The 56,573-nt window shown below is 48.6% G+C and carries 59 protein-coding genes, 1 pseudogene and 1 riboswitch (2 of these 61 only partly in view); of the genes and pseudogenes, 27 read left to right on the top strand and 33 right to left on the bottom strand.

Translation table 11 applies throughout. From position 1 onward, the window contains the following. Positions 1 to 546, bottom strand: partial view of a beta-ketoacyl-ACP synthase III gene (locus AC1DN5_RS13415; RefSeq protein WP_016938246.1) — the 5' portion only. Its footprint begins 393 nt before the window's first position; the window shows 546 of its 939 coding nt (coding positions 1–546); it begins with the start codon at positions 544 to 546; the stop codon falls past the left edge of the window. Between the two features lie 165 nt (positions 547 to 711). Between AC1DN5_RS13415 and AC1DN5_RS13410 the strand changes: the two genes are divergently transcribed. Next, complete coding sequence (locus AC1DN5_RS13410; RefSeq protein ID WP_016938247.1) at positions 712 to 939, top strand: hypothetical protein; 228 nt, start codon at positions 712 to 714, stop codon at positions 937 to 939. Positions 940 to 968: 29 nt separating this feature from the next. Here the strand turns inward: AC1DN5_RS13410 and AC1DN5_RS13405 are convergent, their stop codons facing one another. The 4 genes from AC1DN5_RS13405 to AC1DN5_RS13390 all read right to left on the bottom strand — a co-directional run bounded on the left by AC1DN5_RS13405 (position 969) and on the right by AC1DN5_RS13390 (position 3,598). Further along, positions 969 to 1,160, bottom strand: coding sequence for a ComZ family protein (locus AC1DN5_RS13405; protein ID WP_003155061.1), 192 nt, complete (start codon positions 1,158 to 1,160; stop codon positions 969 to 971). A 12-nt stretch (positions 1,161 to 1,172) separates the two neighbouring features. Next, complete coding sequence (locus AC1DN5_RS13400; RefSeq protein ID WP_327813891.1) at positions 1,173 to 2,126, bottom strand: BMP family ABC transporter substrate-binding protein; 954 nt, start codon at positions 2,124 to 2,126, stop codon at positions 1,173 to 1,175. A gap of 88 nt (positions 2,127 to 2,214) precedes the next feature. Continuing rightward, a complete protein-coding gene (locus AC1DN5_RS13395; protein ID WP_188153898.1) occupies positions 2,215 to 2,781 on the bottom strand; it encodes a hypothetical protein in 567 nt (188 codons plus the stop codon). Positions 2,782 to 2,863: 82 nt separating this feature from the next. Further along, entirely contained in the window at positions 2,864 to 3,598 is a 735-nt protein-coding gene (locus tag AC1DN5_RS13390; protein ID WP_366969558.1) for a lipase family protein, read from the bottom strand. A 261-nt stretch (positions 3,599 to 3,859) separates the two neighbouring features. Here AC1DN5_RS13390 and AC1DN5_RS13385 point away from each other — a divergent pair, with 261 nt between their 5' ends. Further along, on the top strand, positions 3,860 to 4,045 hold the full coding sequence (locus tag AC1DN5_RS13385; RefSeq protein ID WP_016938251.1) for a YjzD family protein: 186 nt from the start codon (positions 3,860 to 3,862) through the stop codon (positions 4,043 to 4,045). A 36-nt stretch (positions 4,046 to 4,081) separates the two neighbouring features. On the opposite strand, the gene AC1DN5_RS13380 is transcribed toward AC1DN5_RS13385, so the two are convergent. The 10 genes from AC1DN5_RS13380 to AC1DN5_RS13335 form a co-directional block, all read right to left on the bottom strand. Then, complete coding sequence (locus AC1DN5_RS13380) at positions 4,082 to 4,261, bottom strand: YjzC family protein (RefSeq protein WP_016938252.1); 180 nt, start codon at positions 4,259 to 4,261, stop codon at positions 4,082 to 4,084. Positions 4,262 to 4,337: 76 nt separating this feature from the next. Beyond that, positions 4,338 to 5,309, bottom strand: a complete 972-nt coding sequence (gene argF / locus AC1DN5_RS13375) for an ornithine carbamoyltransferase (protein WP_049628250.1) — start codon at positions 5,307 to 5,309, stop codon at positions 4,338 to 4,340. Then, the gene (locus tag AC1DN5_RS13370; protein WP_366969559.1) at positions 5,297 to 8,392 is read right to left on the bottom strand and encodes a carbamoyl phosphate synthase large subunit; all 3,096 of its coding nucleotides are present in this window, start codon (positions 8,390 to 8,392) and stop codon (positions 5,297 to 5,299) included. Before AC1DN5_RS13370 ends, argF begins: the two co-directional genes overlap by 13 nt. Then, positions 8,385 to 9,443 (bottom strand): carbamoyl phosphate synthase small subunit, encoded by a 1,059-nt coding sequence (locus AC1DN5_RS13365; RefSeq protein ID WP_045925319.1) that lies wholly within the window; start codon positions 9,441 to 9,443, stop codon positions 8,385 to 8,387. Before AC1DN5_RS13365 ends, AC1DN5_RS13370 begins: the two co-directional genes overlap by 8 nt. A gap of 69 nt (positions 9,444 to 9,512) precedes the next feature. After that, positions 9,513 to 10,670, bottom strand: a complete 1,158-nt coding sequence (locus AC1DN5_RS13360) for an acetylornithine transaminase (RefSeq protein ID WP_099745135.1) — start codon at positions 10,668 to 10,670, stop codon at positions 9,513 to 9,515. After that, entirely contained in the window at positions 10,667 to 11,443 is a 777-nt protein-coding gene (gene argB, locus AC1DN5_RS13355; RefSeq protein ID WP_366969560.1) for an acetylglutamate kinase, read from the bottom strand. The genes AC1DN5_RS13360 and argB overlap by 4 nt, the downstream gene beginning before the upstream one ends. Positions 11,444 to 11,457: 14 nt before the next feature. Next, complete coding sequence (argJ, locus tag AC1DN5_RS13350; RefSeq protein ID WP_366969562.1) at positions 11,458 to 12,675, bottom strand: bifunctional ornithine acetyltransferase/N-acetylglutamate synthase; 1,218 nt, start codon at positions 12,673 to 12,675, stop codon at positions 11,458 to 11,460. Between the two features lie 22 nt (positions 12,676 to 12,697). Beyond that, on the bottom strand, positions 12,698 to 13,735 hold the full coding sequence (gene argC / locus AC1DN5_RS13345) for an N-acetyl-gamma-glutamyl-phosphate reductase (protein ID WP_366969563.1): 1,038 nt from the start codon (positions 13,733 to 13,735) through the stop codon (positions 12,698 to 12,700). Positions 13,736 to 13,867: 132 nt separating this feature from the next. Further along, positions 13,868 to 14,410, bottom strand: coding sequence for an MFS transporter (locus AC1DN5_RS13340; protein ID WP_016938260.1), 543 nt, complete (start codon positions 14,408 to 14,410; stop codon positions 13,868 to 13,870). Further along, positions 14,407 to 15,843 carry an FAD-binding oxidoreductase gene (locus AC1DN5_RS13335; protein ID WP_366969564.1) on the bottom strand — a complete coding sequence of 479 codons (1,437 nt, stop codon included), beginning with the start codon at positions 15,841 to 15,843 and terminating at the stop codon, positions 14,407 to 14,409. The genes AC1DN5_RS13340 and AC1DN5_RS13335 overlap by 4 nt, the downstream gene beginning before the upstream one ends. Positions 15,844 to 16,063: 220 nt before the next feature. Between AC1DN5_RS13335 and fosM the strand changes: the two genes are divergently transcribed. After that, a complete protein-coding gene (gene fosM, locus AC1DN5_RS13330) occupies positions 16,064 to 16,486 on the top strand; it encodes a FosM family fosfomycin resistance protein (RefSeq protein ID WP_095240960.1) in 423 nt (140 codons plus the stop codon). A gap of 84 nt (positions 16,487 to 16,570) precedes the next feature. Here fosM and AC1DN5_RS13325 read toward each other — a convergent pair whose 3' ends face one another. Then, the gene (locus AC1DN5_RS13325; RefSeq protein WP_003155088.1) at positions 16,571 to 16,879 is read right to left on the bottom strand and encodes a metal-sulfur cluster assembly factor; all 309 of its coding nucleotides are present in this window, start codon (positions 16,877 to 16,879) and stop codon (positions 16,571 to 16,573) included. Positions 16,880 to 16,941: 62 nt separating this feature from the next. Continuing rightward, complete coding sequence (locus AC1DN5_RS13320; protein ID WP_095240961.1) at positions 16,942 to 17,709, bottom strand: prolyl oligopeptidase family serine peptidase; 768 nt, start codon at positions 17,707 to 17,709, stop codon at positions 16,942 to 16,944. Between the two features lie 120 nt (positions 17,710 to 17,829). Between AC1DN5_RS13320 and AC1DN5_RS13315 the strand changes: the two genes are divergently transcribed. The 3 genes from AC1DN5_RS13315 to AC1DN5_RS13305 all read left to right on the top strand — a co-directional run bounded on the left by AC1DN5_RS13315 (position 17,830) and on the right by AC1DN5_RS13305 (position 19,074). Then, the gene (locus AC1DN5_RS13315; RefSeq protein ID WP_045925313.1) at positions 17,830 to 18,642 is read left to right on the top strand and encodes a Cof-type HAD-IIB family hydrolase; all 813 of its coding nucleotides are present in this window, start codon (positions 17,830 to 17,832) and stop codon (positions 18,640 to 18,642) included. An 85-nt stretch (positions 18,643 to 18,727) separates the two neighbouring features. Further along, a complete protein-coding gene (locus AC1DN5_RS13310; RefSeq protein ID WP_016938265.1) occupies positions 18,728 to 18,877 on the top strand; it encodes a hypothetical protein in 150 nt (49 codons plus the stop codon). Then, positions 18,877 to 19,074 (top strand): DUF3813 domain-containing protein, encoded by a 198-nt coding sequence (locus AC1DN5_RS13305; protein ID WP_013351795.1) that lies wholly within the window; start codon positions 18,877 to 18,879, stop codon positions 19,072 to 19,074. The genes AC1DN5_RS13310 and AC1DN5_RS13305 overlap by 1 nt, the downstream gene beginning before the upstream one ends. 36 nt (positions 19,075 to 19,110) lie before the next feature. Here the strand turns inward: AC1DN5_RS13305 and AC1DN5_RS13300 are convergent, their stop codons facing one another. Together AC1DN5_RS13300 and AC1DN5_RS13295 are read right to left on the bottom strand one after the other, a co-directional pair. Beyond that, positions 19,111 to 19,572 carry a BsuPI-related putative proteinase inhibitor gene (locus tag AC1DN5_RS13300; protein WP_016938266.1) on the bottom strand — a complete coding sequence of 154 codons (462 nt, stop codon included), beginning with the start codon at positions 19,570 to 19,572 and terminating at the stop codon, positions 19,111 to 19,113. A 14-nt stretch (positions 19,573 to 19,586) separates the two neighbouring features. Next, positions 19,587 to 20,429, bottom strand: a complete 843-nt coding sequence (locus tag AC1DN5_RS13295) for a YitT family protein (protein ID WP_366969566.1) — start codon at positions 20,427 to 20,429, stop codon at positions 19,587 to 19,589. Between the two features lie 125 nt (positions 20,430 to 20,554). On the opposite strand from AC1DN5_RS13295, the gene AC1DN5_RS13290 reads away from it, so the two are divergent. Beyond that, complete coding sequence (locus AC1DN5_RS13290; protein ID WP_016938267.1) at positions 20,555 to 21,406, top strand: DegV family protein; 852 nt, start codon at positions 20,555 to 20,557, stop codon at positions 21,404 to 21,406. Between the two features lie 49 nt (positions 21,407 to 21,455). After that, positions 21,456 to 21,578, top strand: coding sequence for a hypothetical protein (locus AC1DN5_RS13285; protein ID WP_016938268.1), 123 nt, complete (start codon positions 21,456 to 21,458; stop codon positions 21,576 to 21,578). Positions 21,579 to 21,747: 169 nt separating this feature from the next. On the opposite strand, the gene AC1DN5_RS13280 is transcribed toward AC1DN5_RS13285, so the two are convergent. Further along, on the bottom strand, positions 21,748 to 22,644 hold the full coding sequence (locus tag AC1DN5_RS13280; RefSeq protein ID WP_176465387.1) for a CvfB family protein: 897 nt from the start codon (positions 22,642 to 22,644) through the stop codon (positions 21,748 to 21,750). A 99-nt stretch (positions 22,645 to 22,743) separates the two neighbouring features. Here AC1DN5_RS13280 and AC1DN5_RS13275 point away from each other — a divergent pair, with 99 nt between their 5' ends. From AC1DN5_RS13275 to AC1DN5_RS13255, 5 genes and pseudogenes are all read left to right on the top strand, one after another. Continuing rightward, on the top strand, positions 22,744 to 23,235 hold the full coding sequence (locus AC1DN5_RS13275; protein WP_095240964.1) for a YajQ family cyclic di-GMP-binding protein: 492 nt from the start codon (positions 22,744 to 22,746) through the stop codon (positions 23,233 to 23,235). 100 nt (positions 23,236 to 23,335) lie between these two features. Continuing rightward, positions 23,336 to 23,457: riboswitch (SAM riboswitch) on the top strand. Between the two features lie 89 nt (positions 23,458 to 23,546). Beyond that, positions 23,547 to 25,388, top strand: coding sequence for a bifunctional homocysteine S-methyltransferase/methylenetetrahydrofolate reductase (locus tag AC1DN5_RS13270; protein ID WP_366969567.1), 1,842 nt, complete (start codon positions 23,547 to 23,549; stop codon positions 25,386 to 25,388). A gap of 63 nt (positions 25,389 to 25,451) precedes the next feature. Continuing rightward, a pseudogene (locus AC1DN5_RS13265) lies at positions 25,452 to 25,676 on the top strand (GNAT family N-acetyltransferase); the annotation flags it as partial. Positions 25,677 to 25,859: 183 nt separating this feature from the next. Next, positions 25,860 to 26,486 (top strand): pentapeptide repeat-containing protein, encoded by a 627-nt coding sequence (locus AC1DN5_RS13260; protein WP_095240965.1) that lies wholly within the window; start codon positions 25,860 to 25,862, stop codon positions 26,484 to 26,486. A 152-nt stretch (positions 26,487 to 26,638) separates the two neighbouring features. Continuing rightward, positions 26,639 to 27,133 carry a DinB family protein gene (locus AC1DN5_RS13255; RefSeq protein ID WP_366969568.1) on the top strand — a complete coding sequence of 165 codons (495 nt, stop codon included), beginning with the start codon at positions 26,639 to 26,641 and terminating at the stop codon, positions 27,131 to 27,133. 190 nt (positions 27,134 to 27,323) lie between these two features. Here AC1DN5_RS13255 and AC1DN5_RS13250 read toward each other — a convergent pair whose 3' ends face one another. Beyond that, positions 27,324 to 28,187: an AraC family transcriptional regulator gene (locus AC1DN5_RS13250; protein WP_366969569.1), complete on the bottom strand. Its 864-nt coding sequence runs from the start codon at positions 28,185 to 28,187 to the stop codon at positions 27,324 to 27,326. 122 nt (positions 28,188 to 28,309) lie between these two features. Between AC1DN5_RS13250 and AC1DN5_RS13245 the strand changes: the two genes are divergently transcribed. Continuing rightward, complete coding sequence (locus tag AC1DN5_RS13245; RefSeq protein WP_029575328.1) at positions 28,310 to 29,677, top strand: MATE family efflux transporter; 1,368 nt, start codon at positions 28,310 to 28,312, stop codon at positions 29,675 to 29,677. 37 nt (positions 29,678 to 29,714) lie between these two features. Here the strand turns inward: AC1DN5_RS13245 and AC1DN5_RS13240 are convergent, their stop codons facing one another. Both AC1DN5_RS13240 and asnB read right to left on the bottom strand, forming a co-directional pair. Then, positions 29,715 to 30,458 (bottom strand): squalene/phytoene synthase family protein, encoded by a 744-nt coding sequence (locus tag AC1DN5_RS13240; RefSeq protein ID WP_099745126.1) that lies wholly within the window; start codon positions 30,456 to 30,458, stop codon positions 29,715 to 29,717. A gap of 84 nt (positions 30,459 to 30,542) precedes the next feature. After that, complete coding sequence (asnB, locus tag AC1DN5_RS13235; protein WP_099745125.1) at positions 30,543 to 32,384, bottom strand: asparagine synthase (glutamine-hydrolyzing); 1,842 nt, start codon at positions 32,382 to 32,384, stop codon at positions 30,543 to 30,545. Positions 32,385 to 32,559: 175 nt separating this feature from the next. Between asnB and AC1DN5_RS13230 the strand changes: the two genes are divergently transcribed. Beyond that, positions 32,560 to 33,102 (top strand): DUF2777 family protein, encoded by a 543-nt coding sequence (locus AC1DN5_RS13230; RefSeq protein ID WP_099745178.1) that lies wholly within the window; start codon positions 32,560 to 32,562, stop codon positions 33,100 to 33,102. A gap of 249 nt (positions 33,103 to 33,351) precedes the next feature. Here AC1DN5_RS13230 and AC1DN5_RS13225 read toward each other — a convergent pair whose 3' ends face one another. Beyond that, positions 33,352 to 33,708, bottom strand: a complete 357-nt coding sequence (locus tag AC1DN5_RS13225; protein WP_045925301.1) for a YisL family protein — start codon at positions 33,706 to 33,708, stop codon at positions 33,352 to 33,354. A 93-nt stretch (positions 33,709 to 33,801) separates the two neighbouring features. Continuing rightward, positions 33,802 to 34,707: a fumarylacetoacetate hydrolase family protein gene (locus AC1DN5_RS13220; protein ID WP_016938280.1), complete on the bottom strand. Its 906-nt coding sequence runs from the start codon at positions 34,705 to 34,707 to the stop codon at positions 33,802 to 33,804. A 215-nt stretch (positions 34,708 to 34,922) separates the two neighbouring features. Between AC1DN5_RS13220 and AC1DN5_RS13215 the strand changes: the two genes are divergently transcribed. From AC1DN5_RS13215 to AC1DN5_RS13185, 7 genes are all read left to right on the top strand, one after another. Then, complete coding sequence (locus AC1DN5_RS13215) at positions 34,923 to 35,141, top strand: aspartyl-phosphate phosphatase Spo0E family protein (protein ID WP_016938281.1); 219 nt, start codon at positions 34,923 to 34,925, stop codon at positions 35,139 to 35,141. Positions 35,142 to 35,334: 193 nt separating this feature from the next. Continuing rightward, positions 35,335 to 35,556 carry a spore germination protein gene (locus tag AC1DN5_RS13210; protein WP_016938282.1) on the top strand — a complete coding sequence of 74 codons (222 nt, stop codon included), beginning with the start codon at positions 35,335 to 35,337 and terminating at the stop codon, positions 35,554 to 35,556. Positions 35,557 to 35,568: 12 nt separating this feature from the next. Continuing rightward, entirely contained in the window at positions 35,569 to 35,808 is a 240-nt protein-coding gene (locus AC1DN5_RS13205) for a spore germination protein GerPB (RefSeq protein WP_016938283.1), read from the top strand. 34 nt (positions 35,809 to 35,842) lie between these two features. Next, positions 35,843 to 36,460 (top strand): spore germination protein GerPC, encoded by a 618-nt coding sequence (gerPC, locus tag AC1DN5_RS13200; RefSeq protein WP_016938284.1) that lies wholly within the window; start codon positions 35,843 to 35,845, stop codon positions 36,458 to 36,460. After that, the gene (locus tag AC1DN5_RS13195; protein WP_016938285.1) at positions 36,457 to 36,633 is read left to right on the top strand and encodes a hypothetical protein; all 177 of its coding nucleotides are present in this window, start codon (positions 36,457 to 36,459) and stop codon (positions 36,631 to 36,633) included. Before gerPC ends, AC1DN5_RS13195 begins: the two co-directional genes overlap by 4 nt. Continuing rightward, positions 36,633 to 37,028, top strand: coding sequence for a spore germination protein GerPE (locus AC1DN5_RS13190; protein ID WP_016938286.1), 396 nt, complete (start codon positions 36,633 to 36,635; stop codon positions 37,026 to 37,028). Before AC1DN5_RS13195 ends, AC1DN5_RS13190 begins: the two co-directional genes overlap by 1 nt. A gap of 39 nt (positions 37,029 to 37,067) precedes the next feature. After that, entirely contained in the window at positions 37,068 to 37,286 is a 219-nt protein-coding gene (locus AC1DN5_RS13185) for a spore germination protein (RefSeq protein ID WP_013351765.1), read from the top strand. 38 nt (positions 37,287 to 37,324) lie between these two features. On the opposite strand, the gene AC1DN5_RS13180 is transcribed toward AC1DN5_RS13185, so the two are convergent. The 5 genes from AC1DN5_RS13180 to addB form a co-directional block, all read right to left on the bottom strand. Next, positions 37,325 to 37,624 carry an HNH endonuclease gene (locus AC1DN5_RS13180; protein WP_188153886.1) on the bottom strand — a complete coding sequence of 100 codons (300 nt, stop codon included), beginning with the start codon at positions 37,622 to 37,624 and terminating at the stop codon, positions 37,325 to 37,327. 16 nt (positions 37,625 to 37,640) lie between these two features. Continuing rightward, positions 37,641 to 41,033, bottom strand: a complete 3,393-nt coding sequence (sbcC, locus tag AC1DN5_RS13175) for an exonuclease subunit SbcC (RefSeq protein ID WP_366969570.1) — start codon at positions 41,031 to 41,033, stop codon at positions 37,641 to 37,643. After that, positions 41,030 to 42,202, bottom strand: coding sequence for an exonuclease subunit SbcD (gene sbcD, locus AC1DN5_RS13170; protein ID WP_047476740.1), 1,173 nt, complete (start codon positions 42,200 to 42,202; stop codon positions 41,030 to 41,032). The genes sbcC and sbcD overlap by 4 nt, the downstream gene beginning before the upstream one ends. A gap of 65 nt (positions 42,203 to 42,267) precedes the next feature. Continuing rightward, a complete protein-coding gene (gene addA / locus AC1DN5_RS13165; RefSeq protein WP_366969682.1) occupies positions 42,268 to 45,972 on the bottom strand; it encodes a helicase-exonuclease AddAB subunit AddA in 3,705 nt (1,234 codons plus the stop codon). Beyond that, a complete protein-coding gene (gene addB, locus AC1DN5_RS13160) occupies positions 45,959 to 49,459 on the bottom strand; it encodes a helicase-exonuclease AddAB subunit AddB (protein ID WP_327813860.1) in 3,501 nt (1,166 codons plus the stop codon). The genes addA and addB overlap by 14 nt, the downstream gene beginning before the upstream one ends. Before the next feature lie 144 nt (positions 49,460 to 49,603). Here addB and AC1DN5_RS13155 point away from each other — a divergent pair, with 144 nt between their 5' ends. From AC1DN5_RS13155 to AC1DN5_RS13135, 5 genes are all read left to right on the top strand, one after another. Beyond that, positions 49,604 to 50,314, top strand: a complete 711-nt coding sequence (locus AC1DN5_RS13155) for a DUF421 domain-containing protein (RefSeq protein ID WP_064777801.1) — start codon at positions 49,604 to 49,606, stop codon at positions 50,312 to 50,314. Between the two features lie 68 nt (positions 50,315 to 50,382). Continuing rightward, on the top strand, positions 50,383 to 50,892 hold the full coding sequence (locus tag AC1DN5_RS13150) for a ferritin-like domain-containing protein (protein WP_016938293.1): 510 nt from the start codon (positions 50,383 to 50,385) through the stop codon (positions 50,890 to 50,892). A 208-nt stretch (positions 50,893 to 51,100) separates the two neighbouring features. After that, complete coding sequence (locus AC1DN5_RS13145; protein ID WP_366969572.1) at positions 51,101 to 51,724, top strand: TetR/AcrR family transcriptional regulator; 624 nt, start codon at positions 51,101 to 51,103, stop codon at positions 51,722 to 51,724. Positions 51,725 to 51,739: 15 nt separating this feature from the next. Beyond that, complete coding sequence (locus tag AC1DN5_RS13140) at positions 51,740 to 52,936, top strand: MFS transporter (RefSeq protein WP_366969574.1); 1,197 nt, start codon at positions 51,740 to 51,742, stop codon at positions 52,934 to 52,936. Positions 52,937 to 53,102: 166 nt separating this feature from the next. Further along, complete coding sequence (locus AC1DN5_RS13135) at positions 53,103 to 54,260, top strand: AbrB family transcriptional regulator (RefSeq protein WP_016938296.1); 1,158 nt, start codon at positions 53,103 to 53,105, stop codon at positions 54,258 to 54,260. Between the two features lie 37 nt (positions 54,261 to 54,297). Here the strand turns inward: AC1DN5_RS13135 and AC1DN5_RS13130 are convergent, their stop codons facing one another. From AC1DN5_RS13130 to lepB, 3 genes are all read right to left on the bottom strand, one after another. After that, complete coding sequence (locus tag AC1DN5_RS13130; RefSeq protein ID WP_016938297.1) at positions 54,298 to 54,819, bottom strand: MarR family transcriptional regulator; 522 nt, start codon at positions 54,817 to 54,819, stop codon at positions 54,298 to 54,300. A gap of 88 nt (positions 54,820 to 54,907) precedes the next feature. Continuing rightward, a complete protein-coding gene (locus AC1DN5_RS13125; protein ID WP_366969576.1) occupies positions 54,908 to 56,386 on the bottom strand; it encodes a monooxygenase in 1,479 nt (492 codons plus the stop codon). A gap of 145 nt (positions 56,387 to 56,531) precedes the next feature. Further along, on the bottom strand, positions 56,532 to 56,573 hold the final stretch of the coding sequence (gene lepB / locus AC1DN5_RS13120; RefSeq protein WP_016938300.1) for a signal peptidase I. Its footprint extends 474 nt past the window's final position; only the last 42 of its 516 coding nucleotides appear in the window; its start codon lies off the right edge, out of view; its stop codon occupies positions 56,532 to 56,534.

Raw genomic sequence — 56,573 nt, 5'->3', positions numbered from 1 at the left:
TGCTCCGAGCTCAAATGACAGTATGCCTCTGTCGTCGCTGACCGGTCCGATGACAGCCGCTCCGGCCCCGTCCCCGAACAGAACAGCCGTATTGCGGTCTTCCCAGTCAGTAATGCTTGAAAGCTTTTCGACTCCGACCACAAGGACATGTTTATATGTTTGCGATTCAATGAATTGTTTGGCGGTTACGATACCGTACATAAAACCGGCACATGCGGCGCTGATATCCATCGCGCACGCTTTTTTGGCCCCAAGCTTTTCTTGTATCATACAGGATACAGTAGGGAAAGACTGGTCGGGAGTGACCGTCGCCACGAGGATCATATCAAGCTCCTCAGCGGAAATGCCCGCCTGATCAAGCGCTTTTTGCGCAGCCTCAGCGGCCATGCCGGATGAATACATATCTTCAGCGGCAATTCTTCTTTCTTCTATACCTGTTCTCGTACGAATCCACTCGTCCGATGTATCTACCATTTGTTCAAGATCATGATTTGTCAGCACTTTTTCCGGGATGTAACGGCCGACACCAAGAATTCCAGCTTTCATAGGAAATACTCCTTTTTATAATGAATTTAAAACTAATTAGTTATGATCAATTATTAGTATCAGGTACTAATTCTACCCTATTTTTTTTCTGTTGGCAATATATTCGTCTAAACTATCGGCTCCTGATCTTCATAGTATAAAAGGAAGATGAAAGGAGGCTTCACTATGGATATTTTCACTAAAATGATGTTCGGCAATTCCGGGGACCGGGATAAAGAACCGGAAGAAAACCCGGAGCAGCCTCAGAAAGAAAACGAAGAGCAGGAGATCGATTACAATCACGTCATGAATCAGCTCGGTTCCATCATGAACTCCCTGGATCAATTAAAGCCAGTATTTAAAGACCTTGGGCTTGGATCGATGGTATCCGCTATAAAGAAAAAAATCATGTGAAAAGCCACTTCATGAAAAAGTGGCTCTCTTTATTTATTCAGCTCTCCGGCATCAGATCTGCCAAGCTCATACGCTTCCGCCATGACCGATGTAAATAGATCCATAAACGGCTGAATCATTTCCATAGACAGATCAATGCCGGATTTCTCAAGCTCCGCCTTTGCTTCCGGCAGGTATTTCATTGCGATCTGCATAAATTCAAGAGACTTTTCATGCTGCATGTGTATCCACCTCTATTCATTTGACGGCAGTTCATTTGTTCGGTTATACGTTTTTACAAGGTCTGAGATTTTGTCTTGAAATGCTTTGTCCACCAGAGGGCTGAACGTCCCCATTTCAACGACTCCTTCCCTGAAATCGAAGTTGTGATCTCCGCTCTTGAGCGTGCCGTTATTATATTGCTCGGCGATTATTGTATAGGCTTTGTCTACATTTTGCACGGTGCTTGTCAGCACCGTGTTTTTGCCCAGGTTCGATTGCTCGGCGACATAGCCGATGGCGTAAAGCCCGTCTTTTTTAATTTGCTGAATGACAGGAACATTATACCCGTCTCCGGCCGGATATACAACATCCGTGCCTTCTGCTTTTAACTTCTTATAAAGATGCAGTGCTTCATTGCCGTTATCCCAATGGTCCGTAAATTCAGTATTGACGGTGATATCGGGCTTTTCATATTTTGCTCCTTTAATAAAGCCGTCTACCTCAGGCTGCCATAAAAACGAGGCGATGACGCCGACCTCATTCGTTTTTGACATATGGGCGGCCGTCATTCCCCCAAAAAAGCCCATCGCTTCTCCCATAAGATGAACGCTTGTGACATTATCGTTTTTCGCCGTTCCGTTTGCGACGACGAATTCCATGTCGGGATAATCCTTACTGATCATATTGAAGATTTCCTCGTATTCATTTCCGTGCCCGTATAAAAGATTGACTCCTTTTTTATGCAAATCATCTATCGCTTTTAAAATATCTTCATCAGATCTGATATTTTCTTTATAATAAACGTCAACGTTAAATTCAGATTGTATCGCTAATAAACCTTTGTAACCTTTTGTGCCCCATACCAGGTCACTGATGGTATCGGGAAAAAGCATTCCGACCTTCTCAATTTTCCCTTTAAACGGAGCTTGTGCGCATCCGCTCAATAAAAGGAGGACAGAAAAGACCATGACAAGCCTGGTGATCAAGCCGTGTTCAACCCCTTTTTTACTCATAACATGTATAATTGATATACATTTATTGTAGCGGTAATGCACATAACATGGAAGGTATTTCTTAAAAATTGTCGAATGTTGATGAAAATTGTCTTTTCCACTCTTGAATTTTTTCTTCCGCTTCTGTTTTTTGCGTTTTTTCTATTATTTCCAGGGTAATAACCTGATTTTCGTCCTCTGTGACGTCCGCCTGAAGCTTATTCATCAGATCGCAGACTGCGTCTTCTAAAAAGACCCTGCTTTCGCCATCTTCTTTCGCTTCCGTCCACGGGCCGTAAAGCGGCGGAAGAATAATCGTTTTAACCGTGTCCCGCTGGCCGTTTTTTTCCCAGTCTCCGTGATCCTCGTTGTAAACAATCCAATATAAAGGCTCCGTTCTGTCTTCAGGCAGACATCCGCTCCCGTATTGAACGCAGATTCGATCGTATTCCTTATCACCGATTTCATCTATGATTTGAAAAAGCCCGTTTCTCCCGAGCCACATTAAACGTTCTTCTAAATACAGCTGCCTCGTTTTGTCCTCCGGCTCATCCAAAATGACATCAACATGCACACCTTCATCCATCATCCGTTCGCATAATGAAAGGCCGAGAAATTCATCTGCTCCAATGATCAGCGCTGTCTTCATCGCATATGCCGCCTTTCCGGTTTTTCATTCACGTACAAGCCAAACAGCCCTCTGAAAAGAGATGGCTGTTGTATACTATTCACTACAGGTCTTTTTCATGACTGCGGAAAAAGCGGCAGACGGCTCTGTACATCCTCGCCGGATTCTCAAGCATGTGATACGTGATATCAGTCTTGCATCCGGTCTTTTCCCGGGCTTCTTTATATGCGTTCGCATGCAGGGTATACGGATACGGCGCTCCGGTCGTTCTTTGCCATATATGTACCGGCACGCTGGTGCGGCAGCCGGTGATGGTCTGATAGGTCAGCGAGCTTGCCTCTTTTTCAGAAACACCGAAGCTTTGAGCCGTTTCTCTCAGAAACTGCTTATAAAAAAACTTATTTTCTTTCTCTGATTCAAAATGGGCTTGAAGGTCAAGACAAGGATCTAACATTGCTGCTGAACGGATATGCTCCGGCGAAGATTGCAGCAGTTGATCGGCGATGAGAGCGCCCATGCCTTCTGCAAGCAAGTGTATCTTCGGGTTGAGGGTTTCTTGTTTCAGCACATAATGAATCAGCTGCCTGGCGTAAGCGGCGGCTTTTTCCGATCCCCAGTGCCTGCCGTATAAATTGCTGTTGAAGATTGTATAACCTCTGTCACGCAGCGTATTTAACAGATGGTTTCTCCCTTCATGTTCTAGCCAAAAGCTTGAATCCCCGCTGACAAAGTGAGTTCTGTCCCCAAGAATAAAGATACAGAAGCCGTTCGGCCGATACGGCAGATGGATGACGTTCAGCTCAGATCCGAGTTGGAAAAATCTTTCCGTTATCCCCATGCCTTTCCGCCTCCTTTTACTCCTAGTCTCTCTATTGGCTATCATATGTAAGAAGAATGAAAACGGATCAGTTAAACCCCTAGTTCCTTCTATGTTTTGGCTATTATACCGGTGCGGGGACCGTATTTTCTGTCAGACGGCCGGACAGGCGGGAAAAAGTCAGTTTTAGGGCGGGGCTTTTTGATGCGAAATTGACCTTCCGCCCGCGCCTTATGTATGGTATGATACAACGTAGAATAAAATGAAGGACGAGGTGGAAACGTGCGGTTAGTTATCGGTTTTATTTGGACGTTCCTTTTAACACATATGGCCTGTTATTTGATCGCCTCCATGAACAGCGCGGCATACAACTTCAAGCAATCATCCGTTATCGCCGTGGTTATCGCGGTGCTTGTGTTTGTTCTTGCGGAAGTCATGCCTGTCAAACAGGATGCAAGCCAGCATTAATTAAAAAAACCTGCTATTCAGCAGGTTTTTTTGTGTTCACGGTTTTCGTTGATATGTCCATAATCTGTTGTGATTTGAAGTCTCAGGAAACATTTCTCCCGCTGTAAGCTTGATTTTTTGCGGATTTTTGACCATACTTCCCGTTTCGCCGATTTCAACGTACACACCGTTATTCGGCGCTTTTTGTCCTGGTCGGAATTGATGCTGCTGTCCCACGTCATTTCCTCCTTTTTCTTTTTCATGTAGTATGCGCTTGTATACGGGAAAATATTAAAAAACCGCTGAATGAGGCTCAGCGGTTTTTTTGTTCATCCTGTTTGTAAAGAAGAGCTTTCAAGAGCGCTTTTTGCGCGTGAAGCCGGTTTTCCGCCTGCTGGAATACCGCAGAGTTCGGGCCGTCAATTATCTCGGACGTGACCTCTTCCTCCCGATGCGCGGGCAGACAGTGCAAAAAGGTATAGTCAGGTTTGGCGAGACTGACGAGTGAGGCGTTGACTTGGTACGGGGCAAACACGTTCAGCCGCTGCTGCATCTCTTCTTCCTGTCCCATGCTCGTAAAGACATCGGAGTAAATCACGTCTGCATCCCGCACCGCTTCCCGCGGATTTTCGGTAAGGATGATCTCCGCTCCGGAAACAGCCGCAGCTTCTTTTGCGGCATTTACCGCCTCTTCCTCTACTTCATAGCCTTTCGGCGAAGCAATCGCAATGTCACAGCCCATTTTTGCGCAGCCGATCATAAGTGAATGCGCCACATTATTTCCGTCACCGATATAGGCGACTTTTACTCCTTTCAGCTCTCCTTTTATTTCTTGTATCGTTAACAGATCCGCGAGTGCCTGACACGGGTGGTACCGGTCGGTCAGCCCGTTTATGACGGGAATGTGTGCATGCTCGGCAAGTTCTTCGACTTTTTCATGCTCAAAGGTGCGGATCATAATGGCATCAACGAATCCGGACAGCACCTTCGCCGTATCCGCGACCGTCTCTCCCCGTCCAAGCTGCAGGTCGCTGCTTGAAAGAAATAGTCCTGTTCCTCCGAGCTGAGCCATGCCCGCTTCAAAGGATACACGCGTGCGGGTTGAAGATTTTTCAAAAATCATCGCCAATGTTTTTCCTTGAAAAATCGGCTGTATCGGATGCTGTTTTAATAATGAAGCTTCTGTCAGAAGCCCGTTAATGTCAGAAGGGCTGAAATCCTTCAAGGAAAGAAAATCTTTGCCGTACAAATGGGTTAATGTATGTTCCGCTTTTACTGTGTGCATGATGCCACATCCTTTTGATAAAGATCTTTAAGCGATACAGGCTGAGGTTTGCCGGAGCCGCTTGCTAAAAATGCCTTTGCGGTTTCCGGTTCAGTAAAGACCGTCACGCCGTGCGTCATGGCTTCAATCCGCTGTTTGCGCGCTTCTTCAGAATAATTGAAATTAATATGGACCGCTTTATCCTTCCGATCCGCCCAGGCCTGAAAAGAGTCTTTGCACACGGTGAATCCCGCAGCTTGAGCCTGCCGTGCCAGTTCCTCATCTCCGCCTTCCAGATAGACGCTTCCTTTTTTCTCCCAGACTTGCGCATAGATTTTTTTCAGGGCGCTTTCTGCGTCAAACGCGACACACATCCCTTCTCCTGTCGACTTCATTTCCGGTCCCGGCTTTACGTCAACATCCTGAATGGCGTGAGAAGAAAATACCGGGAATTTCACAGCCGTTCCATGCTGATTTTGAACCTCGGGCTTAAGGTCTTTCAGGGAAGCTCCGGCCAGCAGTCTGGCGGCAAGCGGGATCATCGGCACTCCCATCACCTTAGATACGACAGGAACCGTGCGGCTTGCCCGCGGATTCACTTCAAGAAGGAGAATATCCCCTTTGTCATCAATGACAAACTGAATGTTCATAATGCCTTTGAAACCCAGTTTTACCGCAATTTTTTCGGCAGCCTTTTTTATATCCCGCTGCATATCAAGTGTGACGGACGGACCCGGCAGAATCGCAAAACTGTCGCCCGAATGGACGCCGGCCCGTTCAATGTGTTCTGTGTAAGTCGGAACGAATACTTCATGTCCGTCGGAAATCAGATCGATCTCCAATTCTTTTCCTGTAATGTACTGGTCGATCAAAATCGGATACGGCATGCCCGCTTCTTTTTCCAGCAGGTCTGACAGCTGCGCTTCTGAATCCACGATGATCATGCCCATCCCCCCGATGACATAAGACGGACGGATCAGCACGGGATACCCGATGCGGCTTGCTTTTTCCGCGGCTTCTTCTTTCGTATAAGCCGTTTCCCCTTTGGCATGTTTCAGATCAAGCTCATCAAGCAGCCGATAAAACAGATCCCGATCCTCCAGCGCATCCAGGGTTCTAAAGGATGTTCCGAGCAGCTGAACGCCCGCTTTTTCCAGTGATTCAGCGGCATTGATAGCGGTCTGTCCCCCAAACTGGACGATGGCAAAATCAATGTTTTCATGTTCCGCCACGTTTAAAATATGCTCTGATGTCAGCGGTTCAAAATAGAGCCTGTCGGCAATTTCGTAATCGGTGCTTACCGTTTCCGGATTGTTATTGATCATAATCGTTTCATAGCCCAGCTTTTGCAGGGTCAGGACGCCGTGGACTGCGCTGTAGTCAAATTCCACTCCCTGACCGATACGGATCGGGCCTGATCCTATAATGAGCGCCCGTTTTTTCTCTTTTCGGCTGATATCTCCGTCGCTTTCTCCGAGATAGGTGGAGTAGAAATAATTTGTCTTGGCATCAAATTCAGCGGCGCATGTATCTACGATTTTAAACGACGGGACGATATCTGCTTTCTTTCTGAGAGCGCGAATGTCTTCTTCCGTTTTTCCCGTAAGAGACGCGATCATGACGTCCGTGAAGCCTTTTACCTTCGCCTGCTTTAAAAGCGGGACGGACAGATGATCTCCTTCTTCCATCAGCTTGTTTTCCAATGTGATGATGTTTTGGAATACATGAAGGAAAAACGGGTCAATTTTCGTTTTAGAATGAATGTCTTCTATCGTTACACCGCGGCTTAACAGTTCCATGACGACGAAGAATCTCCGGTCATCCGGCGTTACCGCTAAGTCCCACAGCTGATTGACCGTAAAGCCGCCGAGTTCGGGAAGGCGGGTGCCGATCGTTTTCAGCTCAAGGGAGGCGGCCGCTTTTTGAATGGCCGCTTCCATGTTTCTTTCGATCGCCATGACCTCTCCCGTCGCTTTCATCTTCGTTCCGAGCGTGCGGTCGGCATGTTTAAATTTATCAAACGGCCAACGCGGGAACTTGACGATGACATAATCCAGCGCCGGTTCAAAGCTTGCATAAGTAGAGCCCGTCAGCGGATTTTTCAGTTCATCAAGCGTATAGCCGACGGCAAGTTTCGCCGCCATTTTGGCAATCGGATAGCCGGTCGCTTTTGACGCGAGAGCTGAAGAGCGGCTGACACGCGGGTTCACTTCAATGACATAGTACTGTTTGCTGAATGGGTCCAGCGCAAATTGAATGTTGCAGCCGCCGACCACATCAAGCGCTGAAATAATCGCCAAACTTGCAGAACGCAGCATCTGATATTCTTCATCCGTTAACGTCTGGGACGGCGCGACTACGATGGAGTCTCCTGTATGCACGCCGACGGGATCGATGTTTTCCATGTTGCAGACGGTGATGCATGTATGATTTCTGTCACGCATGACCTCATATTCGATTTCTTTAAAACCGGCGATGCTTTTTTCGACGAGGCATTGGCTGATCGGGCTTGCCAACAGTGCCTGTTTAATCAGCGTCTGAAATGCTTCTTTCGTTTTCGCGATTCCGCCTCCCTTTCCGCCTAACGTATACGCCGGTCTCAGAATAACCGGAAATCCGATAGACTCAGCGAAGCGGAGGGCATCTTCTTCGTTGTCGACGATTTCGCTTTCCGGAACGGGCTGGTCGAGCTCCTTCATCAGGGCCCGGAACCGCTCCCGGTCTTCGCCTTTTTGAATGGTCTCCACTGATGTTCCTAAAAGCTTGACATTATGCTTCTTCAGCACGCCTGCTTCTTCAAGCTTAACAGCTAAATTCAACGCCGTCTGGCCACCCAAATTGGCAAGGAGGCCGTCCGGTTTTTCTTTTTCAATGATGGCTTCGATGCTTTCGGTCGTGAGCGGTTCAAAATAAATTTCATCAGCAAACGCCTCATCCGTCATAATTGTTGCCGGATTGTTGTTGACGAGAATAACACGGTATCCTTCTTCTTTCAAAGCCATGCATCCCTGCGTTCCTGAATAATCAAATTCAGCCGCCTGGCCGATGATGATCGGGCCTGAGCCGATGACTAATATGCTGGAAATGGTTGTATCTTTAGGCATGAGCGATTTCTCTCCTTGCTGGTATCACTTTCTCTAGAAATTCATCAAATATCCACTCGCTCTCAGCCGGTCCGGGATGAGCTTCAGGGTGGAACTGTACGCTTATTACGGGAAGGCGGTTGTGAATGAGCCCTTCCACTGATGTGTCATTGACATGATGGAATCTGATCGACAGCTCATTTTGGTCAATTGATGCTTCATCGACGACGTAGCTGTGGTTCTGGCTTGTCATAAACACCCGTTTCGTTTTCCGGTCAATAACGGGATGGTTGGCTCCCCTGTGCCCGAACGGCAGTTTATACGTATTCCCTCCGAAAGCGAGGGCAATCAGCTGATGTCCGAGACAAATGCCGAGTGCGGGGAAAGCATTCAGTAAAGCCTTAATCCGGTCCATGTACGGAGCAATCGCTTTCGGGTCCCCAGGTCCGTTTGAAAGCACGATTCCGTCAGGCCGAATATCATAAACGGCGTTCATCTGGTGATACGGAACGACCGTTACTTTACAGCCGCGCTTTACAAGCGACGAAGCGATTGATTTTTTATAGCCGAAATCAATCAGCGCAATATGCCGGTCTCCGTCTCCCATAGAGGTGATCTCTTCGGCCTGCGCCAGCTCAGCCGGGTTTTCTGTTTCGGATGCCGCCGGAACTTCTCCTGTTGTTGACACGGCAGCATTCATCGTGCCGCCGGAGCGGATGGTTTTGACGACGGCCCGTGTGTCCACTTCGGTTAAAAGCGGGATGTTCCATTTATTTAAATACTCTCTCAAACTTGAGACTGCTTCATGGTGAGAAAAATGTTCACACGCTTCATACACGACAACGGCCTTGACTTGAGGAATCTTACTCTCAAGGTCTTTTTCATTAATTCCGTAGTTTCCGATCAGCGGATACGTAAAAACAATGATCTGGCCCTTATATGACGGGTCCGTAAGCACTTCCTGATAACCCGTCATTCCGGTGAAAAAAACCGCTTCGCCAACACAGCATGCTTCTTTTTCAAGATCACCGCCAAATGATGTTCCGTCTTCCAATACTAAATAGCCTTTCATCTAAAGCCCACCTTTTGATGAATAATTAATTAAAAACATGAATTTTTATACCTTTATAGCGAAAAAAAATTATCGTTTCACTGCGGTATGCGCTTCTATCGCTGCTTTCAGCATACTGACGGCCGAGAGCATTTCCTCTTCAGAAACCGTAAGCGGCGGGAGCAGCCTGATGACATTCGGTCCGGCCGGAAGCACGAGAAGCCCGCGTTCCTGCAAGTCTCCGATAATGCCGGAAACGGAACCTGCGCATTCAATACCGATTAATAGCCCTTTTCCGCGGATATCTTTTACAAAAGGCCCTGTCAGCTCACTTTTCAGCCGGTCTTTTAAAAAAGAGCCTTTGCCGGCCGCAGCCTTGAGAAAGTCCGGCTGAAACACAATGTCCAAGGTTGCATTCACGGCTGCCATGGCAAGCTTATTGCCGCCGAAAGTCGTACCATGCGTACCCGGCGTGAAGGCTTCGCCAAGCTTCTTTTTGCCGATCACGGCCCCGACGGGAAAACCGTTTCCAAGCCCTTTCGCAACGGTGATGATGTCCGGAGAAATGCCGAAATGCTCATAGCCGAATGCTTTCCCCGTCCGGCCGATTCCGGTTTGAATCTCGTCTATGATAACCAGCGCCTGTCTGTCTTTGCAAAATGTCTGTAAGGCTTCGATGAATTCCGGATCGGCGGGATGGACTCCCCCTTCTCCCTGCACCGTCTCAAGCATGACGGCGGCGATATCATCCTCTTTTGAATGCGTGCTGAATGCCGACGGATCATTAAACGGAAGATAGTGAAATCCTTGGAGCATCGGTCCGAAACCGGTTTTGATTTTGTCTTGTCCGGTGGCGGCCATTCCCGCATATGTCCGTCCGTGAAAGGATTGCCGGAATGTCACGATTTTTGTTTTTCCCGTTGCTTTACGGGCAAGCTTAATGGCGCCTTCATTCGCTTCAGCCCCGCTGTTGCAGAAGAAAACAAGGTCCCCCGCGCTATGTTCGGCAAGCTTTGCCGCGGCTTTTTCCTGAAGGTCATTTTCAAACAGATTGGAAACGTGCCATACGCTGTCAAGCTGTTCTTTGACCGCTTCTGTCACTGCATCATGACAATGGCCGAGATTGGAAACGGCGATGCCCTGAATAAAATCCAGATACGTTTTTCCGTTTACATCCTCTGCGATTGTCCCTTTCGCTTTTTTGATATCAATAGGCCAGCGGCTGTAGGTTTGAAATAAGCTGCTCATGACACGCTCTCCTTTTCCTTGACGATTTTTGTCCCTTGGAAGGCTTGATCGGTGAAAAAAGCTCCTTTTCCGTTTACAATCATGACTTCCGCGACATCTTCACTCAGTGCCGATAATGCCGACTTCACCTTCGGAATCATCCCTCCCGAAATGACGCCGCCATCGATGAGAGTCTGAATCTCCCGCGGCGTCAAAGTATCCAGTCGGTTCTCTCCATCCATAATTCCTTCGACATCCGTGACAAATAAAAGTTTATCGGCTTGTAAGGCTGAAGCGACGGCCGAAGCCGCTGAGTCTGCGTTGACGTTCAGCGTTTCGAAATCACTTGTCATGGAAAGCGGAGCGATAACGGGAATGATGCCTTCTTTCATTAGTGCTTGAATAATGGACGGATCGGTTTTTTGGATTTCACCGACTTCTCCGTATTTGTCTTGATCAAGATAGGATGCTTGAAGGAGACCGCCGTCCTTTCCTGAGATTCCCGCAGCTTTCAACCCGTTTTTCGCGAGTTCGGTTACGAAAAATTTATTGACCGTTCCTGACAAGACCATTTCGGCTGTTTCCAGCACCGGTTTGGTCGTTTTCCGCTGCCCATCGACAAATTCCGTTTCAATTTGCAATGTTTTCAGCATTTGTGAAATTTCCGGACCGCCGCCATGCACGACGGCAATATTCCAGCCCGATTGCATAAGCTCTTTTACATTTTGAAAAAAAGCGGCGGATAACTCGCGGATCACGCTGCCGCCGCACTTAAAAACAATGGTTTTCTTCATGCCGCTCCCCTTTGTTATGTGCGATAGCTCGCATTGATTTTGATATAGTCATAGGTTAAGTCACAGCCCCATGCCCGGCCGCTGCCGGCGCCTTCTTGCAGGCGGACTGCGATCGTAATTTCATCACCTGATAAGTACTCCTTGGCGTCATTCTCTGAAAACGGCTGAGGTTCGTTGTGTTTAAACAGACACTGACCGCCGAGGAAAACTTCCACTTGTTCGGCCGTTACGCTTGCCGCACTGTGCCCGATGGCGCCGACGATGCGACCCCAGTTGGCATCAGTGCCGTAAACGGCGGTTTTCACAAGGCTTGAACCGACGATTTTTTTGGCGATGATATTCGCTTCAAGATTATTTTTCGCGCCTTCGACTTTGGCTTCAATTAATTTCGTCGCTCCTTCACCGTCTCTGGCAATATCTTTGGCAAGGTCTTCGCATACAAGCTTCAGCCCCTTTTTAAAAGCCGGCCAGTCGGAATGCTGCTCCGTCAGGCAATCATTCCCGGCGCAGCCATTCGCCATCACGAGCACCATGTCATTCGTCGATGTTTCTCCGTCAACGGTGATTTGGTTAAATGAAACATCCGTGATCTCTCTGAGCGCGTTTTTAAGCGCCTGCTCTTCCACGGCCGCATCCGTTGTGACAAAGCCGAGCATTGTCGCCATGTTGGGGTGGATCATGCCGGAGCCTTTCGCCGCTCCGCCGATCGTGATGATGTCTCCGCCGATCACCAGTTCATAACACGTCTGTTTCGTCACTGTATCCGTCGTCAAAATGGCTTCTTCAAAAGCTCCGGACACTGCAGGCGCTTGACCGAGCTGCTCAATGCCCGCCTGAATTTTTTCCATGTCTAACAGCTCGCCGATCACCCCGGTTGATGAAACCGCAACAAGCTCCGGCTCAATCCCGAGCTGGCTTGCGAATCCGTCCCGCATTTCATAAGCGTCCTTTAAACCTTGGTCTCCCGTACAGGCGTTGGCAATCGCGCTGTTGACAATAACAGCCTGAAGCACGGCCTCTTTTTTCAAGCTCTCTTGCGTCACTTTCAAGGGTGCTGCCTGAAAATGGCTCTGCGTATATACCGCTGCACTGACTGCAGGCGTCTCGCTGATAATCGCCCCGAGATCTTTTTTTGAATAGCGCAGCCCACAGTGGACGCCCTTTGCCTCAAACCCTTTCGGCGAAGATACGCCGCCTTTGATTTTCGTGATTTTCTCACTCAGCTGAATCATATTTTTGAATCCCTCTTTCGTTCTATGGATAGACTGGCGTCATCATAAGTCCCGTTTCTTCCTGCCAGCCATTCATGATATTTAAATTTTGAACCGCCTGCCCGGCGGCGCCTTTCATCAGATTATCTATGACAGAAACGATGGTCACGCGGTTTGTTCGTTCATCCACAGTGACGCTGATGTCACAAAAGTTGCTGCCGTACACTTCTTTCGTCGCCGGGAATTCACCTTCCGGCCTGATTCTGACAAAATATGAATCTTTGTAAAATTCGGAATAAAACTCTCTTAATTGTGCAGAAGACATTCCCGGAGGGGCGTCGGTATACATCGTCGCCATAATGCCCCTTGTCATCGGCGCCAAATGAGCGGAAAACGTGATCGGACCTGTGCCGGGCTGCCATGCCGCCAATTGCTGTTCAATTTCCGGAGTGTGCTGATGCTCATTAACCTTATAAATTTTGAAATTATCATTCAGATCAGAATAATGAGTGCCCATGGAAGCTTTTCGGCCGGCGCCGGATACGCCTGTCTTCGCATCAACAATCAGAAATGAATCTTGTAAAAGCTTATTTTTCGCCAGCGGAGCGAGCCCGAGAAGCACAGCAGTCGGAAAACACCCCGGATTGGCAATCAGCTTTGCATTCTGAATTTCTTCTTTTTGCAGTTCGGCTAAACCGTAAACCGCGTTTTGAATTGTTTCTTCCGGAGCGGCCTGCCGCTTATACCACTTTTCATACACGGCCGGGTTTTGAATCCGCAGATCGCCGGAAAGATCAATGACCGGAATGCCCGCCTCCGCCAGCTTCGGCGACCACTCTCCGGAAACGCCGGGCGGCGCGGCTATGAACATCACATCAATTTCGTTGCGAATCGTTTCTATATGAAGCGGCTGAAGTGATTGCGGCGCTATATTTCTCAAATGCGGATATGAAGCATCATATGCCTTTCCTTCATCGCTCGATGAATATAATATACAATTATCTGTATAAGGGTGATGGTTAAGAATCCTGACAAGTTCGGCGCCTCCATAGCCAGTTGCGCCTATAATACCAATTTTCAACGGGTTCACCTTCTTGGTTTTTGTGAAATTATTTAACATTATAACATGAATAAAAATTAATTCAATTGTATATTTAATATTTTTTATTCATTTTCCATCTGTTTTTGCCGACAAAAAAACAGGCTGATTCAATCAGCCTGTTTTCTTCAGCATCATCAGCCCGCTTATAAAAAACAGCACAGAGCTTGCATAAAAAATAATGTGAACCGTAAAGAAGTCAGCGAGAAAGCCGCCCAGAATGATGGCGGCAGCGGAAAATACGGCCGTCCAAAAATGATAGCTGCCGACTTTTTTCCCCCGCTCCCCGCCGTCGGTGTAATCGGCGATCACTATTTTTTCGCCGTGTTTTTGCATGGCGCCGAACAGGCCCAAAAGCACCTGCACAACATAAACCTGGTGCACGCCGGTGATGTGCGGGAGCGTCAGGAGAAGCACCGCCATGCCCCACGAATTCGCCATAAGGAACCAGCGGGGATCAAGTCTTGCCGACAGCCGGCCGAGCAGCGGATGGATCAAAGCGCCGCTCAGGCCGAACAAGCCGTATGACAGACCGAATTGCGTGTAGCTGGAACCGATGTTTTTAATAAATAAAATATAAAAAGGAAAGATCAGGCTGCCGGCAAAAAAGACACTGCTCTGAGACAGGATCAGCCATTTTAAATGATTGTGTTTCATGATTTGTACCTCTGATAAAAATAATTCATAAATAAGTCATCGGGATCATACTTGCGCTTTTTCTGAAAGAACATGTCGGTCTTCGGATACGCCTTGCGCATCTGCTCTTTCGTTTGGTACAGCATATACGGCAGATAATAGCTGCCGCCGTGGCGCAATGCCGTGTCCGTCATTTTTCTGACGATCCGCGCCGCACTCGCCTGGCTGTCTTTTGAAAACCCTTCATTGATTAATAGAACGAGCGAAAACATATCATCCTTTGCATATGACAGGTCGGCTTTTTCATTTTTTTGCACGTAGCGGATCGTAATATTTACGAGATTGAGATCTTCGTGTGACAGCGCCGTGCGCAAATCATGAATGTACGGCGCAAATTCGCCGACGGGCACGAAGTATTCCTGAAGCACGTCGGTGTTGTCCGTGTTTTCATATTCCAAAAATTTCGATTCTGACCTCATGACATTATTCCTGGAGATTTTCACGCCGTTTTGGCTGAGAAAATAAGACTGCTGGGCCGACCAGAGCCAATTTCTTCCCCAGTCATACCGGCGGGAGAGGCCGAGCGCGAATTTCGTCAGCGCCGGATGCTCATCTTCTTTCAGGTCATTGTGCTGCTTTAATTCAGTCTGATTGTCTGAGAGCGTGTAATCAGTCACATACATATCGTGCAAAAAGCCTTTATCCCCTGTTGCGATCCGCGCAAGATGCATGCGCACGGCAGGATTGTGCTGTACATGCCGGGTAAAATATTGACTGTATGTATCAGCGTTCATGCGTTTCGTTTTCATTTCGTACAGCTCATCATCTGTCAGCTCAATATCTGCGTCAAGAATCACACCGAACAGGCCGTACCCGCCGATGACGGCTGAAAACAGGTCATCTTTCGGGGTGACCGTAACGATTTTGCCGTCCGCCTTTAAAAGATGAAACGATTTAACCGTATCAATCAGCGAGCCGTACCGGATATCCCTGCCGTGAGCGTTGGCGCTCAGTGAGCCGCCGATCGTAAAAATATTTTGCGACTGCATGACCTTTACCGCGAGCCCGTACGGATTGACATACCGCTGAATATCATTCCACGTCGCTCCCGCCTGCACTCTGATGATTTTTTTCTTTCGGTCGAGACCGAGTATTTTGTTGTACCCAGTCATGTCGAGAACGATACCGTCTTCATAATACGTCTGGCCGCCCATTGAATGCTGGGCGCCTGCGATCGAGATCTTCAGATGCTTTCTCTTTGCTTCCTTAATCGTTTCGACCAATGTTTCTTTCTCTTTTCCTTTGACCGTCTGCTTAATTTTCACCGGCATGAGACGGCTGACATCCGTCATTGTTTCCGCCTGCTGATGCCGCTCTTTGTGGAAGACAGAAACAGCGAACAGCGCCGTATAAACTAGGATGCTAAGGATAATGAGAAGTATTTTTTTCTTCATATGTTCCTCCCTCGCGTGCAGCCGGTCTATTATATCACGACTTCCGCCCTCTTTTTTCCTTTTTATCCCGATACCGAAAAAAACCCCGAATGCTGGAACACTCGGAGTTTTTTAGTGATTTGCCCTTTTTTCCGCACGCCGGCCTGCAGCGACCGCCGAAAATTTTTTTAGTTGGTATATACTCTTTATATATAATAAACATGTTAAATGAGGTGGGAACGTGAACATAAAAGGAATCAATCATCTTCTTTTTTCTGTTTCAAATTTGGAAAAATCCATAGAATTTTATGAAAAAGTATTTCATGCACAGCTCCTGGTTAAAGGGCAAAAAACAGCATATTTTGATCTGAATGGGCTTTGGCTTGCGCTGAACTTAGAGGAAGATATTCCAAGAAATGAAATACATAAATCCTACACACATACGGCTTTTTCAATTGATCCAAGCGATTTTGATGCAATACATCAAAGGCTGGAAAATCTAAATGTAAATATATTAAACGGACGGCCCAGAGATAAGCAGGATCAAAAATCAATTTATTTTACTGATCCTGATGGACATAAATTTGAATTCCACACAGGCACACTCCAAGACAGACTGTCCTATTACAAGAAAGATAAACCCCATATGACGTTTTATATATAAAGGTTTTTTTACTTGTAAATGCAGACAAAAGAAAAGCACCTCCAAACTTTAGGAAGTACCTAAAATCCGGGGTGCATTTTCTTATTACTGAATCCCTAATGCGATTTTCGCGTAGCGTGACATTTTGTCTCTCGTCCACGGCGGATTCCAGACGATGTGAACCTCGGTCTCTTTTACATCCGGAATGTCAGCGAGCGCTTTTTTCACCTCGTCGACGATGATCGGAGCGAGCGGGCACCCCATTGATGTCAGTGTCATTGTAACGTGCGTCAGGCCGTCGTCATCCATATCGACGTCGTATACGAGGCCGAGGTTGACGATATCGACGCCGAGCTCAGGGTCAACGACCTGCTCCAAGGCGCCCATGATGTTTTCTTTTAATGCTTCTTCCACGTTCCATCACTCCTTTTTCCTCAGTATAACGTAAAAACGGCTTTTGTTAACACCTTTGTGCTTTATAAATGCTTATCGAACCAGGCGACTGTTTCTAAAACGGCGTATCTCGGGACTTTATGATCAGCCCGTTCGTCTTTCAGAAACTGAAGATGCTCCGGCCGGCTGCTGTAATGCGGTTTAATCGCCTCATAAAAGCCTCGGGTCGGTGCATACGGAACGACTTTGTCTTGAACGCCGTGCCAGAACAGCAGCGGGCGGCTGCGGAGTTTTTCCGGTTCCAGACTGAGATCGAACTGTTTGAGCCGCGCAAACAGTTCATCGACCTGTTCTTTTGTGACGTCAATGTCGATATTCTGCTTTTGAATGTGGTCAATCTGCTGCTGAAAAAATGCCGTGTAGTTCGGGCTTCCCATCAGACTGACCCCGGCTTTGACCCAATCATACGCAGCCATCGCGCCGAATGTCGTTATCCCGCCCATTGACGTGCCCGCAAGACCGATCCGCCCGTCTTCAATCAGACCGCGCGTTTCATAATCCTTTTTCAGCACGTCAAGCTCCTCGATTTCATTTAATACAATGTCCCAAAAATGGACGGCGAGCTCTTCCGCTGACAGCTGTTCAGCGCGTTCACCGTGGTAAAGAGCTTCCGGCAGCACGGCTCTGAAGCCCTTTTCAGCAAGCAGGTAAGCGAAATGAAGATTATGTTCCTTCGCGCTTGTAAAACCGTGAATAAAGAAAACAAGGGGAGCGGGACGGTCCCGATTTTCTTCTTTTACAATATGTAAAAACGGAATGCCTGATACGGTTTGATGATCAATAAGAATCACGTTGACTCCCTCCTTAGGATAACCATAATCATAAGTGTAACATGTAGACAATAAAGATGGTAAAAAGCTACACTGTACATAAGATAAAAACAGCAAATCATATGACAAAAGGAGTTATTTATGGAGACAAAACCTTATCTCATCGCCTTAGATCTGGATGGAACATTATTAAAAGATGATAAAACCATTTCCCCTGAAACGGCACGGACGATTCAGACGCTGAAAGAAGCGGGCCATCATGTCTGCATCTCAACCGGCCGCCCTTTCCGTTCCAGTTCGATGTATTATGACGAGCTTGGGCTGACAACACCGATTGTCAATTTTAACGGGGCGTTTGTCCACCATCCGAAAGACGAGTCATGGGGACGCTACCATACGTCTTTATCTGTCGATGTGGTCAGACAGCTTGCCGAACTTACAGAAACCTATCAAATACATAATGTGCTCGCTGAGGTCATTGATGATGTGTATTTTCATTATCATGATGAGCATTTAATCGAGGCGTTTCATATGAATACGGCGAATGTCACGTTCGGTGATCTGCGTGAAACGGTCAAAGAGGATGTGACGTCCGTATTGATTCACGCGAAGGAAGAGGACGTGGCGGACATACGCGCGCATTTATCCGATGTGCACGCCGAGGTCATTGACCACAGAAGATGGGCAGCTCCGTGGCATGTGATTGAAATTATTAAACACGGGATGAATAAAGCGGTCGGATTGAAGAAAATCAGCGACTATTACCAAGTGCCGAGAGAACGGATCATCGCGTTCGGCGACGAAGACAACGATCTTGAAATGCTTCGGTTCGCCGGGTGCGGCGTCGCGATGGGAAACGGCACGGATGAAGTCAAACAGGCTGCTGACCGCGTCACGGGTTCAAATGAAGCGGACGGAATCGCCGGGTTTTTAAAATCCTATTTCTCCCTATGAGATTTTCCCGCTCATAACCCGAAGCCTTCCGCCCATACTAAAACAGACGACTCATCTCGTCTAAATATGGAAGGGGGACATTGCAATGGGTAAACGAAACAAATCAAAACGGTTTATTCAGCAAGGCAAGGACTCTGTCAGTCTTCATGACGCAAGATTTCCATATCGGTCTACATTAGAGGAAGCACAGCATGATGCAGCAAAAGACGCAGCCGAAAGACAGGTTGACTTTTAATGAGAAACGAACTGTTCTCTCAAGCCAAGTCATTTGTCCAGCAGGCTGTCATGATTGCTAATGGTTTCGAAGACGGCGACCGGGAAAAAGCTGTCTCACGCGCCAAAAATGCCGTGTCTTCCGCGTACGCCAATTCGACGGATGCAGAACGTCAGCAGCTGCACCAATTTCAGGATCAGCTGGAGAAATTGCAATAAAAAAAGGCGCCCCGTCTGGACGAGGGCGCCGCTTTTTTATTTTACTTCAAATGTTTTTACCGTTTTCAGTCTTTTTCCGATCTGATCGGACTTTCCTAAAAACGTCACGGTGACCGTGTATGTCCCCGGTCCGGACGCGTTTTTCCACACATCTGAAAAGTCATACGTTTCATTCGGCATTAAGGTCATGGTCTGAAACGCCTGGGTAAACATTCTGTCTTTTGAATAGCGGTACAGTTCTTTGTTCTGTTGATCATGTACGGTCAATTCGAATTTCTGCCCTGAGCTGAATGTGAAATCAATCGGACTTTCGCTTTTGTTTTTTAAAGACATTTGAAATTCGATCTGCTGATCCGTCTGCACAGGATTTACGGCTAATTCCGCTTGCTGTTCATTCATCTCTCCGGATACCTCCTCAGCGGGCTCCTTCTGCCCGGATTGACTGCTGCACCCGATCAGTAAAATGACCGGTAATAACAGGCCAAACAGCCACTTCATTCTATCCGCTCCTATCAGTCTTTTCTGAAGAAACCAAAGATCCCCGTCGTTTGCACGATGTTTGTGAAGGCTTTCGGGTCGACCTCTTTCACGATTTTCTCAAGATTATACAATTCGTACCGCGTGATGACGATAATCATCATTTCTTTCTGTTCGTTTGTGTAAGCGCCTTTTGCCGGCACCGTCGTAATGCCGCGGACCATTTTTCCGTAAATCGCTTCTTTGATTTCATCGGCTTTTTTCGTAACGATCATAGCGGTCAGTTTCATGTGGCGGGTATGAATGGCGTCAATCACCCTTGTTGTGACATAAAGAGCGACAAGGGTATATAATGCTTTCTCCCATCCTTGCAATAATCCTGCCGTCAAAATGATAATCCCGTTCAAAATGAAGAAATACGTGCCGACCGGTTTATCCTTCCATTTGGCCAGCACCATCGACACGATATCAAGACCCCCTGTAGACGCGCCGAATTTCAGCGTTAAACCGATGCCGATGGCTGAGATGACTCCTCCGAATACGGTATTCAGGAGAATATCGTGCGACAGTCTCATTTCCGGGAGAATTCCCATAAAGACGGACGTCAGCGCTACACTTAATATGCTGTATACAGTGAATGATCTGCCGACTTTCAGCCACCCTAACACACCGATGGGAATGTTTAAGAGGAACATGAGAACTCCTGTCGAAATATAAAAAGGGGCGTATTGATCAACGACGCTTGACAGCAGCTGGGCGACACCGGTAAAACCGCTGGCATATACATTCGCCGGTATCAGAAATAAATTCAGCCCCGCCGCATATAGAAACGCGCCGATGACGACGATTGCTAATTTTTTTACTTGTTCAAGTACCATGGCTTGCTCCTCCGCTCATTTTCATTATTAGCTTTTCCCTTAAAACAAAGTTTTGAACACTATTTTGCCACATTTATATGATATAGTTGGCATCACTCTCACCAAATGGAAAGAAGGGAATTATGATGACAGTTCACCTTATTGCTGACAGCGCCTCTGATCTGCCGAAATCTTACATTGAAGAAAACCGGATCGGGTTCATTCCGCTGCACGTAACACTCGACGGAAACGAATATGAGGACGCGGTCACTATTCAGGCGGATCATATATTTCAAGCGATGCGGGATGGGAAAGTCCCGAAAACATCCCAGGCATCACCGGATACGATAAAAAAAGTATTTTTACAATACGCGGAACTGGGAGAGCCGGCGATTTACATTGCCTTTTCTTCAGGTCTTTCCGGCACTTATCAGACGGCCGTGATGGTCGCCAATGAAATCAAAGAGGAATTTCCCGATTTTGATTTACGGATTGTAGATTCCAAATGTGCTTCATTGGGATGCGGCCTCGCGGTGATGCATGCGCAAACACTCTGTGTTAACGGGAATACAATACAAGAAATCGAAACGTCTGTAAAGAACTTTTGCGCACGGATGAAACATATATTTACGGTCGATGATGTCGCTTATCTCGCGCGGGGCGGCAGGATTTCAAAAACGTCCGCTTTTGTCGGCGGGCTTTTGAACATCAAACCGATCCTGCATGTGGCTGACGGCAGACTCGTGCCGCTCGAAAAATTGCGCGGACAGAAGAAACTGTTTAAACGGATTTTAGAAATGATGAAGGAAGAAGGCGGCGATTGGCCGGATCAAGCGGTCGGAATCAGCTATGCCGACAATGAAGAGACGGCGCTTCGCATGAAAGAGATGATTGAAGATGCGTTCGGTCCGAAAGAGATCATTCTTCATTCAATCGGTTCCGCCATCGGCGCCCACTCCGGGCCGGGAACGCTCGCGATTTTTTTCCTGAAGCCATAATTTCCAATGCCGGCGGGCATCCTATCGTAAAGAAGGGAGGCTTTGCCGCATGAAAGATGATGACAAAAAACCGCTGGATAATAACGCCTTAAATCAAAAAAAGAACCGGCTTGCCGAAAAAAACCGGCAGGCGGGAAAAAACCAGAATTCAAAAAAACCGGACCATCTGTAAATGCAAAACAGCCCTCTTACCTTGGAAAAAGAGGGCTGTTTTTCTGTACGGCCATAAGTGCGCCCGTTACAAAGTAACCCGGCGGACCTGATAAATAAATACAGGATACAGCGGATTTTGAGGAAATAAAAAACATCGGTTTTTGTTCACCGATGTTTTTGCAGAACATTTATTGTTTTTCGTATGTCCAGCCGTTTTCCTGATACACTTTGCCGTTTTTCATCAGGTGCCCGAGCGCCCGCTTAAAGGCGGCTTTGCTTAAATGAAACCGTTCGCGGATATCGTCAGGATGGCTTTTATCTCCGTAAGGCATTGCGCCGTTTCTTGATCTCAGATAGGTCAGAATCTCTTCTGCGTCAACCGAAAGCGCGTCCTGCTTTCTCGGCAGCAGCGACATGTTGACGGAGCCGTCTTCCTTCACCTCGATGACACGCCCTGTCACGCGGCTGCCGAGTCTCGGCTCATCTTTTCTTTCTGAAGGGTGAATAAACGCGCGGATGCCTTCATCTGTAATCAGAAAAGAGCCAGATGCGATCAGTCTGTACACCGTGCCTGTCAAGTCTTTATTCATGACGTCTTCCTCTGCATCCGTAAATAATTCACTGATGATATCCTCAGGCGCCGGCTTGGCAAACATGCGTCCGCGGCTTGTCACCTTCAGCATGCAATACAGTCTGTCGCCTTTTTGGGGCCAGACGGATTTGTACGGAGGAAGATGCTCCGTTGCGACAAGCGCGTCTTTCGACAAACCGACGTCGACGAATACGCCCATATCTTCCACTGCGTCCGTCACTTCCACCCATCCGTAATCATAAAAGCTGATGAGCGGCTTTTTCATTGTCGCCGCGAGTCTTTCCTGATGGTCGACGTAAATAAATACGTCCACTTCATCTCTGTCTTCGATATCCTCCGTGATTTCACTGTTATGTAAAAGAACCGTATCCTCGCCGTCCGTTAAAAAATAACCGAAATCGGTCTGGTGATCTATACTAAGCGTGAGCTGCTGCCCTGGTTTCATGTTATCGTCCTTCCTGCTTCGCCCGTCAGAGGCTGATGTTTTTCTCATTTTTTCCAATTCGCACAAATTCATGCTTTGTGCTGTTGGACATTTCTCTTTATTCTACTATAATCAACACATAAGTGAAATGTTATAGGAGGTTTTCTCATGGCAAAAGAAAGTTCTTTTGATATTGTATCCAAAGTTGAATTTCCTGAAGTGCAGAATGCGATTCAGATGACGCTGAAAGAAATCGGCACGCGCTATGACTTTAAAGGATCTAAAAGCAATGTGACTTTAGAAAAGGAAGAACTTGTTCTGATTTCTGATGATGAGTTTAAATTGAATCAGCTCAAGGATGTGCTGAGCGGCAAGCTGATTAAACGGGATGTGCCGACGAAAAACATTGAATACGGCAAAATCGAAAATGCATCGGGAGGCACGGTGCGCCAGCGCGCGAAGCTTGTACAGGGCATTGATAAAGACAACGCAAAAAAAATCAACGCGGTGATTAAAAACTCCGGCTTGAAGGTTAAGTCGCAGATTCAGGACGACCAAGTGCGCGTCACCGGAAAAAATAAAGATGATCTGCAGCAGGTTATTGCAGCCGTCCGCGGAGCAGACCTGCCGATTGACGTTCAATTTATTAATTTCAGATAAATTATGTGATTCCTATTGATTATTGTCTCTATTTTCGGTAAATTTGGAGAAAGGGATTTTCACAGTTAAGTTTTGGAAACCCATGACAATTACATGAACGTTCTTATCAAGAGAAGCCGAGGGACTGGCCCGACGACGCTTCAGCAACCGGTGTAGTGGTTTACCCAAACCATGACCAAGGTGCTAAATCCAGCAAGCTAAAAACAGCTTGGAAGATAAGAAGAGAGACAAATGATTACAAAGTCTTCTTCTTAAGAAGACTTTTTTTATTTCTCTTTTTTCCTTGCTGAATGTGATGAAGGAGGCAAACAATGGGACTATTACAAGACTTAGAAGAACGGATTTTAATCGGAGACGGCGCGATGGGCACTCTCCTCTACTCCTACGGCATTGACAGATGTTTTGAGGAACTGAATGTATCTAAGCCCGATGAGATCAAGCGGATACATAAGGCATACGTGGAAGCCGGTGCAGATATCATCCAGACGAACACGTACGGCGCGAATTTTATTAAGCTCTCCAGATACGGCCTTGAGGATGAAACGAAAAAAATCAATCAGGAGGCGGTCAAAATCGCGCGCGCTTCCTCAGACGGCGCTTATGTATTGGGAACGATGGGCGGCATCCGCACCTTTAACAAAAACGCCTACAGCCTTGAAGAGATTAAACGCAGCTTTCGGGAGCAGCTTTATTTATTGCTGCACGAAGAGCCGGACGGCCTGCTTTTGGAAACATACTATGATTTAGAAGAGGCGCGCGAAGTGCTGAAGATCGCCAGAAAAGAAACGGAACTTCCGATCATGCTGAACGTATCCATGCACGAACAGGGCGTGCTTCAGGACGGAACGCCGCTTCGGGAAGCTCTCAGGTCAATTGCCGATCTCGGCGCTGATATAACGGGAATCAATTGCCGGCTCGGCCCGTACCACATGATTGAAGCGCTGACAGAAGTGCCGATTTTCCGTGACGCTTATTTATCGGTCTATCCGAACAGCAGCCTTCCGTCCTTAGAAGAAGGCCGGCTTGTTTATGATACGGACGATGCCTATTTCCGGGAAAGCGCCGTACAATTCCGCACTCAGGGCGCTCGCATTATCGGCGGCTGCTGCGGCACGACGCCCAACCATATCAGAGCCATGGCTGAAGCGGTTCGCGGACTTTCACCGGTCACTGATAAAGAAGTGAAAATCAGACGGGAAGAAGAAGTCATCTCCGTCCGGGATGAACGGACCGAGCCGGGTTTAAACGAAATCGCCGCGCAAAAACGGTCAATTATCGTAGAGCTTGACCCGCCAAAAAAATTGAATTTTGACAAATTTCTGCAAGCGGCGGCTGAATTAAAGGAAACCGGCATAAAAGCGCTGACGCTCGCCGACAATTCATTGGCGACACCGAGAATCAGCAATGCCGCCTGCGGTTCATTGCTGAAAGAGCGCCTTGATATCCGTTCTCTCGTCCATATTACATGCAGAGACCGCAACATCATCGGCCTTCAGTCACATTTAATGGGGCTGGATACGCTCGGGCTTACCGACATTTTAGCCATCACCGGCGATCCTTCAAAAATCGGCGACTTTCCGGGGGCTACCTCCGTCTATGATTTAACGTCCTTTGACTTGATCAGGCTGATTAAACAATTCAACGAGGGCATTTCTTTATCGGGGAAACCGCTCGGCAAGAAAACAAACTTTTCCGTAGCCGGGGCGTTTAACCCGAATGTCCGTCATTTGGATAAGGCCGTAAAACGGCTGGAGAAAAAAATCGAGTGCGGCGCTGACTACTTCGTGTCTCAGCCTGTCTACTCAGAGCAGCAGCTCATTGACATTCATCATGAAACAAAACATCTCAAAACACCGGTGTATATCGGAATCATGCCGTTAACGAGCAGCCGCAATGCAGAGTTCATTCATCATGAAATCCCGGGCATTAAGCTGTCTGACAGCATCCGCGAAAAAATGGCGCTCGCCGGCGAAGACAAACGGAAGCAGAAAGCCGAGGGCCTCGCCATCGCCAAGTCGCTTCTTGACACGGCGTGTGAACTGTTCAACGGAATTTATTTAATCACCCCGTTTCTCCGTTCTGATTTGACGTCAGAGCTCGCTGCTTATATTAAGCAAAAGGATGAAAAGCGGGCCGATGTATATTTACATTGATAATCAAGAGGCCGCCTGATGTGACAGGCGGCTTTTTATCACAGCAGAAGACACGGCGTACCGCGCGGCATGGCGGCGCTTGAGGAATATCGGACGCAAAAAGCGCGAAGCACGTTAATCGCTCATGCAGAACGGAAACTGGCCGGAATGGGGGCGGCGCTTGTCTGGTGCAACGCCAGATGTCACGTAAAGGGATATTACGAAAAGCTCGGCTGGCAAAGCACCGGCGGCCCCTTTGACATACCCGGCATCGGCCCCCATGTGATCATGTATAAAGAACTCTCCTGAAACAGAAAAAGCCCCCAGAGAAGCATCCTCTGAGGGCTTTTTCATCAGCTTCCGTATTGACGCCTCTCCGCTTTTTTATTACCCTTTGTTCATGAAGCAACATGCAATTCGGCAAGGACACCGGGTATGAAACGATATCTGTCAACTGCTGATCAGCTATTTTTTATGAAAAGGGAGTATGAGATGAATACGATCCAAAAACCGAAAATCCCGAAAGAGCTGCCGGTGCTTTCTTTCGCTGAAGCGCTTCAAGACGATCAGATCAAAGAAGCCGTCATTGAAAACGGCATCATAAGCGGCAAACTGCACGGCCTGCGCGCCGAAAAAGTCATTTTCAGAAATACCGTTTTTACAGATGTCTCTTTCAGACATATGGAATGTACGGATGTCTTGTTTGAAAAATGTGATGTTTCAAACGCAGATTTCAGCGGAAGCATCATCCACAGAACGGTCTTTCAGCATTCAAAACTTCTCGGCTTGAATCTGGCAGATTCCGCCATGCGCAACGTACGGTTTGAAGACTGCCTCGCAAATTACAGCTCCTTCAGCTATTCCAATATGAAGCATGTCCGGTTCGACATGTGCGCTCTTACAGAAAGCGAGTGGAATGATGCCGCGCTTGAACACACAGATCTTGAGGCATGTGATCTGAACGGCGCAAACTTCATCGGCACGTCCCTTTTTAACATGGATATCAGCACGTGCACATTTGATCACCTGCATGTCTCACTTGAGAAGCTGAAAGGATGCCGAATCTCTCCGGCGCATGCCGTTACATTCGCAGAAGCGCTCGGAGCCATTGTGACGTGACCTTTTATCAAACGAAACGGCGGATACAGGAGGCCGGCTGCTCGGCATTGGTGATGTGGGGTGCGGCTTTTTATTTTGCGGCGCTTTTGCTCAGATAAAAGGAATTCTCCCAAGCTATGTTGAATGTATCGAAAGGAAAAGGGGGAATTGGAGTGTCAGACATTGTAAAGCTTTATCACTATCACAGATGGGCGAATAAGGAAGTCATCCAGCATCTGAAGACCGTGCCCGCGGCAAGCTTACAGCAGAAACTGCAAAGTGTTTTTCCGACTGTGAACGCCGTGCTTGTGCATATATACCGGGCTGATTTCATCTGGCTTCACGTGCTTTACGGAGAAACTTACGAACAAATCGTCTCGCAATTTGACCAATTTGAAAAGCTCGGCGGAGATTTTGCGGCGATTGAACATAGAATGACTGAGCTGGACAAAGAATACAATGAATTTTTAAGAAAATTGGAGACCCCGGAAAGTCCGATCTCCATTTCCCATCCGCGTCTGGGATCGCTCCAGACGACATATGCCGATGTGATCCGCCATGTTGTGAATCATGGCACATACCATCGCGGCAATATAACGGCGATGCTTCATCAAATGGGGTATAAAGGCGTGCCGACTGACTACATTTTTTTCTCATACGAATCATAAAAAAGCAAAGGCCAGCTGAGCCTTTGCTTTTTCACTTCGAATCTATCATCATCCGGCATAGCTGGAAGCGCCCGGGGTAAGCTTTACAGGCCTTCAAGTTTTAAAAGATTCCTTGGCTGCGATCCCGATTTCTAAGTTAATCGTGGCATCGGCATGCTTGCTGATCCCTCTTCTGTTCCCTGGTTTTAGGTCAGTCCGTTTTCCGGCTTACGAATTTGCGGTATTCAAGCGGCGAAATGCCTTCAATCTGTTTAAACAGCTTAGAAAAGTAGGTCGGGTCCTCCATGCCGATGGCGTCCGCAATCGCCCCCATTTTATCATTGGTTGCGGACAAAAGACGCTTCGCCTCCGTCATTCTGACTTTGTTCGTATACTGGCCGGGCGTGACGCCGAGCACCTGCTGCATACAGCGGGTCACATAGTCTTGATTGTAATGAAGAGCTGAAGAGAGCGCTTTGATGGTTGTTTTCTCCTGATAGTGCTCCTGCAGGTACCGGGCGGCCTCCCATGCGACTCTTTCCTTTGCGGACGGGATTTGGAACGCTTCCTTTTGAAGGTGAAGCAGCAGCTCCTCAAACAAAATTTGCTTTCTCAGCGGCAGGTCGGAGTTCTCAGTGCTGTCATCTGTCAGGACACTGAATTGCCCGGCCATAAACTGCGGGCGTCTCACTTTTCCTTTTTGCGGCAAGGACAGGCGGTAGCGGGCCGGCTCTTCAAAACTGCCTTTTTTCCGCCTCAGCTCCGCCCAGTTGTTACCCGCTGTTTCCGTCACCTCATAATCCGCTCCCTCAAAATGAAGCCACGAATAGGAGGTCGTTTCTTCACTGCCTTTTGTTCCGTAATGTTCAAGGCCTGGAGAGAGCAGAATATATTCTCCGGCTTCAACGGAAAAGGCGTTTTCGCTTTCTGTAATGTGAAGGACGCCTTCTTTCACATACAGCAGATCAAACACCGGAAAGACCCGTCTCACATGGGTTTCGCCTTTTTTGAACACCCCTTCTCCCGCAGCGATAAAGACCGGGAACGGAGGGACTGTGAACTCGAGAAAGGTCATATTTTCGGCCCTCCTTTTTAAGTCGGATTTTTGCAAGAAGTTTCGTTTCTCTCCCTTTTTATTATAAGAAAATGGAGGTACACTGTTAAACGTTGATTTTGTCAGGAAAGGGGTTAAAAGAAATGAAACAAGCGATTTTAAAACGGGCTGCATTCAAACAATCTTCTGATCACAAACTCTCATTATACGCGCTGACTTGGCCGATTTTTATTGAGGTTTCATTATATATGTTTATGGGAAACGCCGACACTCTTATGCTTAGCCAATACTCTGACAACAGTGTGGCGGCCGTGGGCGTCAGCAATCAGATCTTAAATTTAATTATCGTGATGTTCAGCTTTATCGCAACGGGTACAACAATTGTAATTTCGCAGTTTTTAGGCTCTAAACAGAAAAAAGAAGCGCAGGAAGTGGCTTATGTATCGATAGGAGCGAACTTCGTCATCAGTCTCGCCATCAGCGCCGCCGTGTTTTTCGCGGCCGTTCCGCTGCTTCATGTCATGGGTCTTTCCGATGAATTGATGCCGGATGCCAAAGTCTTTTTGCAGGTGGTCGGCGGGCTGTCATTTATTCAGGCACTGATTATGACGTTCAGCGCCATTTTAAAAAGCTACGGCCATACGAAAGATACGATGTTCGTTACGATCGGGATGAATATATTAAATATTGCCGGAAACTTTCTTGTCATTTTCGGGCCGCTCGGCCTGCCGGTGCTGGGCGTCGCCGGAGTTGCGATGTCAACGTCCATCGCGCGGATCATCGGACTGATCGCGATGATTGTGATCGTCAAAAAACGCATCGGACTCGGTCTGACATGGAAAAAGATCTTTCACGTTCATAAAGAGCACTTGCGGAAACTCCTGAAAATCGGGATTCCGTCTGCAGGTGAACAGCTGTCTTATAACATTTCACAAATGGTTGTCACTTATTTTATCGCCATTATGGGCGCCCAGGCGCTTACAACAAAGGTATATACACAAAACATCACCATGTTTATCCTGCTGTTCGGAACGGCGATCAGCCAAGGCACCCAGATTTTGATCAGCAGGTACATCGGCGCCAAACAGTTTGACGACGCTTATGACCGCTGTATGAAAAGCCTGTACTGGGCGCTTGGCATTGCCGCTATGACATCGGTTATCATGACCTTGTTTTCAAAGCAGCTGATCGGAATTTTCACAAGCAGCCCTGATATTATTGCGACGGCGAGCATGCTGATTGCCATGACGATCATTCTTGAGCCCGGCCGTTCATTTAATGTCATTATCATCAACTCGCTCCGGGCTGCCGGAGATGCAAAATTCCCCGTCTATATGGCGATGATTTCCATGTGGGGCATCGGTCTGCCTCTCGCTTACCTGTTCGGCATCCATTTCGGATTGGGTCTTATGGGGATTTGGATTTCATTTATCGCGGATGAATGGGTCAGAGGCATTCTCATGTACAGAAGATGGCGGTCACGGATTTGGATTCAAAAAGGGATTGCATAAACGCCCGAAGCTTCATTATGAAGCCGGGGCGTTTTTTTTATGCTTGAGAAAGCCGTTTTCTCATGCCTTCGAGCTCTGACCGGTAATGAGTCAGCAAACCGGTAACGGCGGGCCTTGAGTATAACGGAAACAGCTCCAGCTCTTCAGACGCCTCCTCAAAATACGCCTCGGCTTCGAATGCGATATACTCCCATACATTCACAAAAGCTTTGTTGATCGTGCAGTTCTCCAGCTCTTCTTCCGTATAGCCGAATTGCGCCATCACCTGACGCGGAAGGCGCTTTTTCATCCGCTCATCCGCACAGACCCCGATGAGAACCCGGCTCAGCTGAATGGCAGCTCCTAATGAAACGGCTGCATGGCGGAGTTTCTCTTGATTTCGGCGAGCGCAAACCGGCAGCAGAAGCAGGCCGAGGGCTCCGCCTGTTTGGCCCGCGTACATCAGCAGGTCGTCAAACTCTTGGCAGGTCTCTTTTTCTCTGTCAGACCTTTGGCCGGCGATAAACTCACGTAACGGTTCTTCTTCGAGCGCAAATTGCTGCCTCACATCGGCGAGCGCTTTCCACAAAAAGCCGTCGGCGCCTGTCCCGTTCATAAAGTCTTGTGCTGCCTGTTCAAATCCCTCAAACTCCCGGACATCCGCAAGCTGCTCAGCTTCATGAAACAAAGCCAGCACCGCCCACGCGGCCTGTCTGTTTTTTGGCGGCAGGGATGAAAAGATCCGTTTATATAAAGGAAAGTGCGCCTCGGCAAGCTGCGCGCATGTTTCGTATTCGGTCATGATATCACTCCTCTGTTTTTTAGTGTACCATATGTTTCACAATAAAAAGACCGATATCCTCAGCGGAAACCGGTCGCGGCACTGTTATTCTTCTATATCGATACGGTACGCCTCAAACCATGTATGGATCTGGGCAAGATGGGCGATCAGCTGCGGGCCTTTCATCAGCTGGCCGAACCACGGAACCTGAAAAGACGACCCCTCTGTCTCCAGCAGCATTTCCAGCTTCTTTCTGTCCAGCAGGGTGTGAAGCACGGAATCTTTATGCTGCAAAATCGTTTTCAGCCACTCTGTGACTCCTTGCGTGTATTTCGGATGATGGGTTTTCGGATACGGGCTTTTTTTGCGGTACAGAACCTCTTCCGGAAGCAGCCCTTCAAGCGCCTTCCGCAAAATGCCTTTTTCCCGGCTGCCGTGCATTTTCATTTCCCAAGGGATGTTCCAGACGTATTCTACAAGTCTGTGATCGGCGAACGGCACCCGCACTTCCAGACTTGCCCCCATGCTCATGCGGTCTTTGCGGTCGAGCAGATTTGTCATAAACCAAAGCATATTTAAGTAGAAAAGCTGCCGTCTCGCTTTGTCTGTTCCCGTCTCACCGTCTAACAGCGGCGTTTCCGCAATGGTTTCTTCATATCTCGCATTCACGTATTCTCTTAGGTTCAGCCGTTTTTGCCATTTTTCGTCCAAGAGGGTGATTCTCTCCTCAGTGGATCTCATCCAAGGAAATCCGTCTTCTTCCGCCGCGGTGTGAAACCATGGATATCCGCCGAAAATTTCGTCCGCGCATTCCCCGGAAAGACTCACGACAAAATCTTTTTTAATTTCACGGCAGAACCACAGCAGCGAGGAATCAACATCCGCCATGCCCGGCAGGTCTCTGACGAGAACGGATTCCTCCAGATGTTCAACCAGCTCATCCTGCGTAATCACACACTTATGGTGCTGTGTGCCGAATGCAGCTGTCATTTTATCGATCCACGGGCCGTCATCATTCGGCTGAAATGAACTCGCTTTAAAGAATTTGCCGTTCTCCTCATAATCAATGGAATAAGTATGGAGGGGATCTCTGCCTTCTTTCTCAAAATGAGCGGCGGCTATCGCGGTAATCGCGCTCGAATCAAGCCCCCCGGACAAAAACGTGCAAACCGGCACGTCAGATACGAGCTGGCGCGTTACTGCATCCTGAAATAAGTACCGAATGTGAGCTGCAGTGTCATCGAAGCTGTCTGTATGCTTTTCGCTTTTTACATTCCAATAACGCCATATGGACAAACCGTCCTTTGAAAAAGTAAACGCATGAGCGGGACGAACTTCGTGAATTCCTTTAAATACCCCGCAGCCCGGTGTTCTGGACGGCCCGAGCCCGAAAACTTCCGCAAGTCCGCTGCTGTCTGTGCGGGCTTTCACATCCGGATGGGCAAGGATGGCCTTCAATTCCGATCCAAACAGAAAGGAAGAGCCGTGTTCTTTATAAAAAAACGGTTTGACGCCGAGCCGGTCTCTTGCCCCAAACAGCCGCTCCCGTTTTTCATCCCAGATGGCAAAAGCGTAAATACCGTTTAAGCGGTCAACGCACTCCTCCCGCCACTCAATATAGCTGTGCAGCAGCACTTCTGTATCAGAGGTCCGTTCAAAACGGTGGCCCCTCGCCTGCAGCTCCCTCCGCAATTCTTCCGTATTATACAGCTCGCCATTATAAATGATGGTGTACGTTTCCCCTTGATGCGTGCAGCCCATCGGCTGGCGGCCGCCTTCAATATCAACGACCGAAAGTCTTTTATGTCCGAATAAAACATGGGGCTCTCCCCAGACGTTTGAATCATCAGGCCCTCGTTTTGAAAGAGTGTCTATCATATTGTTCATAATATGTTTCTCTTGGACGAGCTGCTTTTGAAAATCGACCCAACCCGCAATTCCACACATGTGATATCAGCTCCAATCCCGTTTCTGTCGGTATCAAATTCGTTTCTATCAGCACTTTACCCAGTTTATGCAAAGAAACGCAGATAGTTGATTTGTCCCACTAAGAGTTGTATGAGACAAGCCTGATTTGGAAAGAACGGAAGAGAAGAAACAAACAAAGGAGACCGGCACGGATATGAAACGAAAACAGCTTTTCTCAGAAAAAAACAAATGGGGGCGCGGCACTCTGATAATAGAAGACGGCATCTGTCTCGTCGAAAACGATGAGGGTGATATCCTGCTGGCAGACAGTCTAGGAAACGCAGCCGTCTTGATGAAACGTGACGGCAGATGGCAGCCGGCCCAGATTCACGGCACTTCAGCCGAAATTGGCGCAGACACGGTTGCCCTGTTCGGCGGAGAAGAGATCCGGTATGAGAAGGCAGTCAAACGGCCGCTGTTAACCTTGCTCGATTCGCTGGACGATGAAACGTTTCTGCTGTTTCTCAGCCATCTGCACGGGTTCGGCCTGTCTGTATATGATTGCGTATTTTCCTACAATCAGCCGCTGTTTTCCGGTGACGGGGTCTCGTTTTATCACTTTTCGGCAGATGACGCCCAATGCGCCCTGCAGCATCACCGCGGCAGCCCGGGTAAGCATGACAGATTTGAATGGACGGCATCTGACGGGCGGCGCTCCATTATGTATTCAGCGGCCAAACACGGCGGAACAGCGTAAAAAACAGGCGGTGCCTTTTAAATAGGTGCCGCCTGTTTTTTACGCTGATTGACGCCCGGCGTTTGCTTTTACCCTTCACAGCCGTAGTTTTGCGGTCACAAGAGTGATTGACGCTTTTGGCATCCTGCACATCTCCTTTGCTTCATCAACATCCTCCTGTCACGGCATTTCTCATTCAGCGGCCCAGTTGCGCAGAATGTATGCATAAATAAGAAAACCCGGATTGCATCCGGGTTTTCAAGCGATTGATTAAAATATGTGAAAGCCGATCGGCAAGTGAAGGCCGAGAAGCACCGTCAGGATAAGCACGATAATAAAACCGATCCACAGTCCTCCAGTCGATTTGCCTTTTTTCTTGCGGATGACGAGCATTTCCATCAGTCCGATGGTAATGATGCCGAGCAGCATTTTTCCGGCGTACTCTCCGTTCCAATTCGCAAAACGGACAAACAGTTCAGCGCCGGTCAGAATAATAATAATGTAGAATAAGCGCAGAATCATATGCGTTATTTTTGCGCCCTTCGCTTTTCCGGAGCCGTATAGCCCGTAGCTGACAAACACCAGGATAAGCGCAACGACCCATGAAGTAATATGCCAATGTGTCATTATGTTCAATTCCCCCTATCAGATCAATCTGCCTCACTTATGGTACCACAACAAGCCGCTGTGAGCATAATCATTCTCAAGAAAAACACTCAATTATCCGATTTGGTTCGACAGCGTGCCGATCGGTTCAATTGTAATGTCAATGCGGTCTCCCGGCTGTAAAAATGTCGGCGGCTTAAATCCTTTCCCGACACCGGACGGCGTCCCCGTCGCGATAATGTCCCCGGCTTCAAGCGTCATTCCTTTTGACAGCGTCTCGATTAATTCAGCAATCGGAAAAATCATGTCGCCCGTTGATCCTGATTGGCGCAGTTCCCCGTTGACCCGCGTTTCAACTTGCAGGCTTTGCGGATCACTGACAGCTGACTTATGTACAATAACCGGTCCCATCGGGCATGTCGTATCAAGGCTTTTGCCGATGAAAAACTGTTGATGCTTTTTCTGCAGATCGCGCGCTGTTATATCATTTACTATGGTATAGCCGAATATATGATCGAGCGCATGTTCTTTGGAGATGTGCGATCCGCTTTTTGATATGATAACCGCAAGCTCCCCTTCATAATCAAGCTGCTCTGTTACGTCCAAGTGGCTTTTCACCGTTTCTCCGTGACCCGTAACGGCGGTCGGGGCTTTTGTAAAGACCATGGGATGCTCCGGGATATCCGCCTCGCTTCCCATTTCAACGGCATGATCACGGTAATTTTTCCCGATGCAGATCACGTTCTTTGAAGGTCTCGGAATAGGCGCGCAGAGCTTCACGTCAGACAGCGCATACATAAATGAGCCGGACTCATCATTCGGTTTTTTCGCCCATTCCGCAAGCTGTCCGGCATGATTGACAAACTTTTCCCCCTTTTGAATGCACTCGATCAGCGAACCCGGAATCGTCTCAAGTTCAAACAGTTTCTTTTCAGCCTTTTGCAGATCTAAGATTTTGTCATCATCAATGATCAGACCGACAAATTTCCGGCTGTTCAGTTCCCCTGTCGCAAATTTCATGTTAATCCCCCATCATTTTTAAATCTGGCATCTTTATGTATTCTTTCTTCAGGCGGGAAATTCCTCTTTTGAACAGGCTGAAAATCATCGTAAAAGAGTATCAAAAATTGTCACTTTTTTAGTCATATTGACGAAATAAAACCTTCCCAGCCAAAATAGGTTATACTATTCTCATCCTATGTTTTCCAAAATAATCGAGAATTGGAGATCGCACGATGAACAGAAAAATTGAAGAAAAAAGATTGACTTTATTCGAGACAGCGCAAAAATTCGGAATCAATGCGACGGAGACCATCAGGTGCAGCCAGGAGCTGGACAGCCTCTTAAACGGGTGCCGGGGCGGGCTCATCCAACAAACGAAAGACGGCGGGATGAACCCGGCCGCACAGATTCAGCCGGATTACACAGCAGGAAAAAAACAGGCTTTCTCATAAACATGATATGTATATAGATCTGAACCATTTGTTTTTTAAGACCCGGCATGCGTAAAGCGCCGGTGTTTTTTTATGTCTAAAGTTTTTTCCGCTCACAAAAATGTGCGTTTGTCATAAGCTATATTAGGCAGGCATCCCAAATAAGCTCCTGGAGTGTATTCCATTAAAATCTTCACGAAAAGGATGTGCTCGTATGCCCGCAATTGTCGGAGCGTTTAAAATTAATGCCGTCGGTACGAGCGGAGTCGTTCATATAGGCGACTGCATCACCATTTCTCCAAAAGCAGAGGTTAAGACATTTGCCGGAGCGGGCAGCTTTAATACCGGAGACAATCTCACACTGACGAATTACAGGAATACAACGAATGTGTACGATAATGATGTAATCGATCAGCCGATGGCAGGTAACGCATAAAGGAGGCGCCGTATGAATTTTTACGTCAATCAGTCGATCCATATCAATTACATGCGTGTAGAATCTGTCAGCAATTCCTCCATACTGCAAATCGGGAGCGCCGGTTCAATTAAATCTCTTTCCAATCTGTATAACACAGGGAGTTATGCAGAGCCGGCGCCGCCTGTCACCGCGGGGCAGCAGACTGTAACAACAGGGGGAGGCCCCGGCGCCTCATCATTTGTACCGCTTCAGCCACCGCTAAGTCGGTAGTTTAATGAAAGAAACGAGACGCGAGGTGAATGTCATGTATGATCAATCGGTTTCATCCTACCTGCAGAATTTAAATTCCTTCGTCCAGCAGCAGGCGCTTCAGATTCAGGAGCTCGAACGGCAGCTGAAAGAATTTCAGAGTGAAATATCAACGCTGAAACAGCAGCCTTCCACAAGGATTGATCGGCTCGAGTATAAATTTGATCAGCTGAAAATTGAACGGCTGGAAGGAACGCTGAATATCGGATTGAATCCGACTGATCCGAATGCCGTGCAAAATTTTGAAGTCGGCCAGACATCTCCGCAGGTCGGAATGATGCAGCAGGAACAGGCGGGCCAGCAAATGCAGCAAATCCGTCAAAACGTCGATATGTACCTGAATGAAGAAATCCCCGTGCTGTTAGAACAGCTCGAAACACAGTATGAGAGCAGGCTGGACGAAACGAACAAATATCATATTATAGAAGATATCAGAAAGCAGATGGACAGCCGGATTAAGTATTATCTGTCCCAAGTCCCGAAAGAAGAAAACACGCCGCCAGCGCAATACGCCGAGCAGATTGCCGAACACGTGAAGCGTGATATTGTCAGGGCCGTCGAGCATTTTATTAAACACATACCAGGTGAAATGAAAGGTGATGATCCGTCATGATTTTTACAGTGATTAACCGGAATATTGAAGTCGGCGACATCCGGTCTACCGGTGTTTCCAGTTCAGCCTTATTATTAATCGGCGATACCGATTCCGTCTATCTGTCCTCCATCTTTGACACGCCTCCGGAATCCCTCATTATCGGGCCTCTTGTGCCGCTGGCGCCGGAATAATGTTACATCGGATTTCACGCCTCAGAAGCGCCAAAGTCAATGCAATCGGGATGGGGAGTGTTTTTCAAGCAGGCGATTCGAATGAAATCAATATGAAGGTCAAAGTATTGGCCGATCAGCGCAGTGTTGCTGTATACAGAGACGATGAGGGCTCGTTTAACACAAAAGAATACCAGATCTTTCGGCAGCCGGCCGTCATGCCGTTACCGGAAACGGGGGTTCAAAGTGCATTCAGCCATGAAAACCCTTCGATTCGGGTAAGAAATGTGAAAGTCCAAGGGGTAACGTCAGCGTCCGTGGTTCAAATCGGATCGACGTCGGTCGTGCTGGGCGATTCGAGGCTGAAACATATTAGGCAGATCGAGTCACCGAGCTCACAATCGCCGCAGACTTGACATATAATGACGGTGAGACTTCTATAAAGGGTGTCGTTTATGCCAGCAATTACCGGACCTATAGCTATCAATTCCATATCGGGCGGAGTCGTAAACTTTGGTGATTCCTTTTACCTTTCTCCAAAAAGCTCTTCTAAATCTGCGCTCGGTTCGGGAGCAGGCAATACCGGAGATTTCCTGTTATTAAACAACGTTGTCAATGCGACAAACTATATAGACCCCGATGTCAGCGATCAGAATGTGGCCGGAAACGCATAAAAAGCAGCCGCTCTTTAAAGAGAGGGCTGCTTTTTTGTTCAGCGTTTTTTTCGTTCTTTTGCTTTTTTTGTTTTCACAAGCTTTTCCGGCGGCTGTTTTCTGATCCATTTCACAAACCGCGCAAGTTTCGGATCATGCCGCAGCTCTTCTATTCCCGCAAGCCTTGCCGCAAGCTCCCGGTTCGTATAAAGGGCGTGAATTTGTTTATGGCAAGGGATGCAGAGCATTGCGGTCGGAAGGAATGTCCCGCCTTCTTCCTTAGGCGTCAAGTGGTGCTCTGTCAGCCGCACATGGCGGCGGCCGCATAATTCACATGTGCCTTCGGCAGAATCGGCCATAATCCCTTCTCCTTTCTTACATGATCTCTAACGTGACCCGGGTGCCTTTTCCGCCCGGTTCAGACGGATGCACGATTAATTTTTTCGGCAGGCGTGCTCTCAGCTCCTGCACATGGCTGATCACCCCGACGGACAAATTATCCGATTGCAGCTTTTCCAGCGCTGTGACAACGGTGTCTAAAAGCCCTTGGTCAAGCGTCCCGAATCCTTCATCTAAGAAGAAAAATTGCAGCGGGTATTGACCCCGCAGCTGAATTTGGGCGGACAAAGCAAGCGCAAGCGACAGCGATGTCAGAAACGTCTCCCCCCCAGAAAGGCTTGATACGGGCCGTTTGACGCCGCCGTTCGCGTCATCGCGCATAACGAAGCCGCCTTCTGAATCGACTAAAATGGCATACCGCTGCCTTGTCAGTGCTCCGAGCCGGGCAGAGGCGTCCCGGGCCACGCTTTCCAGCTGTTCTTCCGCTAAAAATTCGACGAATGTATTGCCTTTGCATACAGACTGCAGCTTATCAAGTCTGTCAATCTGTGTCTGCCAGCTTTTCAGTTCGACTTCAATTTCTTTAAAGCGCTTATGCTGTTTTTGCATAACCGCAAAGGCTTTTGCCTGGGCGCCCTTTTCCTCCATGGCTGCGCCTGACTCAGCCTCCGCCTGCTTCAGCAGAGAAACCGATGCTGTCCATTCTTCTTCCGTTACCCGGCGGTCAGCTAATTTTTCAGTGACACGGCGGATATTTGCCGAAAGCTGCTTTGAGGTGTCCAGAAACTCATCAATTTCTGTTTTCATTTCCTCCGCGCGGGTTTGCGGAAGCAGGCTTTTTTTGACTTGGTCCGGCTCGGCAAACCCGGTATCTTTTGATCTCACGCGCCAGTCATTTTGCGCTTTCTCAAGGGCGGATTCAGCGTCCCGCAGTGACATGAGACTTCCGGATTCCCGGCCTTTTGCGTCATTCAGTGATTGCTGAGCCTGCTTCAGCGCATCGAATAAGGACTGTTCTTTCGTTTTTAACAGCTGTAATTCCTGCCGCACCGCTTCAAGCTTTGCGGAAATTGATGTTTCTTCTGCTGCCGTGCCGAGCTCTTGTTCATACTCGTCAATCACCTGCTGCAGGCGCTCTGATGCATAGTGAAGCTCGAGCCGTTCCCGTTCAAGCTGATGCTTCTTCTCCTGCAGCCGCTCCTTCTCTTCTTCATGTTCCTTGAGAAATGCGATGCTTGTTTCAATGCGCTTCTCAAACTCTTCTGCCTGCCGGTCTTTATCGTCTATCGAAGCCTGCCAGGCGTCAACCTGATTTACCGGAATATCCCCGCAGACTTCGTTGTACTGATTTAAGCGGCTTTCTGAGAGTGATTCAAGCTCTTGTAAAGAATGTCTGAGGCGATCGGCTTCTTTTTCCTCATAGCGGATTCGTTCAGCCAGCTGCTCCGCTTGTTTCACCGTCTGCTGATACGCGCTGATCAGTCTCGTGACCTTCTCTTTTACCGACAGCATATCCTGCTTCATTTGTTTCCATTCCAAGCGGACGGCGCTGAACGCTTCATCAAGCGGACGGCCGCTGATGGAAGAAGCGGCTTCCAGCTCCGGGGTCCGGACGCTTTGCAGGAACGGACATTCTTCGGTAAAACGCCCCGACTGCTCTTCTAATGCAACCTTGGCTGTCAGCACTTCCTGAGAAAGAGCCGCCGCCTCGGACAGCAGCGCTTCAACCTGCTGCAAACGTTCCTGCACATCCGTATCTGGCGAATGTGTTTCATGAGCGGAGCGCGGACGGTCATGCTGCGTCGAGCCGCATACAGGACAAGGCTTTCCTTCAATCAGTTTTTCCGATAATTCTTTTGTTAATGCAGCCGTTCTCGCTTCCTCTGAGCGCCTGCGCAGGTCGGCTTGCGTTTTGCCGGCCCGTTCGGCCGCGGCTTTCAGTGAACGTTCCGTTTCACAAACCATATGGTAAACGGTTTGAAGCGTTTGATAAGCGCGCGTAATGTCTTCTTCTTCCGTTTTTGTTTTTGCGCTGAGCGCCTCGCTTTCTCCGTTCAGCTTCTCCATGTTCTTCATCTGCGTTGTCAGATTGGCCCGTTCTTTCGTGATCTGTTCCTGCGTCTGCTGAAAGCCGGCTGACAGCTGTGCGGCGGTCTGGCATTTTTTCCGTTCATCAGCGGTCACCTGAACTGCCTTCAGCTCTTCTTTCAGCTCATTCTGCCTGTTTTGGCCGCGGATCAGGCGGTCTTTCACTGCGGTCAGCTGTTTCGAGGCGGCTTCGTATTCTTCCTCTTTTTTGCGGTGCTCCGCCTTTGTTTTTTCCGCTTCTTTTTTCGCTTCAAGCAGCTTTTGTTCAACGGCTGACAGTCTTTGATACAATTCTTCTTCCTTGACAAGCTTCGGCTCTTGTTCAGCCTTATGAACCCGCCACGCTTCATAGGCTTCATTTTGCCGTGTAAATGAAGCGGTTTCCGCCTCTGATTTCCGTTTGGCCAGTTCGTGCTCCTGTTCGGCGCGCTGCTGCCGGCGTACGGCTTCCGAATAGCGTTCTGCGTACGGCTCAAGGGCGAGAGCGGTTTCCGCCTCTTTAAGACGCTCAGTCAAATCCGTGATATACGGACGCTTTTCCTCAAGCTTTTTCAGGCGGCGCTCATATTCATCTCTTTCTGTCTGCAGGTTCCAAATCTCCTGGTGACTTTCAAAACGCTCTTTTGCCCGGACCCGTTTCTTCTCAGCTGCTTCAAGCCGTTCGTTCGCTTCGTGAAACTGCTGTTCCGCCTGCTTCAGCGCATCTTCTCCCGCGTCTCCGAGGCCGGATTGTTCGGCAAGCATTTCATTTTTTTTCGCCGCCGCTTCCTGCGCGCGCTTCCTCAGTTTTTTGACAAGCCTGTCCCCGTACTGTTCCAGATTAAAAAGACGCTGCAGCATATGTCTTCTTTCCGCGCCTTTAAGCGACAGAAACTCGGCAAACTTCCCTTGCGGCAGCACGACGGCTCTTGTAAAGTCGTCAATGGTCAGGCCAAGAAGCTCTTCCACCTTTTTGTTCACTTCATTCGCTTTATCAGCAAGCACGGTTTGTTCGTCTTTGATTTCAATTAAGCGGCAGAGGGCGGTTTTCACTTTCGTTTCATCCGTTCTCTTAAATACGCGCTCGACCTTATAGGACACCCGGTGGCCTGATTGAAGCGCGAATGTAAAAGAGACGGCTAGCTGATCTTCGGCATGGTTCAGGATGCCGTGCGTATTATTTGCGGCACGCTCCACCTTTCCGTATAAAGCGAGTGTCATAGCATCAAGGATCGACGACTTTCCGCTTCCCGTCGGGCCGAAAATTCCGAACACGCCCGCTCCGGACAGTCCGGCAAAATCAATCGTCTGTTCCTCTCTGAAGCTGTGAAGCCCTTTTATCGTTAACAGAATCGGCTTCATGTCGCATCCTCCTCATCATCTGCTGACGCAAGCTCTAAAAACAGCTTGACCATCTCCTCATCCGGCACGGCGCCGCCTGTTTGCTTTTCATAAAACTTCTTAAATCGGTCCTCAATTGATATGTGCTTCACTTCAATCCGGTCATTGCCTGTCTCTTTTTCTTCAAAAACCGGCCTGATATGGATAAAGCCGGGATGCGCCTTTCTCAGCCGGTGAATTTCCTCAAGAGAAAGCTGATCCGTCAAATGGATATCAAGATCGATCCAGGCATTCCGGTCACGCCCTTCATCAAGCCAGCCGTGAACCTCGCTCAGCCCCTGCGCTTTCCATTTGACGAGCGGTTTACCCGAGGACAGAAAAATCTCTTCCCACTTCGCTTCTCCGCCGGGCTTCGCTTCTACCACCGTCACCGATTTGGCATAACCGGCTTCTGAAAAGCTGTATGCCAGCGGAGAGCCGGAATAGCGGGCAGCCGTTTTGGCGCGCTTAATCGTTTGCGGACGGTGGAGATGGCCGAGGGCCACATAAGCCGCATCAGCCGGCAGGCTTTCAGCGGCGACCGTGTAAGCGCCCCCGACTTCAATCGGACGCTCTGAATCGGTCTGATTTCCTCCTGCGACATAAATATGGCTCGCCGCGACTTTCACGGCATCATCCCGGCACAGACCGCACATGCGGGCAAACGCCTCTCTGATTTTCACATCGTAATGATCGCGAAGAAGCTTTTCCTCAAACGTATCAGACAGCACTTCGTTTAATCTCGCTTCTGACGGATAGGCCAGTGCGGCAACGGCTAACAGCTCGCCCGCCGACGGCACCTCGATATGCACCGGTTCTGTCCGCGGATAGCCGATTAAATGAATGCCACGCTCATCTGTTAACGGAGAAGCCGCCGCCAGCCTGTCAGGATTGTCATGGTTTCCGGCAATGACGACAACCGGGCGTTTTCCGCCGTCAGAAAGCGCGGAAAGACTTTCATAATACAATTGTTCAGCGAGCGCAGGCGGATTGACCGTATCAAATACATCTCCTGCCATAATGACCGCATCAATGTTTTCTTCTTTGACAATGGTATTCAGCTCTTCCAATACCTCGGCCTGCTCACTCAGCCGGCTTCTGCCTTCAAGCGTTTTGCCGAGATGCCAGTCAGCTGTATGTAAAATGCGCATACCGCATTCACCTCACTTTTCTGATAGAAAAAAAGATCCGCTCCAAAAAGGAGCTTCGGATCTTGTTACAGTGTAAGAACGTGACCTCCATCGAAGAAATAGAGCGCACGCCCTTTCACTTTCGTTTTTGTAATTTGTTCAATCGCTTTTGTATACAATTCGATTTGTGTTTCATACCTTTTTTGCAGGATCGGGGCCGCGCCTTCAAATCCGTTCCGGAATTTCCCCTCTATCCGATCTGTTTTATAGTCCAGCAAATAGAGTCCGTCCGCCGTTTCGTAGAGGCAGTCAATAATCCCCTGCACGAGCAGCGGTTCACCGGCCGTTTTTGCTTCCTTGTACACTTCGCCGGCCGGAAGCGCCATACTGAACGGCACCTCCCGATCAATCCGCCGCGCCCCGAGAAGGTCTTTCCCGATTTCAGTTTCGAAAAACTGTATAATGTCGTCGATATCAATAGCGTCCCGCTGCTCTTCTGTCAGCAGCTCTTTTTCGTGAAGCGTCCGAACCGTCCGCTCCGCTTCTTCGGCAGTCGGAACGTGCGTCAGCGGTATGTGCTGCATCACCGTATGCATCGCCGTCCCTTTTTCCGCGGCCGTCAGCCCCTTTTTCATCATAAAACCGGGACGTCTGTATAAAAGCGTGTCCCCTGACGGTTTGATGAGGGAGCGGCCGCTGTATTCATCCTCGTATTCTTGCTTTCTCTTCAGCTCAGAAACTGACTGCTTCGTTCTGATAGCCGTCAGCTCTCGGTACGGGTATTCCCATTCAAGGAGACGGCGCGCCTGATCATCAAATGAAAACGAATCAGGAATCGGCTCACCCTGCTGAATCGCCTTGAGACGTTTGCTCTTTTCTTCAGCCCGTTCTTTTGGGTTATCTTCCAGCAGTTCACTTTGCTGCAGCATCCGGATGTGAAAACGGGACGGGTCGTGCGCGATATTCTCCGGAGCCGAAAGACCCGGCGGCCTGTGCGCCTCCATATCACGGTGGCGGATAAGCGCCGGCCCGATAAAATCCAAATAAGATGACGCCTGATAGCGGTCGAATTCAGAGAGAAGCCAATCGGCCCTGTCCGCTTGCGCCTGCCATTTGGCCAGCTGTTTTTCCCGGTTTTTGCAGGAACCGATGAGAAACAGCTTTTCCTTCGCTCTTGTCAGCGCCACATATAACACGCGCAATTCTTCTGATAAGAGCTCTCTGCGCATTTTTTTCTTCATCGCCACAAGCGGGAGAGTCGGATAGCTGATTCTGAGTTCCGGATGAATATACTTTGTTCCGAAACCGAGCTCTTTATCAAGCAGGTATGATTTGTTGAGATCCATCATATTAAAACTTCTGCCGAGTCCGGCGGTGAAAACGACGGGGAATTCAAGTCCTTTGCTGCTGTGAATCGTCATCAGCCGAACGACATCCTCCTGCTCGCTGAGCGCCCGCGCCGTCCCCAGATCATCGCCGCGCTCCTGCATCCGTTCAATGAACCGCAAAAAGCGGAATAACCCGCGGAACGCCGTCGCTTCGTACGAGCGCGCCCGGTCATACAAGACGCGCAGATTGGCCTGGCGCTGCTTTCCGCCAGGCATGCCGCCTGCATAATCAAAATATCCTGTATCGCGGTATACTTCCCAAATCAGCTCAGCTACCGAATGATTCGTCGAGAATGACCGCCACTTTTGCAGATTGTCATAAAATGTTCTCAGCTTTTGATACAGCTCGTCATGTCTGTCACCGTTCGCTATATATGCTTTCAGCGCTTCATAAAACGGCGCTTTTTTCTTTTCCAGGCGTATCAGCGCAAGTTCATTTTCGTCACAGCCGACAATGGGCGAGCGCAGTACGGAAGCAAGCGGAATATCCTGATACGGGTTGTCAATCACCTTTAAGACCGAAAGCGCCGCAGCCACCTCCACGGCTTCAAAATAACCTGACGTCAAATTGGCGTACACCGGAATGCCCTGGTTTTTCAGTTCTTCCATCAATTGCGGCGCCCATGGCATGGAACGCAGCAAAATCACGATATCCCGGTACTGGATATTCCGGTGTGTTTTGGTTTTGCCGTCATAGACCTTAAACGGAGATGAGACAAGCTTCCGGATCTCCCCGGCTATCGCTTTTGCTTCCCAATGCACGGTTTCAAAATCTTCGGCATCCTCGGAGCTGTCTGCATCATCAGCACTGTCAATCAGCAGCAGTTCCGTATCCGCCGCGTCATTCGGCGGATACGACGCACCGAGCTTCAATGCCGCCTGTTCATCGTAGTCCACTTCGCCGATTTTGCCGCCCATCAGCTGCTTAAACAAGAAATTCGTACTGTCCAAAATATCGGAGCGGCTGCGGAAGTTTCGGTTCAGGTCAATTTTCTGTCCCGCGCCTTCCCCGCTCTCTGTAAACCTTTTATATTTCCCGAGAAACAGCAGCGGCTCGGCAAGTCTGAAACGGTAGATCGATTGTTTGACGTCGCCTACCATAAACAGATTTCCCGCCTCTTCATTCCCGCTTTTCACAAGCTGCAGAATAGATTCCTGCACAAGATTGGTATCTTGATATTCATCAACCAAAACCTCATGGAACTGCTCTTGATAATAAACGGCCGCTTCACTCGGCACCCGCCGGCCGTCTTCATCAGCCGCAGTTAAAATCGCCAGACAGTAATGTTCCAAATCTGAGAAATCAATGATTGATTTTTCTTGTTTCGCCGCTTCAAATCGTTTTCCGTACGAAATCACGAGCTGAACGAGCGTTTCAATGACAGGCTTCATGTCTGTTAAACTCTTTAAATGATCTTGCGGGCTTCTTGTAAAGTAATCGGTCTTTAACTTTTCGATCAGTTTTTTCGCGCTGTTTCGCAAATCGGTCGCTTCATCCAAAAGCGCCTTGTCAAATTCATCACCTTTTACCGCCTTAGCCCGCTTAAATGTGACCGCGGGAACCCGTTCATACAGCGCCTCAAAGTCATGCCGGCAGCTGATCAGCTCTTCTATCTGCTGAAGATCGTCCAGAAAATTATCAGCGCGCGGCGCCGGCCCGCCGGGCGCTTTTGTCAGTTCAAGCGCCTTTTCAAGCTTTTGCTTTGCCCCGAAGAGCGCCATTTCAGCATCTTCTCTCACATACTCGTAAAACGGCAGCTCTTCCATTTTGCTTTCTTCCGTCACATCATATAGGCGGACAAAGCTTTTCAGCCACGCTTCCGGATCAGGATGAGACCGTGAATACTCGTACACTCGCTTGACGAGATCTTGAAGATCCAAATCATGCCTGTCCGTCGTATATCTGTCCACAAGCTCAAAAAACGCCTGACTCCCTTTTGCGTATTCATCCTCAAACAGCTCATCAAGGACTTCGTCTCCGAGCAATTCGCCTTCCGTCTGATCAGCCATCCGAAAGCCCGGGTCAAGATCAATCATATAATAATATTTTTTAAGCACCTGCAGACAGAAAGAGTGCAGCGTCGAAATGCTCGCCCGATTTAATAGAGAGAGCTGCCGTCTGATATGGAGAGATCCCGGATTTTTGGCGAGCTCTTTTTCTAATGCTTCAGCGATCCGATGCTTCATTTCCGCTGCTGAGGCGTTTGTAAAGGTCACCACAAGGAGCCTGTCAACATCAACCGGATCTTCCTCCGCGGTTATCTTTCTGATCATCCGTTCCACGAGCACGGCGGTCTTACCTGATCCGGCTGCAGCAGCGACCAGAATATCGCGGCCGGAAGAAACGATGGCGCTCCATTGGTCATCCGTCCATATGCTGTCTTTCGGTTTAGGAATTTGCATCATCATCCGCCTCCTTTTTCAGCCAATCCAGTATGGTGCCGTCTTTTTCCGCTTTCAGGCTGCGGTATTCATTTTCCTTAAGAGACTCATCAAACTGGCACACCGATTTAAACGCACAGTACGTACAAGGCGTCTTATCTTTCAGCTTATACGGGGTAATGGACACAAGCCCGTCCGTTATCGCTTCGCCCGCCTGTTCAAATGTCCGCCGCACATGGTCTGTCAGGAGATGAAAATCCTGTTCGCTGACTGCGGCTGAATCGGATCTTAAAGAACCGTCCTTTTTCAAACCGGCATTAATGATATTTGAACGTCCTTCCTCCAAAGTCGTGTCCATCAGGCTGATTGCCTCCCGGTCACCGAGGAGAAGGCCTTTCATTTTAAATTTCTTGAAAATTTCCTGCTCGATTTCATCAAGCCCCATCGGCAGACTGGCCTGAATCATCGGATCATGGATATGGAAATACAAAACGCCTGCGGGTGTCGCTTTCATGCCGAGCCAATCCGCTGAATGTGTAATCGATAAGTCAAGGTACGTGAGCATTTGCAGAGCGAGCCCGTAATATACCTCAGCCAGATCAAGCCCCTTGTCGCTTGATTTGTAATCCACGATTCTAAGCAGCAGGCCTTTTGAACTTTCCGCTTTATCCACGCGGTCGATCCGGCCGACGAGTTCCATCGTACAGCCGTTTTTCAGCGTGAAAGTGAGCGGAGGCAGCGGACCGTTTCCCCCGAAGCCGAGTTCAAGACCAATCGGGACGAAACCGCTCGCCTTCGCATGCTCGCTTAATATGCCAGAGACACGCGTGACGATCTTCTGCAGTTTTTCCTTCACATAAAAGTGTCTGTTTGAACTGAGCAGAATTTCTTTTTGCAGCCTTGGCGCAAGCCGTTCCACCGCTTCATAGGAGAAATTCCGGCACTGATCTTTCGTCAGATCGCGCCATTCCAGCTTCTGCTCACGAAGCCGGTCTGAAATCAGCTTGAGGCTGGAGTGAAACAGCTGTCCGATATCGGGCGCTTCCAGCTTGAAAAACTGCCGCTCTTTTAATTGAAGCCCGTGAGATGCAAAATGAGAAAACTGGCAGGCATTAAACGCCTCCATCCGGGAGACGCTTCCTTTAATGTGCTCGCCATAAAGCTGGCGCGAAACAGGACGTTCAAGACGCTTTGCCTCATTGCGGAAAAACAGGCTTGAAAACAGCTTTTTCGCGCGCCGGTGATCAGGCTCTTTCATCAGCACATTGTATGCGCTCCACCATACATCACTGATTTCATACTCTCTTGTCCACAGCCTGAGCTGGCTTGCCGTATACGTCTGCGCCACCTGTTTATTGACGAGATACTGAAGCTGCTCTTCTTCACTTACCTGCTCGGGATCAGCAGCCGACAGTTTTTCCTGATGGTCGGGAAACAGCTCGCCAAGCCTGTTTACAACAATTGACGGCAGAAGCGTTTTTCCTTCCGCATCGGCAATCGGATATGACACATACAGACGGTCAGACGGACTTGACAGCGCCATATAGATGAGAAAATGCTCATCAAGCAGCCGCTCACGCCCCGCCGAAGACAGCTCCACTCCGACCGCTCTCAGCCACTCCCGGTCATCATCGGACAGCACGCCGTTTTCATCCGGGCGCGCCGGAAGAACGCCGTCATTGGCCCCGATGACAAACGTGCAGGACGTGCCGTACATTCTTGACAGGTCCATATTCCCTACAAACACTTGGTCAAGCGCAGGGGGAATTAAAGAAAAATGAAGTGATTCCGTTCCTGTTTCAAGCATTTGCTGGAACAGCGCCAAAGACATTTCATCTTCACCCATCATGCCGGCAAACTCCTCGAGAAGCTGGATAACGGCGTCCCATGCCTGGCCGTGCTGCTGTGCTTCAATCATGTTTCCGGCCTCTTCGGCCTGCTGCCTTTTCCGGTCCAGCTTCAGGGGAACATCGGTATCTTCCAAAAAGAGATAAAGAGCTTCCGCCATGCTTTGAACCGTTTTCGCTTTTTTCATCCGGTTTTGAAGCCGGACAAGGGGCGCGGCCATCCATTCTCTCGTCTCATTCAGCATTTGCTCCATCTTTATTTCCTGATCCGTCTGCGCGAAATCCTCATCGAGCGATACGAAGCGCCTGTATACAAACCGCTCGCCGTTCGTCCAGCGCTCCCCTTTAATTCCGTAGGCGATACAATAGTTTTCAAGCTGATCGACCTGCTCTCTTATTTTCTGCACCGGCTGATCAAGCGGGAATAACAGTTCGGTTTTCGCACAGCGGAACACCGCTTCATATCTCCAGTTCCCCTTTACGACATCCAAACTTGAACGGATGAATTCTATAAGCGGGTGATGCTGCATAGAAGCTTTTCCGTCAATAAAATAAGGAAGCCCGTAATCTGCAAACACTTCCTTCAGCAAGTCTTTATAATCTTCCGGCTGGCGGATGAGAATCGCCATATCCCTGTACCGGTATCCTCCGTCCCGGACAAGTGATTGAATTTCCCGGGCAATACCCTCAAGCTCGGCTCTTCTGTTTTGTGCCTGTATGACTGTAAACGCTTCCTGCCTGCCGGTATACGCCGCGGCGGGACGCACATCGTACTGCGATTCTAAACAGGCAAGTTCCGGCACATGCTGATGCCGTTTCGTGCCATGCAGTTCCTTGCAGGAAATATCGGCATTCAATTCCTTTGCCGTCTGATAAAGCTTATAGTATGTGCTTCCCGTCATTCTGAACAGATTGAGCTCATCCGGTGCCTGTTCTCCCGAAGGGCTGTCCGCCGTCAGCGAGAATGTGACATGTTCAGCATGCATGATCAGCTGCTCCAGCACCCTTAATTCCTGCGGTGTAAATTGATAGAAGCCGTCGACGTAAACCCGGGCGCCTTTTACAACATCCGCTAACGGAAGCTGCTGGGCGAGCAGCGTCAAATAATCCTCTGAATGCAGATAGTGGCCGGCGAGGCTTCTTTCCATCTGCTGATATAAAATGCCTAAGTCATGAAGTTTTTCAGACAGCATCCGCTCTCCGCGATATTCTGACGCCGTTCCGCTTTCCGCCATGCGGCGGACGTCTTCAGGCTCAATACAGTAACGCTTAAACTCTGTCAGCATCCGTTCCACCTGCTCAGTGAACCCGGTTTTGTCACTCGCTTTTTGATACACTTTAAAATCGTGCTTATGCTCTTCAATCAGCTTCCTCAACAGCATCTGCACACCCGTCGTCGTCACAAACGGACGGTTCATGCCTCCGGTATGCTGAAGCACGCGCCACGCCAAACGCGAAAAACTGAACACTTGAGCGCGTATCATGCCGCCGATATCCGGCGTTTTAGCAAGCTCATATTCCATTAAAAACGTCATTTGATCCGGGACTAGAAAAATGATCGGTTTCCCGAACGGCTCCCGGCGCAGTTCATCTTGAATGCTGTCGATAATCAGCCTCGTTTTCCCACTCCCCGATCTGCCTACTAAAAACTCAACACCCAAATTAGAAGACCCCTCTCTTTTTATCTTTCTACATTTTATCGAAAGTTGACGAAAATGACCAATCTCATCTGCTGGTAAAAACGGGATGACTGTTTTAAAACATATCGTTTTTGACCAAATTAAAGACAAAAAGGATTAAATATCATGTCAGAATATCTCGAAGTGATTGTGCGAACGATTCTGTCGTTCAGCATTTTGTTTATCGGCGCCCGGATACTCGGAAAACAAACCATATCACAGATGACGCTTTTTGATTTCATTGCAGCCATCTCGCTCGGCGCCATCACAGCCAATCTGTCGTTTAATACAAAACTGCCGATTCATTTTACTGTCAGTGCTTACACGATTTTTGTTGTCATCATTTATCTTGTCGCATATCTTTCTATGAAAAACAGAACCGCCAGGGGTTTCTTTGCGGGCAAACCGACCATTATCATTCAAAACGGAAAAATACTTGAGCATAATATGAAAACGATGCGCTATACCCTCGACTACCTGAACCAGCAGCTTCGTGTAAATGATGTATTTGACATTTCTCAGGTTCAGACGGCCATCATTGAAACCAACGGCAGCATGTCAGTGGAGGTCAAACCGGAATTCGCGCCCGTTACAAGACAGGATCTCGGCATTTTTGCAGGACACGAAAAGAACTTTGCCGTTGAGCTCATTATGGACGGCCAGCTGGTGACGAAGAATTTCGAAGAAAACCACGTATCGGAAAAATGGCTCAGAGAAGAATTGGACAAGAGAAACCTTGCACCCGAAGAGGTCGTATACGCGGTGCGCGGAAGCAACGGCCGGCTGTTTGTCGATACATATAATGACCATATCACATCGCCGCTTGATCAAGAATAAGCATGACATCCGCACATGTCACGGGCTATCGCCGTATAATACCCTATAAATATCCGGGGGTGAGTCCAATGCACGAGAATTTTTTTCATTATACAGCCGTTTGCGGCGACGACTCTGTTCTTATAAAAGATCTGATAAAATCCATTAACGGCGAATACAGCGCTGTGATCTGCTACTCGATATTAGCCGAAAAAGCGCCGACCGCAGAAATCAGAAGACGAATCGAACATATCAGAGAGGAAGAAATGCGCCACCTGCACGCCTTCTCTTCACTGTATACTTCAATTACCGGAAACCAGTTGACGCCGAAACAGACGGAACATTGTCCGCACACATACAGAGAAGGACTGAGGGCGGCGTTTTATGATGAGCAGAAAACGAATGATTTTTATTTGCAGGCATCCGATAGAGCGGTGCACCCGGAAGCGAAGCGGTTATTTGCCCGAACAGCATTTGACGAGCAGCGTCATGCCGTCTGGTTTTTATACGATATGACCCACTCTCCTTCCCATCATACAGGGGGAACGGTATCAAACGCACCGAACACGAGCTATACCCAGGCAAATACCGGGAAATAACGCTCCCCCGCCGGGATCATTCAGGCCGCAGACACACCCATTCTTTCAATAGGAGAGAATGGGGTTTATTTTTCGAGCTGCGTGACCCTCTCTAAAAAACGGACAACATCTTCATTGTATAATCAGCAAAAACACTTTATAATAAAATAAACCAACCGGTCGGTTTTTAAGGAACCGAACCTCACTTGGCGGAAAGGATTTGTGTGATGTGACAAGTACAAAAGGCGGCGCCGGAAAGAGTGAAAAGACGAAGAAAAAGCTCGTATCCGCTTCGCGAGACTTATTTGCAAAAAAAGGTTATTCAGAAACCTCAATTCGGGATATCTTAGAGGCGGCCGAGATCAGCAAAGGCAATCTTTATCATCATTTTAAAGGAAAAGAGTTTCTGTTTCTTCATATCATGGAAGAGGATCACCGCGTGATGATTGAGACGTGGAGGGAAATGGAAGCTGACTTGAAAGACGCTGCCGAAAAGCTGACGGGCTTTGCAGAGCTGCTCAGCCGGATGAGCATCAATTACCCGCTGATGAGAGCAAGTGAAGAGTTTTATGCGAGCGCGTTTACGTCAGAGGAGGTCGTAAAACGTCTCAATAAAATTGATATTGAATATGACGATGTGATGAGAGATATCTTAACAGAGGGAAATGAAGACGGCAGCTGGTCCATTCATCATGTCGAATCAAAAGTGAAAATCCTGCTGTCTGTCTTTTACGGTTTGGATGTGTTATATAAAAACGATTCCATTCAGCAAAGAAGAGAATTGCAAAAAGAAGCCATCTCTGTGTTTATTCACGGAGTCATCAATGCTGATCAACAGAATCAGGACAGCTGACAAAGGAGAAACAACATGCAAAAACCGATTAGTGAACAAAAAGCTGTACTCATCATCTTATTAAGCAACATATTTATTGCGTTTTTAGGGATTGGGTTAATTATTCCCGTTATGCCGCTGTTTATGAATGTGATGCACTTGACAGGCAGCACAATGGGATACCTTGTCGCTGCCTTTGCCGTCGCGCAATTAATCGCATCCCCCATTGCGGGAAGATGGGTTGACCGCTTCGGCAGAAAAATCATGATTCTCGCCGGGCTGTTTCTGTTCGCATTATCCGAGCTGACCTTCGGGTTGGGTACACATGTCTGCGTTTTGTACTTTGCAAGGGTGCTGGGGGGCGTCAGCGCCGCTTTTATCATGCCCGCTGTTACAGCGTATGTCGCAGATATTACGACAGTGCAGGAAAGATCTAAGGCGATGGGCTATGTATCTGCCGCCATCAGCACAGGGTTTATCATCGGGCCCGGCATAGGAGGATTTATTGCCGATCACGGTGTCCGTATGCCGTTTTTCTTTGCGGCGGGAATTGCATTTATCGCAGTGATTTCCTCTGTCTTTATGCTGAAAGAGCCATTGACTAAAGAGGAACGCGCCCAGCAGATGGAAAGCGTCAAAGAGTCAACCTTCTTAAAAGATTTGAAAAAGTCGATTCACCCAAGCTACCTGATCGCCTTTATCATCGTCTTTGTGCTGGCATTCGGGCTGTCAGCGTACGAAACGGTGTTCAGTTTATTTACAAACCATAAATTCGGCTTTACACCAAAGGATATCGCCGTTATTATTACGTTCAGCTCCATTGTTGCGGTCATCATCCAAGTGCTCGCATTCGGCAAGCTTGTCAACTTCCTCGGGGAGAAAAAAGTCATTCAGCTTTGTCTGGTCATCGGGGCTGTGCTGGCTTTCGTTTCTACGGTGATGTCAGGATTTTTGCCCGTGCTTGCTGTCACCTGTATCATATTCCTTGCGTTTGATTTACTGCGCCCGGCACTGACCACTTTCCTATCGAAAATCGCAGGAAATCAGCAGGGATTTGTCGCCGGAATGAACTCAACATACACGAGTTTAGGCACCATTTTCGGCCCGGCTCTGGGCGGTATTTTATTTGATATGAATATTCACTTCCCGTTTCTGTTCGCAGGCGTGGTCTTATGTCTCGGTCTGGGACTGACCCTTGTGTGGAAAGGAAAGGCCGGCGAGGTTTCGGAGTAGGGTGCGCTCCCCCCTTCTCCGGAGCTTTTTTTGTTTATGATAAGAAAAATGAATAGATTATGAGAAATAATTCATCATTTATTTATCTCAAAATCTATACTATAGTAATAGTAAGGTTAACGAGCTTAACAATTTAATATGAATGTTTCAGGAAGAAGGGTTTTCATTGAAGAAAGACAAACATCTCCTTACGGATATCTGGTTTATTCTCATCAGTGCGGCAGGGGGGTTTCTTCTTTCGCTTACAGGAATGTCGATCGCCTGGATGCTCGGAACGCTGGCCGCCGGCTGCATCCTCTCCATGACGAGGCCCCGCTGGCTGTTCATGGCGGCTGACAGAAGAGGGATTAACCGCAGATGGCTTGCGGCGGGACAAATGATTCTCGGCATCGAACTCGGCCAAAAACTGAACCTGTCCGTTCTTTCAGTTTTACGGGATCATTGGCTTCCGGTAGGCTTCATGCTGATTTTCTCTATCGCGATGGCGCTTGTTTCCGGATATGTGCTCTTTCGGTTCAGCCGGACGGACATGATGACAAGCTTTGTAGGCACGGCGCCGGGCGGTTTATCCGCCATGCCCGGTATCGCCCAGGAAGTCGGCGCAAACACCGCGATTGTAAGTCTCATTCAGCTGACACGTGTCCTTTTGGTTGTCATGACAATACCGTTTCTCGTCATTTTCTTATTTACCAAACAAAACGGTACGGCTCAGACATCAGCCGGAGCCGTTTCAGCAGGAGCTTCACATCCGGGCCTTATTCCCGTCTTGTTAACGGCCGGATTTATTTTGGCTGCCTGGCTTGCAAGTAAGGCCGCCAAACGGCTGAAATTTCCTGCCCCTTGGCTGCTCGGCAGCATGATCGGCGTTGCTGCCGCGGAAATCGGCGTGTCCGCCTTAGCGGGAAAAGACATGCTGGCCTGGTGGCCGCCGGAAGCGAACCAGCTGTCACAAATTTTTCTTGGCGCCACAATCGGTTCAAAAATGTACAAAAGCATGTTCACCGGCGTGTCCAGAGTGCTTACGATCGGATTTATTTCCTCCGTCGGATTAATCGCCGCAATGATTCTGAGTGCGGTTGCCGTTTCTAAATTAACGGGCATCTCCATGATTACATCCGTTCTCGCCTTCTCTCCCGGCGGAATCGCTGAGATGGCGGCGACTTCGATCACCCTGCATGAGGACTCGACTTTCGTCGTCGCGGTTCAGGTCATCAGGATCGTTCTCGTCATCGCCATGCTTCCGCCCTTCTATCGCCTGCTGCACCACCTTTCTCAGCTGAAAAAGGCGCACGGCGATAGAGGCCGGGCAGAAAGAGGAACATGAGCCGAATAAAAAAACACGCATCCTCATGCGTGTTTTTTTATTTCAACAGCTGCCCGACGCCATTTACAGAGCGCCAGTTTGCTGAAAGATCACGGAACAGCCGTTCAGCAAATAACAGTTCTTCATCTGTATAGCGGTCCAAAAATGCCAAGAACCGCTTTTTTATCATTTCGTGGTATTCGTGATGAAGGGAATGCAGCTCTTTTCCGGCAGGAGTCAGCCGGAAATAGACTTCTTTTTTATTGTCGCTCAGCCGGGTTCTGCGCAGAAATCCGGCTTCCAAAAACTTCGCGCAGCTTCTCGACACGGTCGGTTTTGTCGTCTTCATTTTTTCTGCTATTGATGTAACATTGATCGGTTCATGATCTCCGATACAAGATAAAATGTGTATTTCCGTCAAGGTCAGCTGAAGTTTTTTGCCGTTTTCTTCTCGGAGTTCGTCCATCCGTCCGGCTAATGACGCCCTGATATCCTCCTGACACCTCTCCTGCTCGTGGAAAATGTCTGTCAGCCCCTCAAGAATCATGTGTTTTGCATGGTCTGGCTGTCTTCTGTCCAACTGCTGAGTCACCCTTCCGTATGAATTGTTTCCTTTACTATAACGTTTTGTTACGGAAGAAACAATCACACAGGCGCAAAAAAGAGTATCAGATGAACCCCCATCTCTCCAAACCAGCCAGTACGGCTTCTTCCGCTTCACATCCCGAGCCGCCGGCCGCCCAAGCCGCGTGGCCGTCCGGCCGGATCAAAACAGAATGGACGTCATCCCAGCCGATACGTGTTTCAAAAAGCGCCGCCCTGACAGTCGCCACACTGTCCGTATCAATACCGGCGGGAATGCTTCCTCTTAATGCCAGCAGCACAAAGCCGCCCTTGTGAAGAAAATCATACAGCCGGGCCGGCCGGCCGTCATGAAGAATCAGCTCTATATCGGGCAGCCGTTTTCCGTTCAGGAAATGCGGCGCAAGCTCCGGGTCCGGTTCATAATGCAGATCAAGCGCGGATACTTTTCCCGCCAATAAACGGTTGGCCTCCTGAAAATCGAGCAAAGCGGTCATCGTTTCTCTTAATGCCATCCCCGACTCGGTAAAATCCATGAGCTTGATCTGGGTTTTTATATTGTGCAACACTTCTTTTCCCGCGCTGTGCCTTTCCTGATGATAGCTGTCCAGAAGATGAGGCGCCGCTTTTCCCTTCATTTGCGCCCCCAGCTTCCAGCCGAGGTTGAAGGCATCCTGAAGCCCCGTGTTCAGCCCTTGGCCGCCTGCGGGAAAATGAATATGCGCCGCATCACCGGCCACAAAAACCCGGCCTGAGCGGTATTGTTCAGCCTGACGCTCGGCATTGCCGAACCTTGACGTCCACACCGGATCACTCAATCCGAAATCAGTGCCGCATATCTGCCGCAGGTCTTCTTTCAGCTCTTTTTCTGTGACCGGCTCTTCTTTCCGCTTTTGCGGAGCGTGCGGAGAAACGATCAGGACGCGGAAAAGCCCGTCCGTAAGAGGGACAATGACAACCGATCCCGCCAGACCGCACGTTGAAAAAAAGGCAGATTCAGGCGGAGTTTTCAAAACGGCATCACAGAGGGTTCCTATTAAGTCGGCATCAGTGCCCGAAAAAGCGATGCCCGCCTGTTTACGGACAATGCTCCCCGCTCCGTCTGTACCCGCGGCATATAAGCTGTGAAGAGTGTGGATCCCGTTTTCGTCCCGGAACACCGTCTCCACTCCGTCATCCGTCTGGGTAACGGACACCGCTTCCGCCGCGCGGATGATATCTGCGCCTAAACTTGATGCATATTCTTCCAAGAGCCGCTCCGTATCAGCCTGAGGCAGCATTAACGAATAATTCTGCTTAGAATCCAGCCGGGAAAAATCCAGCCGTGTATCCAGCATCGAAAAATGGCCGGATGACACCTTCGTCCCTTTATCCAAAAAGCGTTTCAATATGCCTCTCATTGCAAAAAGCTCCAGTGTGCGCGGATGCATGATAAGCGCCTTGGAATAGGGCACCGTCTTCTTCAATCGTTCAATGACAGTCGTTTTCACTCCGGCAAGCGCAAGCTCTGATGCGAGCATGAGCCCGACCGGACCTCCCCCGATAATGGCAGCCTGTGTTTCCATCTCATCAGCCTTCTTTCATATTTATTGTTACGCGCGCAACAAAATCATCAAAAATAAAACGCTTGATTTTTGTTTCATGCGTAACAATCTCCATTATAATCTTCCCTCTGCCTTTTGACAATCATTTCCGAAAAAAAGACGCCGTTCACTTGGCGTCTGATTCACTGATGACCCCGACGATGTCTTT

This window comes from Bacillus sp. 01N42_2, from assembly GCF_056399565.1.
Note: the sequence above shows the minus strand (reverse complement) of the source record. Positions and strands in the feature narration are given on the sequence as shown.

Bases quoted from the DNA above. Each gene is read 5' to 3' on its own strand.
- sbcC (WP_366969570.1), bottom strand. From the start codon at position 41,033: ATGAAGCCGATTCTGTTAACGATAAAAGGGCTTCACAGCTTCAGAGAG.
- AC1DN5_RS13270 (WP_366969567.1), top strand. From the start codon at position 23,547: ATGGGACTATTACAAGACTTAGAAGAACGGATTTTAATCGGAGACGGC.
- AC1DN5_RS13155 (WP_064777801.1), top strand. From the start codon at position 49,604: ATGTCAGAATATCTCGAAGTGATTGTGCGAACGATTCTGTCGTTCAGC.
- AC1DN5_RS13230 (WP_099745178.1), top strand. From the start codon at position 32,560: ATGAAACGAAAACAGCTTTTCTCAGAAAAAAACAAATGGGGGCGCGGC.
- AC1DN5_RS13125 (WP_366969576.1), bottom strand. From the start codon at position 56,386: ATGGAAACACAGGCTGCCATTATCGGGGGAGGTCCGGTCGGGCTCATG.
- AC1DN5_RS13215 (WP_016938281.1), top strand. From the start codon at position 34,923: ATGAACAGAAAAATTGAAGAAAAAAGATTGACTTTATTCGAGACAGCG.
- argJ (WP_366969562.1), bottom strand. From the start codon at position 12,675: ATGATTCAGCTGAGTGAGAAAATCACGAAAATCAAAGGCGGCGTATCT.
- AC1DN5_RS13150 (WP_016938293.1), top strand. From the start codon at position 50,383: ATGCACGAGAATTTTTTTCATTATACAGCCGTTTGCGGCGACGACTCT.
- AC1DN5_RS13260 (WP_095240965.1), top strand. From the start codon at position 25,860: ATGAATACGATCCAAAAACCGAAAATCCCGAAAGAGCTGCCGGTGCTT.
- AC1DN5_RS13205 (WP_016938283.1), top strand. From the start codon at position 35,569: ATGAATTTTTACGTCAATCAGTCGATCCATATCAATTACATGCGTGTA.
- AC1DN5_RS13405 (WP_003155061.1), bottom strand. From the start codon at position 1,160: ATGCAGCATGAAAAGTCTCTTGAATTTATGCAGATCGCAATGAAATAC.
- AC1DN5_RS13365 (WP_045925319.1), bottom strand. From the start codon at position 9,443: ATGAAAGGCTATTTAGTATTGGAAGACGGAACATCATTTGGCGGTGAT.
- AC1DN5_RS13340 (WP_016938260.1), bottom strand. From the start codon at position 14,410: ATGAAACACAATCATTTAAAATGGCTGATCCTGTCTCAGAGCAGTGTC.
- AC1DN5_RS13180 (WP_188153886.1), bottom strand. From the start codon at position 37,624: ATGGCCGATTCTGCCGAAGGCACATGTGAATTATGCGGCCGCCGCCAT.
- AC1DN5_RS13245 (WP_029575328.1), top strand. From the start codon at position 28,310: ATGAAACAAGCGATTTTAAAACGGGCTGCATTCAAACAATCTTCTGAT.
- AC1DN5_RS13220 (WP_016938280.1), bottom strand. From the start codon at position 34,707: ATGAAATTTGCGACAGGGGAACTGAACAGCCGGAAATTTGTCGGTCTG.
- AC1DN5_RS13250 (WP_366969569.1), bottom strand. From the start codon at position 28,187: ATGACCTTTCTCGAGTTCACAGTCCCTCCGTTCCCGGTCTTTATCGCT.
- AC1DN5_RS13280 (WP_176465387.1), bottom strand. From the start codon at position 22,644: ATGAGAAAAACATCAGCCTCTGACGGGCGAAGCAGGAAGGACGATAAC.
- AC1DN5_RS13360 (WP_099745135.1), bottom strand. From the start codon at position 10,670: ATGAGCAGCTTATTTCAAACCTACAGCCGCTGGCCTATTGATATCAAA.
- AC1DN5_RS13305 (WP_013351795.1), top strand. From the start codon at position 18,877: ATGAGAAACGAACTGTTCTCTCAAGCCAAGTCATTTGTCCAGCAGGCT.
- argF (WP_049628250.1), bottom strand. From the start codon at position 5,309: ATGCACACAGTAAAAGCGGAACATACATTAACCCATTTGTACGGCAAA.
- AC1DN5_RS13295 (WP_366969566.1), bottom strand. From the start codon at position 20,429: ATGGTACTTGAACAAGTAAAAAAATTAGCAATCGTCGTCATCGGCGCG.
- AC1DN5_RS13290 (WP_016938267.1), top strand. From the start codon at position 20,555: ATGACAGTTCACCTTATTGCTGACAGCGCCTCTGATCTGCCGAAATCT.
- gerPC (WP_016938284.1), top strand. From the start codon at position 35,843: ATGTATGATCAATCGGTTTCATCCTACCTGCAGAATTTAAATTCCTTC.
- AC1DN5_RS13275 (WP_095240964.1), top strand. From the start codon at position 22,744: ATGGCAAAAGAAAGTTCTTTTGATATTGTATCCAAAGTTGAATTTCCT.
- AC1DN5_RS13310 (WP_016938265.1), top strand. From the start codon at position 18,728: ATGGGTAAACGAAACAAATCAAAACGGTTTATTCAGCAAGGCAAGGAC.
- AC1DN5_RS13195 (WP_016938285.1), top strand. From the start codon at position 36,457: ATGATTTTTACAGTGATTAACCGGAATATTGAAGTCGGCGACATCCGG.
- AC1DN5_RS13370 (WP_366969559.1), bottom strand. From the start codon at position 8,392: ATGCCTAAAGATACAACCATTTCCAGCATATTAGTCATCGGCTCAGGC.
- AC1DN5_RS13335 (WP_366969564.1), bottom strand. From the start codon at position 15,843: ATGAAGAAAAAAATACTTCTCATTATCCTTAGCATCCTAGTTTATACG.
- sbcD (WP_047476740.1), bottom strand. From the start codon at position 42,202: ATGCGCATTTTACATACAGCTGACTGGCATCTCGGCAAAACGCTTGAA.
- AC1DN5_RS13285 (WP_016938268.1), top strand. From the start codon at position 21,456: ATGAAAGATGATGACAAAAAACCGCTGGATAATAACGCCTTAAATCAA.
- AC1DN5_RS13390 (WP_366969558.1), bottom strand. From the start codon at position 3,598: ATGGGGATAACGGAAAGATTTTTCCAACTCGGATCTGAGCTGAACGTC.
- AC1DN5_RS13210 (WP_016938282.1), top strand. From the start codon at position 35,335: ATGCCCGCAATTGTCGGAGCGTTTAAAATTAATGCCGTCGGTACGAGC.
- AC1DN5_RS13190 (WP_016938286.1), top strand. From the start codon at position 36,633: ATGTTACATCGGATTTCACGCCTCAGAAGCGCCAAAGTCAATGCAATC.
- argB (WP_366969560.1), bottom strand. From the start codon at position 11,443: ATGAAGAAAACCATTGTTTTTAAGTGCGGCGGCAGCGTGATCCGCGAG.
- AC1DN5_RS13395 (WP_188153898.1), bottom strand. From the start codon at position 2,781: ATGAAGACAGCGCTGATCATTGGAGCAGATGAATTTCTCGGCCTTTCA.
- AC1DN5_RS13315 (WP_045925313.1), top strand. From the start codon at position 17,830: ATGGAGACAAAACCTTATCTCATCGCCTTAGATCTGGATGGAACATTA.
- asnB (WP_099745125.1), bottom strand. From the start codon at position 32,384: ATGTGTGGAATTGCGGGTTGGGTCGATTTTCAAAAGCAGCTCGTCCAA.
- addA (WP_366969682.1), bottom strand. From the start codon at position 45,972: ATGCAAATTCCTAAACCGAAAGACAGCATATGGACGGATGACCAATGG.
- AC1DN5_RS13225 (WP_045925301.1), bottom strand. From the start codon at position 33,708: ATGACACATTGGCATATTACTTCATGGGTCGTTGCGCTTATCCTGGTG.
- AC1DN5_RS13185 (WP_013351765.1), top strand. From the start codon at position 37,068: ATGCCAGCAATTACCGGACCTATAGCTATCAATTCCATATCGGGCGGA.
- AC1DN5_RS13140 (WP_366969574.1), top strand. From the start codon at position 51,740: ATGCAAAAACCGATTAGTGAACAAAAAGCTGTACTCATCATCTTATTA.
- AC1DN5_RS13240 (WP_099745126.1), bottom strand. From the start codon at position 30,458: ATGACCGAATACGAAACATGCGCGCAGCTTGCCGAGGCGCACTTTCCT.
- AC1DN5_RS13300 (WP_016938266.1), bottom strand. From the start codon at position 19,572: ATGAAGTGGCTGTTTGGCCTGTTATTACCGGTCATTTTACTGATCGGG.
- AC1DN5_RS13410 (WP_016938247.1), top strand. From the start codon at position 712: ATGGATATTTTCACTAAAATGATGTTCGGCAATTCCGGGGACCGGGAT.